General features: G+C 40.7%; 54 protein-coding genes and 2 pseudogenes. 23 read left to right on the top strand and 33 right to left on the bottom strand.

Translation table 11 applies throughout. From position 1 onward, the window contains the following. Nucleotides 1-9: 9 nt before the first annotated feature. From I8752_RS25020 to I8752_RS25055, 8 genes are all read right to left on the bottom strand, one after another. On the bottom strand, nt 10-1215 hold the full coding sequence (locus I8752_RS25020; protein ID WP_214434940.1) for a peptidoglycan-binding protein: 1206 nt from the start codon (nt 1213-1215) through the stop codon (nt 10-12). A 132-nt stretch (nt 1216-1347) separates the two neighbouring features. Beyond that, complete coding sequence (locus I8752_RS25025) at nt 1348-2409, bottom strand: DMT family transporter (protein ID WP_214434941.1); 1062 nt, start codon at nt 2407-2409, stop codon at nt 1348-1350. 227 nt (nt 2410-2636) lie between these two features. Next, complete coding sequence (locus I8752_RS25030) at nt 2637-4829, bottom strand: GUN4 domain-containing protein (RefSeq protein ID WP_225895896.1); 2193 nt, start codon at nt 4827-4829, stop codon at nt 2637-2639. 208 nt (nt 4830-5037) lie between these two features. Then, complete coding sequence (locus I8752_RS25035; protein WP_214434942.1) at nt 5038-6261, bottom strand: DUF1501 domain-containing protein; 1224 nt, start codon at nt 6259-6261, stop codon at nt 5038-5040. A gap of 53 nt (nt 6262-6314) precedes the next feature. Beyond that, complete coding sequence (locus I8752_RS25040; RefSeq protein WP_214434943.1) at nt 6315-7823, bottom strand: DUF1800 domain-containing protein; 1509 nt, start codon at nt 7821-7823, stop codon at nt 6315-6317. A 4-nt stretch (nt 7824-7827) separates the two neighbouring features. Beyond that, complete coding sequence (locus I8752_RS25045) at nt 7828-8301, bottom strand: Spy/CpxP family protein refolding chaperone (protein WP_214434944.1); 474 nt, start codon at nt 8299-8301, stop codon at nt 7828-7830. 30 nt (nt 8302-8331) lie between these two features. Then, the gene (locus I8752_RS25050; RefSeq protein ID WP_214434945.1) at nt 8332-8673 is read right to left on the bottom strand and encodes a hypothetical protein; all 342 of its coding nucleotides are present in this window, start codon (nt 8671-8673) and stop codon (nt 8332-8334) included. Beyond that, nucleotides 8670-9257, bottom strand: a complete 588-nt coding sequence (locus I8752_RS25055; protein ID WP_318780892.1) for a sigma-70 family RNA polymerase sigma factor — start codon at nt 9255-9257, stop codon at nt 8670-8672. The genes I8752_RS25050 and I8752_RS25055 overlap by 4 nt, the downstream gene beginning before the upstream one ends. A 382-nt stretch (nt 9258-9639) precedes the next feature. Here I8752_RS25055 and I8752_RS25060 point away from each other — a divergent pair, with 382 nt between their 5' ends. After that, the gene (locus I8752_RS25060) at nt 9640-10602 is read left to right on the top strand and encodes an alpha/beta hydrolase (RefSeq protein ID WP_214434947.1); all 963 of its coding nucleotides are present in this window, start codon (nt 9640-9642) and stop codon (nt 10600-10602) included. Between the two features lie 190 nt (nt 10603-10792). Here the strand turns inward: I8752_RS25060 and I8752_RS25065 are convergent, their stop codons facing one another. The 3 genes from I8752_RS25065 to I8752_RS25075 form a co-directional block, all read right to left on the bottom strand. Beyond that, nucleotides 10793-11701, bottom strand: a complete 909-nt coding sequence (locus I8752_RS25065) for a hypothetical protein (RefSeq protein WP_214434948.1) — start codon at nt 11699-11701, stop codon at nt 10793-10795. A 381-nt stretch (nt 11702-12082) separates the two neighbouring features. Continuing rightward, a complete protein-coding gene (locus tag I8752_RS25070; RefSeq protein WP_214434949.1) occupies nt 12083-13363 on the bottom strand; it encodes a S41 family peptidase in 1281 nt (426 codons plus the stop codon). A gap of 209 nt (nt 13364-13572) precedes the next feature. Then, nucleotides 13573-13962, bottom strand: a complete 390-nt coding sequence (locus I8752_RS25075; RefSeq protein ID WP_214434950.1) for a hypothetical protein — start codon at nt 13960-13962, stop codon at nt 13573-13575. A 413-nt stretch (nt 13963-14375) separates the two neighbouring features. On the opposite strand from I8752_RS25075, the gene I8752_RS25080 reads away from it, so the two are divergent. From I8752_RS25080 to I8752_RS25100, 5 genes are all read left to right on the top strand, one after another. Next, the gene (locus I8752_RS25080) at nt 14376-15578 is read left to right on the top strand and encodes a sensor histidine kinase (protein ID WP_225895897.1); all 1203 of its coding nucleotides are present in this window, start codon (nt 14376-14378) and stop codon (nt 15576-15578) included. Next, the gene (locus I8752_RS25085) at nt 15575-16222 is read left to right on the top strand and encodes a response regulator transcription factor (RefSeq protein ID WP_214434951.1); all 648 of its coding nucleotides are present in this window, start codon (nt 15575-15577) and stop codon (nt 16220-16222) included. Before I8752_RS25080 ends, I8752_RS25085 begins: the two co-directional genes overlap by 4 nt. A 545-nt stretch (nt 16223-16767) precedes the next feature. Continuing rightward, complete coding sequence (locus I8752_RS25090) at nt 16768-17850, top strand: class I fructose-bisphosphate aldolase (RefSeq protein WP_214434952.1); 1083 nt, start codon at nt 16768-16770, stop codon at nt 17848-17850. A gap of 172 nt (nt 17851-18022) precedes the next feature. Further along, entirely contained in the window at nt 18023-18358 is a 336-nt protein-coding gene (locus I8752_RS25095) for a hypothetical protein (RefSeq protein WP_214434953.1), read from the top strand. Between the two features lie 396 nt (nt 18359-18754). After that, nucleotides 18755-18904 carry a hypothetical protein gene (locus tag I8752_RS25100; protein WP_214434954.1) on the top strand — a complete coding sequence of 50 codons (150 nt, stop codon included), beginning with the start codon at nt 18755-18757 and terminating at the stop codon, nt 18902-18904. Nucleotides 18905-19041: 137 nt separating this feature from the next. On the opposite strand, the gene I8752_RS25105 is transcribed toward I8752_RS25100, so the two are convergent. Beyond that, a complete protein-coding gene (locus I8752_RS25105) occupies nt 19042-20532 on the bottom strand; it encodes an inorganic phosphate transporter (protein ID WP_214434955.1) in 1491 nt (496 codons plus the stop codon). A 510-nt stretch (nt 20533-21042) separates the two neighbouring features. Between I8752_RS25105 and I8752_RS25110 the strand changes: the two genes are divergently transcribed. Continuing rightward, entirely contained in the window at nt 21043-22209 is a 1167-nt protein-coding gene (locus I8752_RS25110; protein WP_214434956.1) for a pyridoxal phosphate-dependent aminotransferase, read from the top strand. A gap of 241 nt (nt 22210-22450) precedes the next feature. On the opposite strand, the gene I8752_RS25115 is transcribed toward I8752_RS25110, so the two are convergent. After that, nucleotides 22451-24676, bottom strand: a complete 2226-nt coding sequence (locus tag I8752_RS25115) for an ATP-binding protein (RefSeq protein WP_214434957.1) — start codon at nt 24674-24676, stop codon at nt 22451-22453. 707 nt (nt 24677-25383) lie between these two features. Between I8752_RS25115 and I8752_RS25120 the strand changes: the two genes are divergently transcribed. Beyond that, nucleotides 25384-25587 carry a hypothetical protein gene (locus I8752_RS25120; RefSeq protein WP_214434958.1) on the top strand — a complete coding sequence of 68 codons (204 nt, stop codon included), beginning with the start codon at nt 25384-25386 and terminating at the stop codon, nt 25585-25587. Between the two features lie 235 nt (nt 25588-25822). Here I8752_RS25120 and I8752_RS25125 read toward each other — a convergent pair whose 3' ends face one another. The 8 genes from I8752_RS25125 to I8752_RS25160 all read right to left on the bottom strand — a co-directional run bounded on the left by I8752_RS25125 (nt 25823) and on the right by I8752_RS25160 (nt 32494). Then, entirely contained in the window at nt 25823-26275 is a 453-nt protein-coding gene (locus tag I8752_RS25125) for a DUF2141 domain-containing protein (protein WP_214434959.1), read from the bottom strand. A 130-nt stretch (nt 26276-26405) separates the two neighbouring features. Next, nucleotides 26406-26864 carry a cupin domain-containing protein gene (locus I8752_RS25130; RefSeq protein WP_214434960.1) on the bottom strand — a complete coding sequence of 153 codons (459 nt, stop codon included), beginning with the start codon at nt 26862-26864 and terminating at the stop codon, nt 26406-26408. 188 nt (nt 26865-27052) lie between these two features. Continuing rightward, nucleotides 27053-29035: an amylo-alpha-1,6-glucosidase gene (locus I8752_RS25135; protein ID WP_214434961.1), complete on the bottom strand. Its 1983-nt coding sequence runs from the start codon at nt 29033-29035 to the stop codon at nt 27053-27055. A gap of 172 nt (nt 29036-29207) precedes the next feature. Further along, entirely contained in the window at nt 29208-29705 is a 498-nt protein-coding gene (locus tag I8752_RS25140) for a cupin domain-containing protein (protein ID WP_214434962.1), read from the bottom strand. A 215-nt stretch (nt 29706-29920) separates the two neighbouring features. Beyond that, nucleotides 29921-30499, bottom strand: coding sequence for an NADPH-dependent FMN reductase (locus tag I8752_RS25145; RefSeq protein WP_214434963.1), 579 nt, complete (start codon nt 30497-30499; stop codon nt 29921-29923). A 94-nt stretch (nt 30500-30593) separates the two neighbouring features. Beyond that, nucleotides 30594-31592, bottom strand: coding sequence for an aromatic ring-hydroxylating oxygenase subunit alpha (locus tag I8752_RS25150; protein ID WP_214434964.1), 999 nt, complete (start codon nt 31590-31592; stop codon nt 30594-30596). Beyond that, nucleotides 31576-31995 carry an Mpo1-like protein gene (locus tag I8752_RS25155; RefSeq protein WP_214434965.1) on the bottom strand — a complete coding sequence of 140 codons (420 nt, stop codon included), beginning with the start codon at nt 31993-31995 and terminating at the stop codon, nt 31576-31578. Before I8752_RS25155 ends, I8752_RS25150 begins: the two co-directional genes overlap by 17 nt. Before the next feature lie 136 nt (nt 31996-32131). Then, nucleotides 32132-32494, bottom strand: a complete 363-nt coding sequence (locus I8752_RS25160) for an ATP-dependent Clp protease adaptor ClpS (RefSeq protein WP_214434966.1) — start codon at nt 32492-32494, stop codon at nt 32132-32134. A gap of 280 nt (nt 32495-32774) precedes the next feature. Here I8752_RS25160 and I8752_RS25165 point away from each other — a divergent pair, with 280 nt between their 5' ends. Beyond that, a complete protein-coding gene (locus tag I8752_RS25165) occupies nt 32775-33002 on the top strand; it encodes an addiction module protein (protein ID WP_214434967.1) in 228 nt (75 codons plus the stop codon). Next, on the top strand, nt 32999-33295 hold the full coding sequence (locus tag I8752_RS25170; RefSeq protein WP_214434968.1) for a type II toxin-antitoxin system RelE/ParE family toxin: 297 nt from the start codon (nt 32999-33001) through the stop codon (nt 33293-33295). The genes I8752_RS25165 and I8752_RS25170 overlap by 4 nt, the downstream gene beginning before the upstream one ends. A 47-nt stretch (nt 33296-33342) precedes the next feature. Here the strand turns inward: I8752_RS25170 and I8752_RS25175 are convergent, their stop codons facing one another. The 6 genes from I8752_RS25175 to I8752_RS25200 all read right to left on the bottom strand — a co-directional run bounded on the left by I8752_RS25175 (nt 33343) and on the right by I8752_RS25200 (nt 38812). Beyond that, the gene (locus I8752_RS25175) at nt 33343-35049 is read right to left on the bottom strand and encodes an N-acyl-D-amino-acid deacylase family protein (protein WP_214434969.1); all 1707 of its coding nucleotides are present in this window, start codon (nt 35047-35049) and stop codon (nt 33343-33345) included. 11 nt (nt 35050-35060) lie between these two features. Then, on the bottom strand, nt 35061-35666 hold the full coding sequence (locus I8752_RS25180; RefSeq protein WP_214434970.1) for an OST-HTH/LOTUS domain-containing protein: 606 nt from the start codon (nt 35664-35666) through the stop codon (nt 35061-35063). Nucleotides 35667-35806: 140 nt separating this feature from the next. Further along, entirely contained in the window at nt 35807-35977 is a 171-nt protein-coding gene (locus I8752_RS25185) for a hypothetical protein (RefSeq protein ID WP_214434971.1), read from the bottom strand. Nucleotides 35978-36136: 159 nt separating this feature from the next. Next, entirely contained in the window at nt 36137-36883 is a 747-nt protein-coding gene (locus I8752_RS25190; RefSeq protein ID WP_225895898.1) for an ABC transporter permease, read from the bottom strand. 121 nt (nt 36884-37004) lie between these two features. Further along, a complete protein-coding gene (locus I8752_RS25195; protein ID WP_214434973.1) occupies nt 37005-37823 on the bottom strand; it encodes an ABC transporter permease in 819 nt (272 codons plus the stop codon). Next, complete coding sequence (locus I8752_RS25200; RefSeq protein WP_214434974.1) at nt 37820-38812, bottom strand: ABC transporter ATP-binding protein; 993 nt, start codon at nt 38810-38812, stop codon at nt 37820-37822. The genes I8752_RS25195 and I8752_RS25200 overlap by 4 nt, the downstream gene beginning before the upstream one ends. A gap of 401 nt (nt 38813-39213) precedes the next feature. Between I8752_RS25200 and I8752_RS25205 the strand changes: the two genes are divergently transcribed. From I8752_RS25205 to I8752_RS25220, 4 genes are all read left to right on the top strand, one after another. Next, nucleotides 39214-39378, top strand: a complete 165-nt coding sequence (locus I8752_RS25205; RefSeq protein WP_214434975.1) for a hypothetical protein — start codon at nt 39214-39216, stop codon at nt 39376-39378. After that, nucleotides 39378-39602: a hypothetical protein gene (locus I8752_RS25210; protein WP_214434976.1), complete on the top strand. Its 225-nt coding sequence runs from the start codon at nt 39378-39380 to the stop codon at nt 39600-39602. The genes I8752_RS25205 and I8752_RS25210 overlap by 1 nt, the downstream gene beginning before the upstream one ends. Before the next feature lie 145 nt (nt 39603-39747). Then, complete coding sequence (locus I8752_RS25215; RefSeq protein ID WP_214434977.1) at nt 39748-41166, top strand: AAA-like domain-containing protein; 1419 nt, start codon at nt 39748-39750, stop codon at nt 41164-41166. A 193-nt stretch (nt 41167-41359) separates the two neighbouring features. Beyond that, complete coding sequence (locus I8752_RS25220; RefSeq protein WP_214434978.1) at nt 41360-42616, top strand: ribulose bisphosphate carboxylase small subunit; 1257 nt, start codon at nt 41360-41362, stop codon at nt 42614-42616. Between the two features lie 173 nt (nt 42617-42789). Here I8752_RS25220 and I8752_RS25225 read toward each other — a convergent pair whose 3' ends face one another. The 3 genes from I8752_RS25225 to I8752_RS25235 all read right to left on the bottom strand — a co-directional run bounded on the left by I8752_RS25225 (nt 42790) and on the right by I8752_RS25235 (nt 47096). Then, on the bottom strand, nt 42790-43230 hold the full coding sequence (locus I8752_RS25225) for a hypothetical protein (RefSeq protein ID WP_214434979.1): 441 nt from the start codon (nt 43228-43230) through the stop codon (nt 42790-42792). Between the two features lie 125 nt (nt 43231-43355). Then, nucleotides 43356-45053, bottom strand: coding sequence for a GUN4 domain-containing protein (locus I8752_RS25230; RefSeq protein ID WP_214434980.1), 1698 nt, complete (start codon nt 45051-45053; stop codon nt 43356-43358). Between the two features lie 27 nt (nt 45054-45080). Continuing rightward, nucleotides 45081-47096: an ABC transporter ATP-binding protein/permease gene (locus I8752_RS25235; protein ID WP_214434981.1), complete on the bottom strand. Its 2016-nt coding sequence runs from the start codon at nt 47094-47096 to the stop codon at nt 45081-45083. Between the two features lie 1385 nt (nt 47097-48481). Here I8752_RS25235 and I8752_RS25240 point away from each other — a divergent pair. From I8752_RS25240 to I8752_RS25260, 5 genes are all read left to right on the top strand, one after another. Next, the gene (locus tag I8752_RS25240) at nt 48482-49162 is read left to right on the top strand and encodes a glutathione S-transferase family protein (protein WP_214434982.1); all 681 of its coding nucleotides are present in this window, start codon (nt 48482-48484) and stop codon (nt 49160-49162) included. 114 nt (nt 49163-49276) lie between these two features. Further along, entirely contained in the window at nt 49277-50143 is an 867-nt protein-coding gene (locus I8752_RS25245) for a CmcJ/NvfI family oxidoreductase (protein WP_214434983.1), read from the top strand. 76 nt (nt 50144-50219) lie between these two features. After that, nucleotides 50220-51134, top strand: coding sequence for a TauD/TfdA dioxygenase family protein (locus I8752_RS25250; RefSeq protein ID WP_214434984.1), 915 nt, complete (start codon nt 50220-50222; stop codon nt 51132-51134). A 212-nt stretch (nt 51135-51346) separates the two neighbouring features. Beyond that, nucleotides 51347-51940 (top strand): glutathione S-transferase family protein, encoded by a 594-nt coding sequence (locus I8752_RS25255; protein WP_214434985.1) that lies wholly within the window; start codon nt 51347-51349, stop codon nt 51938-51940. 5 nt (nt 51941-51945) lie between these two features. After that, a complete protein-coding gene (locus I8752_RS25260; RefSeq protein WP_225895899.1) occupies nt 51946-52218 on the top strand; it encodes a hypothetical protein in 273 nt (90 codons plus the stop codon). On the opposite strand, the pseudogene I8752_RS39150 reads toward I8752_RS25260, so the two are convergent. Then, a pseudogene (locus tag I8752_RS39150) lies at nt 52188-52316 on the bottom strand (ISAs1 family transposase); the annotation flags it as partial. The gene I8752_RS25260 and the pseudogene I8752_RS39150 sit on opposite strands and share 31 nt — an antisense overlap. A gap of 90 nt (nt 52317-52406) precedes the next feature. Here I8752_RS39150 and I8752_RS38170 point away from each other — a divergent pair. Next, nucleotides 52407-52535: a hypothetical protein gene (locus I8752_RS38170; RefSeq protein WP_263986137.1), complete on the top strand. Its 129-nt coding sequence runs from the start codon at nt 52407-52409 to the stop codon at nt 52533-52535. A gap of 367 nt (nt 52536-52902) precedes the next feature. On the opposite strand, the gene I8752_RS25265 is transcribed toward I8752_RS38170, so the two are convergent. Then, nucleotides 52903-53343: a TOBE domain-containing protein gene (locus tag I8752_RS25265; RefSeq protein ID WP_214434986.1), complete on the bottom strand. Its 441-nt coding sequence runs from the start codon at nt 53341-53343 to the stop codon at nt 52903-52905. Nucleotides 53344-53611: 268 nt separating this feature from the next. Here I8752_RS25265 and I8752_RS25270 point away from each other — a divergent pair. The 3 genes and pseudogenes from I8752_RS25270 to I8752_RS25280 form a co-directional block, all read left to right on the top strand. Further along, a pseudogene (locus tag I8752_RS25270) lies at nt 53612-53752 on the top strand (transposase); the annotation flags it as partial. A 498-nt stretch (nt 53753-54250) separates the two neighbouring features. Further along, nucleotides 54251-55009, top strand: coding sequence for a HesA/MoeB/ThiF family protein (locus tag I8752_RS25275; RefSeq protein WP_214434987.1), 759 nt, complete (start codon nt 54251-54253; stop codon nt 55007-55009). A 4-nt stretch (nt 55010-55013) separates the two neighbouring features. Next, the gene (locus I8752_RS25280; RefSeq protein WP_214434988.1) at nt 55014-55223 is read left to right on the top strand and encodes a TOBE domain-containing protein; all 210 of its coding nucleotides are present in this window, start codon (nt 55014-55016) and stop codon (nt 55221-55223) included. Between the two features lie 69 nt (nt 55224-55292). Here I8752_RS25280 and I8752_RS25285 read toward each other — a convergent pair. After that, nucleotides 55293-55561 (bottom strand): ISAzo13-like element transposase-related protein (locus tag I8752_RS25285; RefSeq protein ID WP_422615221.1); only part of this gene is annotated, 269 nt, incomplete at its 5' end.

The following is a 55561-nucleotide window of genomic DNA, read 5'->3' on the forward strand; positions in this document are numbered from 1 at the left end:
CTGCTCCCCCTACTCCCCCTGCTCCTCTGCCCCTCTGCTCCCCTGCTCTCTATGGGTATCTTCTGGTAGACTTTCTGGTAGACTTTGTTGAGCCGATAAGCTACGTAATTTATTCATCTGAGTCAGAGCATACCTTGCTGTTGACTGCACTTCAGTATCAGAGTCTTCGAGGGCGTGGCTTAACATCTGGTTCATTTGGCTCATCATGTCATAAACGCGAGTCAGGTCGCGGATAGCGTTTTGCCGCACCTGCGGACTTTCGTCTTGCATGGAGATTGCTAAAGCACGGTTGAGTGGTTTGAGAGTGCGGGTGCTAATTTCTGCCAAAGCTGCCAAAATTAAGCTGCGTTCTTGAGAATCTGCATCGAGCATCAAATCTACTAATGGCTGAATTGCTCGTGAGTCTCCCTGGTGACCCAAATTCCAAATAGCTTTGCGCCGCTTCTTTGGTTCTGTACTGTGTAAGTCTTTCATCAATTCGTCAACCACATTGAGTTTAGGCAGACGAGAAGTTTTTTCTGGTGGTAGCACTGCTGTGGAGATTGATGCTGTTGCTGTATGGGGACTAGTCACACCAGTGTTTTCCTGCTGTTTTGGTGTAGTGTCCAATGGTAATGGCGGTCTAACTAAGTCTTCTTTAACTGGACTCAAAGCTTTTAGTTCTGAAGTTTGGGAATTTTGCGATCGCTTTAATTGACGAAACCATCTGATTAAAAAAATGATTGCGCCAAGGCTTCCTAAAATTCCTAGGCCAAGTAGCGACCACCAAATAAAACCTCTGTGGGTTTGCTTGGGCTTGGTAGTTGATTTGGGCATTGGCGTAACAGAAGGAACGCTAGCAGAGAGGAGCAATTGAGTTTTTGCTGCCAAAGCTGCTTGCAGATTCCATCTAGTCGTCAAATCGGCTATACCATCTACTCTTTTTAAACGTTGTGCTTTCTGAAATTTAGCTACAGCGATTCGCGTGTTTGGGCTGTAGTATCCATTTACTAAACTCTTGTAGTATCCTAACTTCTTTAATTGGGTTTGCAGTTGCCGCACATCCGACCCTTGACTACCGGGTTTTAGAACAGCTTGCTTAGTAGTTACTTTAGAACTAGCTTGTGCAAGTTCTGTCGGTGCTAGGTTAGGTGTAGTTGTGCTTGCACGAGTTGGATAAAAACCCAGGCAAGTAAAACAGGTAAATATCAGGATTGAGGAATGACATAGCCTCATATTGGAAGTTGCAGCCCGAACGTGCTTTTGAAATCATGGATACCACAATAACTTTAAGATGTCCAAATGTTAAGTTTTGATGTGACAAAAAAATCAGCTGACTCTTGTAGAGACGCGATTAACCTTTGTCTGTTAGATTTCAGGCTCAGATTCTCTGACTGATAGAGTTACGGGGTTCAACTTCTTAGCAGATGCTTCTGAAAGTTGTGGCTGTGTAGTAGTTTTTTCCTCGATAGTCACTATGTTTTTTTGGGCTGCCAAGGTATCGCGCTGGTTGATGAGATAGATACTGATTAAAGTCAAACCGACTCCTGCCCATTGCAATGGACTAAGGACTTCTGAGAGGAAGAGATTGCCAAATAGCAAAGCAAAAACAGGGGTCAGGAAGGTAAGGGAACTGAGACTGGTGAGATTGCCACTAGAGGCAAAATAGAAAAATAACCCATAAGCGATCGCACTACCAAATACTGTGGCATAACTTAAAGCCACCCAATCAGAACTTCCAAGATTCTGCCACTGCTGAGATTCTACAACTGCTGAAATTCCCCACAATGGCAATCCACCCAAAATCATATGCCATCCTGTAGCTGTCACTGGGTCGGTATGGCGAGTTACAAACCGAATCAATACTGTTCCCACTGCCATCGATAGGGCCGCTAACAGCATTAACCACTCACCACTAGCAAACAGACTTTGCCAATTACCGATTGTGGCATTTACGCCTGAGTCAAACAAATGGAAAATCCACTCATCCGGCAAACCAATTAAACTAATGCCCGTGACTCCCAATCCTAGCCCCAGCCATCCCCAAAAACCAATGCGTTCCTGGAATAGCCACAACGACAGTAAAGCAACAGCCAAAGGTTGCGAGTCAATCATCACAGACCCTAACCCAGCACTAGTTCTGACTAATCCCTCTGCCAGAAAACCTTGAAACAGAGTGCCATCTACCAAGGCAAATAAGGCAATCCACAACCATGCAGCCCAACCTTTGGGCTGCGGTCTATCCATAAATGCTGCTGCGATCAGAATTAATACCCCAGCTGGCAGCAAACGCACACCTGCCATAAACAATGGTGTGGTATTGGGAATTACTCCTTTCATTGCCACCATTGCTGTACCCCACAGGAAAAATGGGGCGATTAGCAGTAGGGGTGCGAAGGGAAATTGAATAGAACTGAGTTTCAGCTGCATGGATTTGCTGATGCCTTTGTTCAATAAGAGCAGAGATTGCTTTAACTAATTCTACCGAATTGTGTCTTTTTGTAAAGGAAACAATACTCAGTCTTAAGGAGGAAACAGGGGGAGATGAGGGAGATGAGGGAGATAAGAAATAATAATTGCTCCTACCTCCTGCCTCTTGTACAGACGCGATTAATCGCGTCTCTACGACAACTGACAACTAACTCAGCACTTTCAATCTATTGTCGATCGCCAATTTGACAACTTTCTAGGCGAGAAAACAGGCTTAGGCATAATTGCCACCAAGAAGCTGTGGCGATCGCACTATGCCATTCCCAAACACCTAATACTTTGATTCGCCAAACTTGTTCAAAAAAACCAAAAAAAGGTAAATGTCCTATAGGTGCATTTTCATCCCAAATCAGGTTACTATAATCAACCCAAGAGTCTTTTAAACGCCATCCAACGCGATTGCCAAAATCAATACAAGTTTCAGCGGCAGCAACCTTCGCACTGCCAATCATCAAACCCAGCACAGGATCGGCAGCAGAATTACCTTTAATACTTTCCCAGATGCGCTGCTGTACGCTGAAACCGAAGCGTCCATGACTATATTTGACCCAGAGACTATCGATAGTACGTAAGTCAATGCAGGGAAGGTTTGCCAAACTGTCGGCATCAAGGTAGCGTTTTTGTTCTCGACCTACTATCTTGAGCATGAGAGTTGTCGTTTCTTCATTAGCTTCTAACCATCTCCCAGCTTGGAGTAAATCCCGTAGTTGGGTGTAATCTACCCCTACGGCTGAACTCAAATCATCTGATTCTTCTGAGTTTTGGTCTAAATTATTACTTTTATGGTTAGTATTTTCTGGTAAAACTTCAATAATACCTTGAGAGCCAGATAACCAAAAATATAATTCAATGTCAGCGGATGCTAATACTTGTAATTGTGTAATCCAAGCTGCTGCGGTTAATCCAGATGGGCCAATTGCTTTACTGAGGGTTTCTAGAACAGAAGCAGCAAAGCGTTCGTTTTCGTGACTTGGTGTAATACAAGCAATCAAACACTGTCCGGTGTCTATTCCTAGTTGTAGTTCTTCTACCCAATCACGCAGGCTGGCACAACCAGATACCCCAACACAATCGAGGATAATTATTTGTTGCGATCGGCAACGACGCAGCTGTTTTTTTAACCAGGAGCGATTAAGTACAATATTATCGGAAAGTACGAATACTCCTTCTGCTTGTTCGGTCTCTTGAATGTGTCCTCGCAGGTATAAAAAGACAGTTGCAGTTTCTTCTAAGCTAGTGGAGTCTTTGGGTGACTCAGAAAAAGATTCAGACAGCAAACACTTTTGAATCGCTTTACGAACATCGGAACTAGGAGTTTTTTCTCCCACAGTCCAATAATTTGCCTCAAAACCACCAGCCGTAGTTAGTATCTTACTCAAAGCCGAAGTACTTTTACTCTTGGGCAGTCCCTCTACAATTAATGCTTGTCTTGGATGTCGTGAAGTTCCCTTGTTGTTTGGTTTGAGTCCCAAAATGACTTCTCCTACCCCTTCGACAATGCGCTTGGGTGTTTGTGAGGGATATTCGGAATGAATTGAACTTTCTCCCCTACCTTTTTTGAGCTGATTAATCACCCGCAATTGCTGATTAGCTTTATCTATATAAGCAAGTGTTTGATGATAGACATATCGATATAGTCCGTCGGCTTCAATGATGCCTTGAGAGTCAGCAGCTTCTCCTAGTAATCCCCGGATTAAGTAGTAAGTGAATACTCCATGTCCGAGTTGGGGAAATTCCCAAGATTGCTGTCCGCGATCGCAAGATAATAAAGCATAAAATCCTTTTCTCTTGGCTGCACGTTGCCGCAGAACTTCCACTAATTCTTGTGTGGGGTTGAGTAACGGATCTGATTCTCCTCTTGCACCCAACAAAGTCAGATCGCCACTATGACAAGCATCCAGCCACACTAATTGCTGACCGGCAGAACAATTTTCTAACAATTGCAATAATTCTTGCAACGGAAGACCAGTATCTATTAAATTGTCTTTTTGAGTATCTTGGAGACACAATACTACCTCCTGACGCGATCGCTCTAGCATCCCATGTCCAGAAAAATAAAATAGAACGGTGTCAATCGGTTTAGTAGCAGCTGCAATTTCTTGAAGGCTGGCGCGAACATTTGCTAACAGCGGCGGGTACTGGGCAAAATCGTGATAAATTTTCACTTCCTTTTGCGGAAATCCCTGAATAGCAGCGTTTAATGCTTCTGCCAAACTCTGACAATCTAATGCAGAGTAACGCAAACAAGGTATTTGCTCATCTTGGTATTGATTAACACCTACTAAAATGAGCCAAAGCTTTGCCAAACCTGTTTCTAGGGCATGAGTTGAGCGACTATTACGGACACCAATAGGACACATTTTTTTGAGAATACTGAGTTATAAAAATTTCTTCATCCTTTGTGCTTTTTTGCTTCTATTTTCTACTTTATGCCCAATTTTAAAAGAGTTGGGGTTTGAGGCTGCGATATTTATTAGGACTGACGCAAGAACTCTCTGAAACTCTTATAACTTCGTGTCCTTTGCGCCCTTTGCGGTTCGTTTTTTCATAATTTTGCGTAAGTCCTATTTATATCAAAGTCACTTTTCGACTCGGAGTATAACTTGGCAAAACCCGATCGAGTTTTGCATCATTCATATACAGATGACGTTCCAATACATTAGAAATAATATCTCGAAAATCAGTAGTGATTGCCAAGTCTCGCTGTTGATAGAGTTGGGTTGTTCCTAGCCCAGGCCATTCACCATAAACTTTACCACCACGAACTTTACCACCCAAAACCCACATCACATTTCCATGTCCGTGGTCAGTGCCACCATTACCATTTTCTTGCACTGTCCGACCGAATTCGGACATTACCAGAATGACTGTGTTTGGGTAAACAGCGCCTAGAGTTTTGGCTAAAACTGCTAAACCATCACCTAGTTTTTGCAAGTTTCGTGCCAACTGTCCCTGACTACTACCCTGATTAACATGGGTATCCCAACCACCCAAAGCCATGAACCCTAGCTCAATTCTGGGGTCTTTCACCATCAATTGTGCCAGGCGTTGGGCATCTCTAGCAAAGCCATTGGGTAAAGGCGCACCATTATTCGCCATTTTCGTTTCTGCGTCTAGGTCATTCATTAAAGCCTGACGTGCTATTTTGCCTTCACGATAAGTTTGACTCAAGGCATCATTACTACTATAAAGTTTGTCAAAGGCGGTTCTGATTTGGGGACGATCCAATGGCAAGCGATCGCCATTTCTACCCAATGCTAAATTAGCTACAGGCATTCGCCCAGACAAAATCGCAGGTGTAGTTGGGCCGACACTCACCGCTTGAATTGGTGTATGTCCGGAAAGAACGCCCAATAGCCGATTCATCCAACCATCTCCAGTTCGTTTCAGACCGGGGATACCACTTTCCATATAGAATTGAGCGTCAAAGTGCGATCGCGTTGGGTCAGAGGAACCAGAGGCATGAACAAATGCGAGACTTTTTTGCTGCCAAAAGGGCATCAAAGCAGCCAACGCTGGATGCAATCCAAAACGACCATCTAAATCTAAAACTCCTCCCTCTTTTCCTGGTTGGGGGATGGCAATTTTGGGTCGTGCTTGGTAGTAAGCTGTCTCTGAATAAGGAACTACCACGTTTAAGCCATCTACAGCCCCGCGCAAAAAGATGACAATTAAGCGTTTTGGGTCGCTATTGGCAGTAGAGGATCTAGCTATCCAAGCATTGCTACCGATAGCTGCTAGGGCTGTAGCTGAAAACATTCCCGATTGAATTAAAAAATTACGTCGTTTCATATTTGAAAAAGCCCAATTATGAAGTGTTAATCTTAGCTGTACTGAAACGAATTTTAACGCCGCATAAATTCGGGACTGCCCAAGATTAAAGCGGACTGAAGTTGCGGGGGACTGGATGCGATCGCACTTTGGGTTTGGGGAGAAAAAGAATTACCCAGGGTATTGGCTAGTTGCAAAGCATCGACAAATTGCCTGGGACGAATTTGGTCATTCTTGTTTTGATTCATCGGGATTAGCGATAGGCGGAAACTTCCAGAAGCGATCGCAGTAGCAAAGCTGATACGGCGATTCATTGCCTCTGGATTCAACCAGGCTTGTTGAGTATTTTTATAACCCTCTGGAGTTTGGTAGCCGTAGAGAGGCATCCCTAATTGTTGTAAGATATTGAAAATGGGTTTAGTATTTTTCACTTCGCTACCCGTTGCCCGTACCGCAGAGATAGCGTATTCATAAGGCGTTTTGAATTTGGCATTGAAGTTTTTCGAGTCCCAAAACTCTTTGCTGTAAAACAGGGTATTTAAGACAGCCCGAATATCGCCATTAGTGGATAGAAAGCGCTCTGTCAGATAGTCTACTAAAGCGCTAGGTGGGTTATCACTGACAAAATACTGTGCTAATTTGTAGCTTATATGACGTGCTGTAGCGGGACTGCGAGCCAAAATATCTAAAGCTTGTTCTCCCTCAGCCAGACCACTGCCTTTAATTGTCTGCTTTAAGAAAACTTTATCGCTGAAATCATGGCGCTTCGGGTCAAAGAAAAATCCCGAACTATCATTTTGCTGGTTGGGACGACTAAATCCCCAACCAGTGAAAATCCGCGCTAGGGCAATCACATCTTGCTGAGTATAACCACCATCTACGCCAAGGGTGTGTAACTCCATTAACTCACGGGCATAGTTCTCATTCAAACCCTGAAATCTACCGCGAGCACCGGGACTACCAGGAGCCGTATTTTGCCAATTATCCAAGTACAATAGCATGGCAGGATGACGAGCCGTTGCCCCCAACAGATCGCGAAAGCGACCGAGGGCGTAAGGTCTAATTGCTTGCTGTTCGTAAGCACCCACCAACAGGCGATCGCGTTCTTTATTTGCATAGACGTTGAAGTGGTTATACCAAAAGTCCACCATCACTTCTTGTAACTGTCGCGGACTTGTTGTTGCTTGTAATAAACGTGCCTGCACTGCCTCGTCAAATACTTGTCTAGCTCTTTTTTGGGCAGCTTGCCTTTGTTCTGGGGTGGGTTTTTGTCCTGGAGGCAGATTTTTGCCGTATTCGTTAAGGAGTTCTACAGGAGTCAACTGCAAAGTCTTTAACTGTGAAAGCTGATTGCTAAGGCTTGGCGATTCCGGGATCGAATTAGGTGAGAGTTGTTCTTGGATATAACGCTCTACACCCATCGACTCCACTCTTTGGAGATCGCCAGGACGAGGCCCAAAACTGAGGCGATTAATTGCATGTAATACTTTCGGGTCAATAGGTGCGTTAGCTGCATGACTCGGAGCAATTCCTCCAAGTGAGATAAATAGCAGCAACACTAAATATTTCGGCTTTACAGTCATAGAGTTAATTTTGCTTTGGCGGTTGATTTTGTGGGGGTTTCTTGTACATGCGATCGGCAAATTTCTGCCGTTGTTCGGGATTTAAGATTTCGCGGATGGCAAGAGTATTTTCAAACTGAGCATCAGCGAGTTGCTGTTTTATGACCTTGATTTGGTTGTATTTCTCCCTTACCTGTTGAGTAGAAGCTCTTCCTGCTATCAGGTCGTGTAATTCCTGTTGTCCTTGGCGTACTGCCTGTCTTTTTTGTGTCATTTGTTCTTTAGATTGAGTGCGAATCTGCTTCATTTGTTGTATTTGCTGTGGTGTCAGGTTCAATTCCTTGAGCCATCCCCCTGATTGAGCGCGATGCTGACGAAGGGAATTTGTAGGGGTTTGAGCAATGACTTGGTGTGATAGAGTTGGTTTAGTCAAAGCGATCGCACTACCACCAAGAGCAACGATTGTAGTGACTGCGATCGCAAAACGATTGAACAACATCGAATTTATCTCCCGTAAATACTAGACAAATTAATCACTAGTTAAATCCGTAAAATACCAGAGATCGCTCTTTGGATATTCGCTAACAGTACCTTGCCAATTACTTTCAATAAAAGTTTGCAGAGTGGCAAGTTCAGCCTCACTCGGTTTGGCAGGCACTAAGACCCAGCTGAATAAAGCAGCTATTAATCCAGCCGCTATAACGGGTGTAACTAGCCAAAGCCGCGAACGGTGAGGTAAAGGTTGAATTGGTAAATTTTCTACTTGTTGTAAAATTTGCTGTGACAAATCAGGGGAAGCCGGGGGAATTTTTGGGCGATGTTGACATAGAAAATCAACTAAGTCTCGGTCATCATCAGAAAACTTAGTCATAGCTGTACTCCTTGTTGCTGAAGAAATTGGCGCATAGCAGCACGGGCATGGAATAGGCGAGACTTTACCGTTCCTATGGGAATGTCGAGAATTTCCGCAACCTCTTTTTGGGGCACTTCTTCTAGGTCGTGTAAAACTAGTATCGTGCGATGGTCAAAGCTAAGATTTGCCAATCCCCGTTGCACTAAATCTTGATAGTGCAAATTTAGGATATTTGGGGCTTCTTGTTGAGTCGGAGTTTTTTCGCTTAGAGACTGCAATTGAGTTTGCCGCTGCATAGCTGCGTGTCGTTCGTCAGCTGCCAAATTCCAAGTAATCCGGTAAAGCCAAGTGGAAAATTTTGCAGTTTGGCGAAACTTGGGCAATCCTTTCCAAGCTCGCAAAAACACCTCCTGCACCACATCATCAAGGCAGGATGGATGGCATAGTTGATAGAGGATTGACCTTACCCTTTGCTCGTGGCGATAGTAAAGCTGCTTGTAGCTTTGGGTATCACCCCGCAGACACCGCTGTACCAAGTAATTATCAATTTCGTTTTCTGATTTGCCGTTGAATTGGCTATCCTGGGAAACCTTGGTTGGCACAATTAACACCTGAGGCGTTCTCCTGCATCCGTTTCATGGCTTGTAATTATTAGACCGGATGAGTCAGAGAAAGGTTCAAAAGAATTAAAAGCGATCGTAGATACTGCATTGAATGTCACCAAGAAAACTTGAAACCTGGTCAGGGCAGGGTATTGGGGGTAGGATGTAGGATGTAGTGTTTAAGACAATTAAATTTTAGTTGCTTAAAGAGTTCAATATCTTCTTAATTACCCACACCCAACACCCGCTCATCCAGTTATATCAAGGGTTTACGCTTAACGAGCGTACCATTCGATACTGTATCAATTAATTAGTCTTAAGGATAGATTGTTTGAGGCCATGCCATTCTTTGCGACAATTCACTAAGTATCAGGAGATAATTATGAGTTCATCTTCGGGCATTGAGCAAAATACCCAGAACTTTCTGCAAGCCCTTGCGGTTCAGGGAGACCCGCCAATTTATACATTGTCCCCTGAAGATGCTCGAAATGTGCTGCGTGGCGCACAAGCGGGTGTAGAGGTGGATAAGCTGCCTGTAGATATTGAAGACCACGTAATTCCCGGTAATTCAAATGATGAGATTTCAATCCGCATTGTTCGCCCTCAAGGAAACACAAATACGCTTCCTGTTGTGGTGTATTTCCACGGTGGCGGCTGGGTGCTGGGCGACAAGGATACGCACGATCGCCTGATTCGGGAAATTGCCAACGGTGCAGAGGCAGCAGTTGTTTTTGTCAACTATACACCTTCGCCAGAAGCGCATTATCCAGTAGCGATTGAGCAAGGGTATACAGCTACCAAGTGGGTGGCTGAAAACAGCACTGCCATCAATGTCGATAGTTCGCGGCTTGCGGTTGTGGGAGATAGTGTAGGTGGGAACCTAGCGGCAGCAGTAACCCTGCTAGCCAAGGAACGACAAACCCCGGCGATCGCCTTTCAAGTACTGTTTTATCCAGTCACAGATGCAAATTTTGATACTGAGTCTTATAGGCAATTTGCAGGAGGTATCTGGCTGACACGAGAAGCGATGAAATGGTTCTGGAACCAATACGCGCCAGATGAATCCGTAAGAACGCAACCAACAGCTGCACCACTGCAAGCATCAATCGAGCAGCTGCAAGGTTTGCCACCTGCACTAATTATCACAGATGAGTTTGACGTATTGCGCGACGAAGGCGAGGCATACGCTCACAAGCTGATGGCGGCAGGCGTTACAGTTACAGCAACGCGTTACCTTGGCACAATTCATGATTTCGTCATGTTAAATGCGATCGCTGATACACCTGCAACACGAGCTGCGATCGTCCAGGCAACAACGATGCTTCGAGATATTTTTGCTAAGTAATGTTTAAGTGAGAGAAATTTAATTAATGACATCAAATGGTCAACAATTAGGGGTGTAGATTTCCGGTGCGTTAGGACGTTCCGTCCATAACGCACCCTACTGGCATGTCTAGACATGCCACTACCAAATTAAAGTACACCGTAGCCACACCCCACCCCAACGGGGCTTGGTCATAAAGATTTTAACTACTCTATTTTGTAGCGTGTTTGGGATTAGAGAAAAAGCGCAGGTAGTGACTAGAATAACCATAGATGTTTTTGTAAAGAAACCAAGTATCAAGTACTAGTTCCATCAACGCAATCAGTACCCAGATTGCTAGGGAAAAAATTACAGGTAGGCTAAGATCGGGAAACTTCCTTTGCAAATCGACAATGCCAAATAACAGCAAGCACAAAAGCGAAACTCCCAACAGAAAAGATAACTTAGCGATCGCCAAAATGAAACGGCTCACCTCCAAAATCCGATTGTCAAGTCTGGAAAACCTTTCCAGGATTTCTTCCATGTTATTAATGACAAGTAAAATCTGTTGTAGGTGCAAATGTGTACTCAAGGAATATTGTTGCTGGATTTGAGAAGATTTATTCTTGAAATTTTCTAGCATCCTATCTAAGGAAAGCGCTTCAAAATTAGATTCGCAAATTGGAAAATCTTTCAACTGCAAAGGAACTAAATAGTTAATCGCTAATATCAGAGTTTCCTCGAAATTATTTAATTCCGAAGGAAGAGATTGAGTCAGACGAATTAGTTGGTCAATCTGAATTTGAAGCGCATAATAGTCTTCATATCGTCTTTGAGCTATCAACTGGCTAGTAAAAGTTAAAAAAACGATTAACACGCCTAATAAAGCAGCCAGAGATTGAGAGACAGCAGAAAAGAATTCTATCGCCACATCTTTATGTACCGTTACCCAGGGAGCATTTCCCCGTATGGCAAAAGCCAAAGTTACAACAAATACACATCCTACAATCCCTAGCTGATGCCGGGTAAGCGCCATTATTACTTTCCGTACTAAAGGAATAGTACTAAGTCGAACCAAGACTTGGAGACCTTGAACGGGTTCGCAAATTTGATGTGTTTGGGCTTTGCTGCGGATTGACATGATTGAAACATACGGTTCCTGACTTGTTGACGATAGTAAATACAGCAGTTTGCAACTAAATGAGGTACACAACTAGAGAATTAAAGATAAAAATTTTTCTTCTCCCTCCTGCCTCCTGCCTCAAAACCAGTCAACTTGTACCTCATCTACTAGAAATATGCTGTATTAGCAAAACTACTGCTATGCAATAGACATAGGAGTGATAATTAATTCTGCGTTGCCCGAAATCCTTAGTAGGGGCGTACCGCTAAAGCGGAACCCGCAGGGTACGGTTGTTCGCCCTGACATCATTTCACCAGATATCTAATTGTTATAGTTTTCCCTACACCCAGTTCTAGTCAGGGTTTCATCTCAACTGGGTGCTATTCAGTATTGGTATGCTTATTTTCCAGACTGGGAATTTACATGATTTATCCCTACCTGAATCAATTTACTCAGGTCAGCAACGGCACTAGCATATTGAGGATCGGCTAACGTTCCCAAAGTTCGGTTTTGCACCAATGCCTTTTGCTGCGCCTCGGTTAATTGCACCGTAATATCTGGTGCAATGCCAATATGATTGATATCTCGACCTTTTGGGGTGTAGTATTTCGCAATAGTAAGTTTCAATGCCGAACCATCTTCTAATGGTTCTACAGATTGAACTAAACCTTTACCAAAGGTCTTGGTTCCTACTAACGTGGCGCGATTATCATCTTGCAACGCTCCCGCCAAAATTTCGCTAGCGCTGGCAGATCCTCCATCAACTAGTATTACTAAGGGTTTATCGGTTAGAGGATGTCCCGTTGCATTGTAGCTTTCTTTAACTTTATCCCGATTTACCAAAGACACGATCGCCCCTTGCTTCAACCACATACTCGCAATTTGCAAACTCGCATTCAGCAGTCCGCCTGGGTCAGAGCGGAGATCCAAAACATAGCCCTGTACCTGCTGTTTTTCTAATGCTTGAATTGCCCGACGCATCTGGGTAGGAGAAGTATCAGTAAATTCTGGCAAACGAATATAACCAATTTTGCCAGTTACTGTCGTTTGTGTGTGATAAGCCACAGGATATAAAGCGATGTTAGCGCGGGTTAGATTGTAATTTTGCGATTGATTACCTCGTTGAATTGTGAGTGTAACTTTAGTTCCAACCGAACCCTGAATTCGCTTGACAGCATCGTTGATGTTCATTCCTTGAGTCAGCTGACCATCAATTTTAACAATCACATCTTCTGGCAAAATACCCGCTTTAAAAGCAGGCGTTCCTTCAATGGGGGCAACAACGGTTAACGCTTTGGTTTTCTCATTCTCCGCTAGTTCCAGACCGACACCACTGAGTTTGCCAGCAAGATCGTTATCTAATTCCTTAAATTCCTGGGGATCGAAGAATTCAGTGTAGCGATCGCCTAATTTCGCAACCATTTCTTTAATCGCCGTATAAGCTTGTTGTTGCGAGCTGTAGGAGCGACTAAGATACTGCTGTCGAACTGCTTTCCAATCCTGATTGTTAAAGCTGCCATCTACATAATTTCGATCTAGGATTTGCCACACCTCATCTACAAGTTTTTCGGGGTTATTTTGGGATTGACCTAAGCTTTTTGAAGCATAAAGACTAGTTCCTGTGAGAATTGCTGCTGTAACGACAATTTCTATTGTGGTAAGTAACTTTTGCTTTAACATACTTCAACAGAATAAGGATAGATTTACAAAAACTAGAACACCGATTCACTAATTCCGAAAACCCAATTTCTATAGCGATAAAGACCGGATTTTCAGGAGTTTAACTAAAACAAACCGATTTTTTTGTCATTATTCAGTATTTAGAATTGGTGTTCTAGGCTAAAAACTACTACAAACCTTTTCAAGCTTATATTTAAATAACCAGATAATTACTGAGAGTTATTTTTGGATTGTCTTTGACGATGAGGATAAGCAGTCTTCAAAATATCCTGAATTTTAGTCTTTTGATCGGCAGTGAGATTTAGGCTAGACAAGGCTTGACGCATTTTTTCACCTTGTTGTAATTTCGCTTCTAATTGTTTTGTCTGATCTGGGGTCAAAACCGTCTCAATTTGCTTAAGAACTGCTTGGCGGTTTTGAGCGCGTTCTTGTCTATCTGGTTTAGAATTGTTTGTCGTAGGTGCGTTTTCGGAAACATTTGTCCCAGAGTTGTCCCCTTGAGACACATTCGGAGAATTAGAACCAGTACAACCTGTGATTCCGGCGATGAGGATAGTTGCAAGTAGAAAAGTTGGTGCAATTATTTGTTTCTTTAACATTTGCTGCTCCATTTGGTGTTGTATTTAATTAGAGAGTGTTTGAAAAGTTGCAATCTTGCTCACATCAGCTAATTTTAAAAGTTGGAATATATTTGTACATGGATTAAAGCTCCTAACTTGACTAGGAAAAAAGTACTAAGCTGATTGTGACTTTTGTCCTAGTTGAGAAATAGTGAATCAGTCAAAACGGCTCTAACTATATCTCAGACAAATTCGTTATATAGAAAGAAGAGTTCGATCGTCCAACCATATTAAGGATTTGCGCTTATCGAGCGTGCCATTCGGATCTTAAGCCCTGATTCACGCTTTGCAACTTCTAAAGGACTGATGTGTTGTTTGACTACTTGTTCCCTTCTAAAATTGGGAAACTACCTCTGGTTTCGTCACTCCAGCCATTGAGTTGGAACAGTTCTATGTTTCGCTTGAGCTACCGATCGTTTCGGCTGTTACTTTACCTAGAGTGGCTGCTGTTAGTTACAGCAGTATTCATGGAAGTTTTATTGCCATTCCATCTCTCTTGGTCTTTATTGCTGCGAGTTTTTGCGATCGCTGCCTTTAGTTTGATGGGCTTTTTACTACCCACGCTCAAACTAGGAGGAAAATTACTTTATACTACTCTAGAATTCAGTTTGATTTGGCTGCCTGCAACTCAATCTGGCTTATCTACTCGCTCCGTTTTTCTACTATGTTTGGTACTAGTAATGCGGAGTTGTTTGATATTTAAGCGATCGGGACAATTAACTGTCTTAGGTTTATCTCTACTCTCCTATGGAACAATCCTCTTATCAAAACCGATTGTGCCTGGGAAGTATGCAGTCATAGTCTGGGATTGGCGATTGAGTAATCTGTTGTTGTTTAGCTTGACGTTGGTATTCGCTTTATTGTTGATTAATGCGCTGCTTGTAGAACGGCAGAGTCGAGAACAGCTGGAGATTGCCCACCAAGAATTAGAAATTGCTCATCAGCAATTGCGAGAGTATGCACTACGCATTGAAGACCAGGCGACTTTACAAGAACGCAACCGCATTGCCCGCGAAATTCACGATGGACTCGGACACACTCTCGCCGCCCAAACCATTCAGATTAATAATACTCTGTTGTTCTGGCAATCAAATCAAGACAAAGCCTTGGCTTTCCTCAAACAAGCAAAGCAACTAGGAGCTGATGCACTGCTAGAAATCCGGCGTTCAGTTTCTGTTTTGCGCTCGAACCCGTTGCAGGGAAAATCTCTGGAATTAGCTATTGAAAAGCTTTTGACGGACTTCCAGCAAACTACAGGGATACAACCTACTTACAAAATTGATTTACCACTCTCTTTACCTACAGAAGTTAACACAACTCTTTACCGGATTGTGCAAGAATCGCTGACAAACATTTATAAACATGCTGAGGCGATCGCTGTAACTATTCAACTACAACAGCAGGCTGGAATGGTTCATCTGTCGATTGAGGATAATGGAAAAGGGTTTAACCCCACTCAAAATACAACTGGTTTTGGACTCCAAGGAATGCGAGAACGGGCGCTAGCGCTGGGCGGTCAGTTTCATATCCACAGTCAACCTGAAACAGGTTGCCGTATCGATGTTTCATTACCACTATCAAAATTGTTGCGATGATTAGGATTTTATTAGTTGAAGATCAATTCCTGATTCGCCAGGGAATTAAGAGCCTGCTGGAGTCCAATTTAGATATGCAAGTTATTGGCGAGGCAGAGAACGGACAACGGGCGCTCGAACAGATTCCCGCACTCAAACCCGATATTGTGTTAATGGATATCCGGATGCCTGTGATGGACGGCGTTGCTGCAACAAAGGCGATCGCTCAAAATTATCCAGACGCTAAAGTTCTTGTCCTGACTACGTTTGATGATGATGAGTACGTTTCGCAAGCGATGCGATTAGGTGCTAAGGGCTATTTGCTTAAGGACACTGAACCAGATGAACTGGCTTTAGCAATTCGAGCCGTCTACAAGGGACATACTCAACTTGGCCCCGGACTGTTTGAAAAAGCGCTCGTACCTAGCCCAGCATCCGCCCCGTCTATTCAACCTCCTCCAGAATTAGCGCAACTCACAGCTAGAGAGTTAGAGGTCTTGCATTTAATTGCCTCTGGAGCTAATAACCGCGAGATTGCTGCATCGCTGTTTCTTTCAGAAAACACTGTTAAAAACTACGTTACAAATATTCTTAGTCACCTCAACTTGCGCGATCGCACTCAGGCAGCCCTGCTTGCCCATTCTTTATTTGGTGGTGTTAAGTAATCCCGACCGATTGCTGATATCAGAACGAATCTAAATCATTTAATCTTTCAAATTGCCCAGCCATAATGTGATACATCATTGCCTTTTAACGAGCAGATTATCGCATTACTATCAACTAAGGCGATAAGTTCATTTAGGATAACTAATAAATGTACATTTTTATTGCGATCAAAACTGTTATATTACCTTTCAATTAGCTCATAGCCTCTAACGCAACCTAAATGTCTTTTTATTTTTGCGGTTTAATTTATTGTTCGGTATTGCGTAATTGTAGGTACTTGTTATCACTAAAATCACATATATCAATCTCTCTCCATAATGATTGATATTTTATATATTCATTTATTTACAAGAAAAGTCCAGATAAACGTTAGAATCTCTCTGTATCTTTGTGGATTCGAGCATAATTTAATCGCATTTTTTTCACAAAAGATAATATTAATTCAAAATTAAACATAGTGATGAATGTATTTACAAGTGGGGTAAAAATAGTAAGAGTGCTATCGTAAAAACAAGGTCATATTCTCGAATTTGGGGAAAACGCTATGACTACAACACTCAAAGAAGCTAGTTCCATCGAGTCAGTACTCGGTAAAGAGGCAGAAGACCTGCTGAACTACAAAGCAAAAGTTTCTAAAGATTTACTGCATTTGCCAGGGCCAGATTTTGTCGATCGCATTTGGACAAGTAGCGATCGCAACCCCCAAGTACTGCGTAATCTCCAGCAACTCTATTCTACAGGTCGTCTGGCAAATACTGGTTATTTGTCTATTCTTCCAGTAGACCAAGGCATCGAACATTCAGCAGGTGCGTCTTTTGCACCTAATCCGATTTATTTCGACCCAGAAAATATTGTCAAATTGGCAATAGCAGCAGGTTGTAATGCTGTAGCTACCACTTTAGGGGTATTAGGCATCGTTTCGCGTAAATACGCTCACAAAATACCCTTTATTGTCAAACTCAACCACAATGAATTGCTGACTTTCCCCAATCAATTCGACCAAGTATTATTTGCCGATCCAGAACAAGCTTGGAATTTGGGCGCAGCGGCGGTAGGTGCAACAATATACTTTGGTTCAGAACAATCTACTAGGCAAATTCAAGAAATCAGCAAAGCTTTTAAACGCGCCCACGAACTGGGTTTGGCCACTATTCTCTGGTGTTATCTGCGGAATAATGCTTTTAAACAAGATAAAGATTATCACCTTGCTGCCGACCTGACTGGTCAGGCAAATCATTTAGGTGTGACGATTGAAGCTGACATCATCAAACAAAAGTTACCTGAAACTAATAACGGTTATAGTGCTGTTGCTAAAGCTACTGGTGAGAGTTACGGCAAAACCAATGAGCGAGTTTACACCGACTTGACAACCGACCATCCAATTGATTTGACCCGTTATCAAGTGCTGAATTGTTACAACGGACGGGCAGGACTGATTAATTCGGGTGGCGCATCTGGTAAGAATGACTTTGCAGAAGCAGTTCGTACCGCTGTAATTAACAAACGAGCTGGTGGTACGGGATTGATTTCTGGACGGAAAACATTCCAGCGTCCGTTTGAGGAAGGAGTGAAGTTATTTCATGCCATCCAGGATGTTTATTTATCGCCCGATGTAACCATAGCTTAGACCAAGATAGGAAGATGGGGGGACAGGAGAAATAATTAATAACTCCTAACTCCTACCCCCTTATCACCTTACTTTTTATATATAGGCAACCCAACCTAGAGGAAGACGTTAGCCCCATAAAAGTTTTTTAGCATTCGGACAGTTGCTAGAGAATTCAGAGGATGTTTTCCTTATGTTAGAAATTCAAAGAATATTCGATCGATTTCGTCGCCAAATTGGGATTGTATTACTGTTTGCTTTAGTCTGGATAATCAGCTTACCTACTCCTTCAGTTCAAGCAAATGGTTATTTTTCAGAAAAGCCACGTCAAGTAGAGGCAACTAAGCCTTATTTTTCTGTCAGAAACCGTATAATAGCACAAAACGAGCATTTTAAGCCTTATTACGCTAGTAAAGAACATCTGAAGAGAAAAGTCATTAGAAATCAACCAGAAACTAGCGATCGCATCGAAAATGCTAGGAGAGTAAAAGAAGCAATTCCTAGAGATTTGGACAGTAATAGACACTAGAAAAATATCATAAATCTGCTAAAAATATCTGGTGAAGCATTATAAAATAAGCAGATCAAGGTAATTTTGAGTAATCAATTCAAAATTCCACATTAGTGCAGAATTAGAGCAGATTTATTTGAGCGTTTATTTGATTTTATTGGTCAGCTGAGTTAACTGTTTATGTGACTCTGCTGGCTATTTTTTTAGTCAAGCGATCGCCCAAAGACTCCACAAAAATGAAAAAAGGAGTTTTTTCCACTCGCTGTCACAAAAATCAGACTTTTTCTGACTAAATAATACAGAGACATTTGAATTATCTGAGGCAAGAGAATGCTATTGATGTCTTTTTCAGGCTGCATTTATTTTATAAAAGGTTTAATTTAGATTTCAGATAAAATATTTGAGGATAATTTTATGAAACTTGTAAGATTAATAGATTCTGCACTGATTGTTGTTTCCATTGCTCTTTTGCCTGGAATCACTAGCGGTAAAACAGTTACTAGTAACAGTAATGATATGAGCCGCCTACATGTTGTGGGTTGGCAACTCACATCATTTAAGTAGTTTTAACCTAGAGAAACAACCAGATTTTGAGACTCCAGCGCACATCAAAGCAGCAACCTTGAGACAAAGGCAAAACCAACTAAAATACAATAGCTGAAGAACCAAAGTTAAGATAAGCGATCGCTAGTATTAATCTCCTACTTGAAACCAAAAACTTGCAATACCATATATAGTGCCGCAGCATAAGTTGCAGAACCAAGCAGCACGCAAACTGGCAGCGTTAGCACCCACGCTAATAAAAGATTTCTGAGCGTATCCATCTGCAAACCAGAATGATTTGCCGCCATTGTACCCGCTACACCAGATGATAGTACGTGAGTAGTGCTGACAGGTAAACCAAAGTAATCTGCTGCACCAATAGTTGTCATAGCCACTAATTCAGCTGAAGCACCTTGAGCGTAGGTCAGGTGATCTTTGCCAATCTTTTCACCGACTGTAACTACAATGCGTTTCCAACCAATCATTGTGCCAAAACCTAATGCGTTGGCAACGGCAAATTTTACCCAATTGGGAATAAATTTGGTTACTTTTTCCAACTGAGTTTTATAGCTAGAAAGTAACTCTTCTTGTTTAGCATCGGTGAATTTGTTCTGCTTATCAAGCTTGCCAATTGTGCCGGCAACTAAATACATGTCGGTTCGTAATAAGCCACGTTCATCTTTGGCAAGTTCGGTGATACTTTTCTTACCAGTCAACCTGTCTGCAATTTCTTTAGTCTCGAAAGCCAGAGCAGCAAAGGTTTTATCGTTAGCTTTACCAGTTGGTTTGAGGAAATTGGAAAGCTCGTCAGCAGAATTTTGTCCGCTTAAGGAGGTTATAGGTGCTTGTCGCTCCAATACTGGAATCACCGAACGCGAAGTAGCCACTAACTGAGCAATGGTTTGTGCATTAGTATTTATATTCAGTGCGAATATACCTGGAAGAATACCAACCAATATGAGCATAATTAGACCCATACCTTTTTGCCCGTCATTAGAACCGTGGGCAAAGCTGACACCAGTACATGTCAAAATTAACAATGCACGTATCCACAAAGGCGGTGCTTTACCCGACTCCGGCGCACGGTATAACTCTGGTCGTCTGATTAACACCTTTGCTAACAATAGCAGCAGTGCAGCGCAAGTAAAACCAACAATTGGTGAAATCAATAGAGAAGTAAACACTTCTTGGGCTTTTGCCCAGTTCACGCCTTCACCAAAGACATGACCCGCAGATAACAATGAATTGGCTAAACCTACACCCATGATTGAGCCAATCAAAGTATGCGAGCTCGACGCAGGTAAACCTAAATACCAAGTTCCTAAGTTCCAAATGATGGCGGAAATCAGAAGTGCGAACACCATTGCAAAACCTGCACCCGATCCCACATTAATTACCAACTCAACTGGCAGTAACGCGATGATACCAAAAGCAACGGCTCCAGTTGATGTCAGCACACCTATGAGGTTCCAAGTACCCGACCAGATGACTGCGACAGTTGGCTTTAATGTGTTAGTGTAAATGACAGTGGCAACTGCATTTGCGGTATCATGAAAGCCGTTAACAAATTCAAAACTAAGTGCTAGACCCAACGCCAAAATCAGAAAAAAGCCGGTGCTTGCGGTTAATGACTCTCCGAAAATTTCCATTCTGTACTCCTGACAAAATGACAAAATGCGGTTTAGAATAAGCAAAGTTTTTTGTAAAAACTGTTACAGCTATAAATTGCCTTTGAAATGATGACAATTTAGAGAGCTACACCCAAAAGTTAGGTTACGCATTTAACCTTTTACTAAACAGCAAATACTTGCAAATAAAAAAATCTCACTACGCAAACTTTAATAGCCAACAACTTTGACGTAGGTAATTTATTTATTGAAGCTTCCACATTTAAGGCTAGGATTAATAGGTTAATAAATAAATAAATTTTGGTTATATTAAGATTAAGCACAGCTTGTCTTCTTTGTTCGCGTCCAAGCTGAAAAAAAGATTAAGAAGGCTAAATATATATAGAAATGTTACAGATGCAGCAAGTATTATTTTGGATAACTGAAGGCTTGAATTCAACTTAATTGTCTTGGTTAGCAAAATAAAGCAAATCTCGGTCAGGATTCTGGGATATCCTAAAATGAGTGAGAGATTTGCCGAAGAAAGTAAGAATGAAACTGGCAGCAAGAGTAAGTCAGGTAACACCTTCGTTGACTTTAGCGATCGCAGCTAAAGCTAAGGCACTGAAGGCAGAAGGAATAGATGTTTGTAGTTTTAGCGCTGGAGAACCAGATTTCGACACTCCAGCGCATATCAAAGCCGCAGCAGCGAAAGCTTTGGACGAAGGCAAAACCAAGTATGGCCCAGCCGCTGGAGAACCAAAGTTAAGGGAAGCGATCGCCCGCAAGCTTAAAACTGATAACGGTCTTGATTACAAAGCAGAGAATGTTATCGTCACCAATGGCGGTAAGCATTCGCTATACAACTTGGTAGTGGCGTTAATCGATCCGGGTGATGAAGTTATTATCCCTGCTCCCTATTGGCTGAGTTATCCGGAAATGGTGACTTTGGTCGGTGGCGTATCGAAGATCGTACCCACAGATGCTTCCACGGGTTATAAAATTACTCCCGAACAACTGCGTCAAGCAATCACGCCGAAAACAAAGTTATTTATCCTCAACTCCCCATCAAACCCTACAGGGATGGTTTACACGCCAGCTGAAATCAAAGCACTGGCTGAGGTAATAGTTGATGCAGATATCTTTGTTGTTTCCGACGAGATTTACGAAAAGATTCTCTACGATGGTGCAGAACATCTTAGCATTGGTTCTTTAGGAAAGGAAATTTTTGACCGCACCTTAATTAGTAACGGTTTCGCTAAAGCTTACTCAATGACGGGGTGGCGAATTGGTTATTTAGCGGGGCCAGTGGAGATTATTAAAGCAGCAAGTTCCATTCAAGGGCATAGTACATCTAACGTTTGTACCTTTGCCCAATATGGTGCGATCGCTGCTTTGGAAGGTTCTCAAGACTGTGTAGAAGAAATGCGTCAAGCCTTCGCCAAACGGCGACAGGTAATGTTAGACAAACTCAACGCCATTCCTGGATTAAGTTGTCCTAAACCAGATGGTGCATTTTACCTGTTTCCTGACATCAGCAAAACAGGTCTGAAATCCTTAGAATTTTGCGATGCGCTGTTAGAAGAACATCAGGTTGCAGTCATTCCTGGAATTGCTTTTGGTGCTGATGACAACATTCGCCTTTCCTACGCCACAGATTTGGGAACAATTGAAAAAGGCTTAGATAGGTTGGATAAATTTGTGCGTAGCCGTATTTAGTTAATGTAAGTTTGATGGGTGGATTTTGCCCTTTCCTCATATTTTTTTGGATTGAAAAGTTCTGAGCGGAACAAACCTCCACTCAGACTTTTTATTATTTAAAGAGAGGGGTTTTAAATATCTATATATTTCGTTTACTTAGGGACTTCTAAATACAAAATATCCCAAATATTCTTGTGGGATAGTTGTCATCACCTGTCCCATATTGAGGGCGGGCAGGATGCTTCTTTACATTGGAAAGTTAAAAAGATGATAAAGCTAAACCATTAGGCTGCTTTACTATTTGTTGTCGGATAGGCAGTTTAATTATAAACTCAGTTCCTTCACCGAGGGTAGAAAAACAATCCAGTTTGCCGCCATGTTTTTCGACAATAATTTGATAGCTGATGGCCATACCCATACCTGTACCTTTGCCCACCGGTTTGGTAGTAAAGAAAGGATCGAATATTCGGTTTTTAACCTGTTCTGGCATTCCCATGGCGTTATCTGCGATCGCAATTTCTACCCACTGCGAATCAATAACTAAGGTACGAATAGTAATTTGACTGAAATTTGCTTTTATCTGTTCGCTGGTATGGTGGGAATTCATCTCATCTAAGGCATCTATGGCATTTACTAGAATATTCATAAACACTTGATTGAGTTGTCCGGCATAGCATTCTATTTGAGGCAAATTGCTATAATCTCGCATTATTTCAATTGCTGGACGAGTCGGTTTTTCTTTGAAACGATGTTGCAAAATCAAGAGCGTACTTTCAATTCCTTCATGAATATCAACTACTTTAAATTCAGCTTCATCCATGCGCGAAAAGTTCCGTAGTGATAACACAATGTTGCGAATCCGCTCAGTCCCCATTTTCATTGAAGACAGCATTTTCTGTAAATCCTCAATGAGAAATTCTAAATCGATTTCTTCAGCAAGTGCTTGAATTTCTGGATCGTAACTAGAATGGCGTTGTTGATAAAGATAAATTATCCTCAGCAAATCGTGAGTGTATTCGTTCAGATGATTAATGTTGCCGTGAATAAAGTTCACTGGGTTGTTGATTTCATGTGCCACCCCAGCTACCAGTTGACCGAGACTAGACATTTTTTCACTCTGGACTACTTGTGCTTGAGTACGCTGCAACTCACTTAATGTGGTTTTGAGTTCGGCTGTGCGTTCTTCCACTCGGTCTTCTAGTTTCGCCTTACTATTTTCTAGGGCGCTAAACAATTCGCGCAATTGCCCTGCCATATTATTAAAAGAGTGAGCGAGTGTGTTGAGTTCTTGAATCTTACTCACATCAACTACTTGGTTTAAGTTACCGGCTGCCATTGCTTGACTTGCTCGGTTTAACCGCACAATTGGCTGTGTAATCAAATGAGAGGTCAGATAACCCATTAAAGTTGCTACAGTCAATGCTCCTAGACAGAGTAAAATGGTAGTTTTAGTGTTGGCATTAATTTGTGCCATAAAAATGCGTTCTGGCACACTTACTACTACTAGCCAATCCAGTCCATATTGGTCGCGCCAAGGAGTGACGTACACAAAATTTTGCTCTTTTTGCGATTTCAATTGCAGCTTTATGGATTCAGTAATAGATTGGAACCCATTGAATTTTTGCTCTAGCTGTTGGGCAATACTTTTAATGACTGGATCTGGACTATTTGTAGCTTTCAATCGCTGAACTTCGTCTTTAACTATTGTAAAAGGTTGCTGAGTGCTAGAGTTAGCAATCAGCTTACCATTGCGCTCCAAAATAAAAACCTGTCCTGTGCGGCTGACATCCAAATGCCGTAAAAATTCGCTAAGTTTCAATAGATGGATATCTACGCCGACCATTCCCAGCAATCGCTTTTGCGAGTCATAAATAGGGCGACCGGCGGAAGCAGCGATGTATGGATGATTGGGGTAATTGATAGTAAAAATCCTTGACCAAATGGGTCTACCTGCTTTCACTGGTTCGGTGTACCAAGATTCGTTGAAGTTGTTCCAATCAAGAATATTAAGAATGCTGGTGCGATCGCCTTGGTTATTTGTAACATAGCTGTACCAATTTTTTGGCGGCTTAGGCCCCCAATCATCAATCGTGATATTTTTCTCATCGTAACGGGCGGCTCCTACCCCTTCACCTGTGGTCAGTCCAAAACCGACATAAGACAAATCATAAGTATGCATCTGTTTCCAGAAATATTTGCTGGCGGTTTTGCGATCGCGCACATTCAATAAACCCATTTCAATGGCATCAGCATTCATCTGATTTACCTTGTGAGGAATAGATAAATAAGAATGCAGATATTGATCCACCATAGCGCTTGTTCGATCCATCAACCGATCTGCTAGTTGGTTAACAGCTTTTTGTCCATTTTTAAATGAAAGATAACCAACCAAACCCACGGCTCCAAATGTTTGGATAACAAACGGAATCACGAGAACAAGCTGTAATGGGAAAGCTTTATTTTTAATGCCATGAAACTTATTCATTATTAACTTTTATGATTAATTTCATAAATATGCTGTTATTTTCATTAATTCAAACTAGTAAAAATCAAACATGACTGTATTTCAAAATATATAAATATATTTAAATTTAATATATTTTCTCTGAAAACCAGTTTGGCTTAATGCTTTTCAAAAAATGCTCTAAAAAATTACTGAGGGATGGAGACTTTAATTTTTACAAAAAACAGCTATCGATGACTTCTGAAAAATTACTGAGGTTTATTTCAGGTAGTGCCTTTTGGATCGGATATTAAGGTGTCAAGTTTTGAGCGAATATAATTCATTACTACATAGGCAAAATCAGCCTACGTGGACTAATGAAAAATCAAGGTTTTTAACCCACGTACCGCCCTTGACGTTCTTGAAGGGTAGGTGGTTTTTGTTTGTATGCAAGATGAACCGTGACTTATAGTCGCCAAAGCAAATAATAAATTAGGCTTTTAAAACAACCTCTAAGCTGACCCAGTTTAACTTAATAAAACTTATATTTTGGAAAATTTCTTATATATTAAACAAACTTCTGTATCAGTAGGATGATGTTTTCAATTACAGAGCATTGAGAGAATATCAAATAAAACAACCTGCCTACCGATGACTAATTTATTTTTGCATAAAGATATACGAGATATTTTAGAAGCACACAGCGAGCCAATCGCTGTTTTCTCTACATCAGAAATCCTCAAACTAAATTGGGGCAAGTTGGCTATTGTTGGCGGCGAAATGAAGATATTCCAGATGTGCGAGGAGCTAACTGGAAATTAGAACCAGAATGGTTAGCGCAAGAAGATCCCTCATTTGCTGCTGCACTCCGAACAGCACCTTCAATTTATGTTGAAGATGTGGAATTCTGCTCTGACCCACAGCAAATTTTGAGGTGCTTCCCAGTAAGCTAATCTGCCTTGAAGTTGCACAATCCTTTGCTTTAGAAAGACGCAAAGAGAAGTTGCGTGCAAAGAGAAGTGCGGTCTTGGGGAGACACTGCTAGCCCTTGGTTCCCGTCGATTGCGTTAGCAAGAGCGATCTTCGACGTTCGCGTAAGCGTCTCCCCTTGGGAGAAGGAGCGTCACTCTCGAACCCGGAGGGCTTCTCGTAAGAGTATAATCGCGTCTCTACTCCTAACTCAGCGCTTTATAAATATTTCAACTTGATTTGGATATTAGTGTTTGGGCCTGCTATTAAAAAAGCTGCATCACCAAACTTGGGGGCGCTGGTGCGAACTTCTGGGTTTCTGGAAAATCCAAAGCCTTCGATGGGCATACCTAGATCGTTACGATTGAGGGTGAGATCGTTATTTCGATCGTGGAAGACGGCGACGGCGTAATTACCTGCTTTCAAGTTATTAAAGTTAATTTTCATCGGAGTTTCGGTAATCTTAGTACACTGTCTTTGAATGACGCGATCGCGGTTACTAGGAAATCCTTGGCTGCTAGCAAATACACTGACGCAGACTTGTCCTTGTTTGTTTTTTAATCCATCAATTTCCACGCTGAGGTTGCCGTTTAAACTTGCTCTGGCGCTAAATGACCATGTTAATCCCATGACGGCAAGCAGTAGCCCGCTAACTCTTAATGCTTTGACCATAAAATTTTCACTTTGATTGCGATCGCTTAGAGGTGATTTATAAAGTCAACCTTAAATTGTAGTGGACTGACACAGCTAAAATGATGCATTTTTCAGACTGCATTCTGCAAAACAAAGACCCCCAGCTATATTATTTAAAGCGACAAGGTTGCTCCATCGTCGGAGTTTCTTCAAATTGCACCATTATCAGAACAGCTGGCACATCGCCGACTGTTCCAGATAAGTGACCTTTATGACCTTGCGCGTCTGCTTTCGTGCCCTGGTCTTCTCCGAATGAAATTTCACCAGGCCCCATTTCTACTCGCTGCCCGTCCATAGTCTCTACAAACCAGCGTCCAGACAGAGGAATCACCCACTGTGGTTTTGGGTTCTCATGCCAGTTTCCAATCCATCCGACGGGTAGTACAGTAAAAGTGATGGTAGCACCAGACTGTTTCAATTGAGAAAGCCACTGAGGCGAAGTATCAGGGGCTATGCCTTTCTGGATAAAGTCTTCAATTTGGCAACGGGACTGATGACTTATACCATCACGATCTGTCCAGACATGCCAGTAGTCAATTGTAGGCTTTTGTGATGCGTTATTCTGCATAAAGATAACTCGCTTTAATTGTGCGGTTATCTTACAAGGAATAGTTAGAAGTTTGAAAGCTCCTTCAGTAGCACCTAAAAATTATTCGGAATTTCTAATAACTACGTCCTTTAGCAGAGGGTTATGTCCGAATGGCACGCTTGTAAATCTTGACTGCATCAGTGGTGGAAACATCGAACTCGAATATCTCAACTTTGTGTCATTTGCCAAGCACGCAAAACCTCTGCCACTGTCCACGCTTGGGCAATACATCCCCGTGGAGTCATCGGGGCATCACCATCAAAAATTTCGCTCAGGCTGCCAAGACCATGTGCTGTCAGATGATTAGCCATCGGTTGGAGAAAATGACGCGCCTGCTTAGGATTTTTGTAGACGCGCAAGTGCGCTAGAATAAACGGCCCCAATAACCAACCCCAAACCGTACCCTGATGATAAGCTCCATCGCGTTGATAGCGATCGCCACCGTATTTTTCATGATACTGGGGATGTTCGGGAGTCAGCGATCGCAATCCATAGGAAGTTAGTAACATCTGCCCGCAAACATCTACCACTGCTTTTTGTTGGGCTGAGGTGAGTGGACTTTCGGGTAATGACACAGCAAAGATTTGATTGGGACGCAACGATGGCTCGTCCCCATCAGGAGTGTCGATCGCGTCGTAGCAGTAGCCTGTTTGTTGATTCCAAAAACGAGAAAATTTTACTTGGGCGCGGTCAGCGATCGCCTCATACTCTTGATGTGGTTTACTAAGCTGACGAGCAAACTTTGCCATTGTCCGCAGAGCATTATACCACAGAGCATTAACTTCCACGGGCTTGCCAATGCGAGGTGTTACTACCCAATCTCCTACCTTGGCATCCATCCAAGTGAGTTGCACGCCCGTTTCCCCAGCATAAAGTAAACCATCAGTGGCATCGAGATGAATATTGTAGCGCGTACCGCGACAGTGCCAGTTGATGATATCTGCCAGCACGGGGAATAGTTCCACCAGCAAATCATTATCCTCGGTGGCGTTGTAGTAAGCACGAATCGCTTCAAAATACCAGAGAGTTGCATCGACTGTATTGTATTCTGGTGTCTCACCTGCATCAGGGAAACGATTGGGCAACATTCCCCGGTCTACATGCCTGGCAAAAGTACGAAGAATCGAGCGTGCTACTTCTGGACGACCAGTGGTAAGGGTTAAACCGGGTAGGCTAATCATTGTATCGCGTCCCCAGTCACTAAACCAGTGATAACCAGCGATAATAGTTTTACCATTAGGGTCTTCTGGTACGGAGCGGTTAACGATAAACTGGTCAGCCGCCAAAACTAGACGATTGACCCAACTAGGAGAATCGGAAGCGGTGAAGGATTGGTGAGATTTCCAGAGTTCGATTAACTTCTGCTCGAAAACGCGACGCTGTTTGAGTGCTGCTTCACCATTCAAGTGTGGTTGCTTATCGGTACTGGCAACAAACGTCAACGCTTCCCCAGGATCGAGCATAACTTCAAAGGTAGCAGCATGGAGGTGGTCTTCTTTGTCACTCAATCCGCGATAGCGTTCAACTGCGAGGTCAAAGTTATAGTACCAACTGTGGACAATAGATTTACTGCCGCAATCTGTGACTAAATATAGTGGTACAGCGTCGGGATAAGCAGTGACGCAAATCCCTTGGGTAGCTGGCTCAACGGTCATTTGCCAACCATTATTATGGGTGTCTCCGTGATAATCGCGGTAGTTGACCATTGCTTTCAGCTTCAACTTCAGCGGTTGAGTCGCACGACGCAGCGTATATTGGACATAGGTTGTATTAGCTCCTTGCTGCATCCATACTCGTTTTTCTAACAAGGCATCAGCGATCGCAAAATCCCATAGAGGAACTGTACCTTCCAAAGAAAAACGTTCGATATGTTTATAACCATGAGGACTAACAATACCATCTGCCCAGCGATTGGTGTGTAGCGAATAAGAGCGATCGCCATAAGAGACTGTTTCATCGAGTTTTGCCAGCAGTAAGGTACGACCTAGAGGCGGTCGCAATGCCGCTACTAGTAAGCCGTGATAGCGGCGGGTCAACAAACCTGCCACGGTTCCAGAAGCGTAACCGCCGATACCGTTAGTAACTAACCATTCTCGTGACTCTGCTGTGTCGAGATTACCACAAATTTCCCGCCCAAATTCAATACACATAAGTCAACACTCTTTCTGGCGATCGATATTTGGATTATCAGTTATGAATCCTATTGTGTGCTGAGAGTGGCATTGATAGTTAATAAAAGAACAATATAACGAACAACTCCGAACTGCAAACCCAAGCTTGGAGAATTTTGGATGCGATCGCTTCCAATCTTGTCAGACGAGATTATACCTGTAAATTTTCAGCAGGTGGAGGAATAATCTCTAAACCGTACCTTGGAGCAGCAACCATAATCTTTTCGATGTCTGCGGGACTGACAGCAGGTGATGACATTCTCTCTGAGACTGGCACACCTACTTCGATAAAAAACTTTTCTAAGCCTGCGGGAGTGACCCAGCAGAGCAATTTTGCTGGCTCTAAACCGATGTTTGTAAATCTATGGAGTTGTCCTTTAGGAGAATGGAGAAAGGTTCCAGGATTAGCTAAAATTATTTGCTCGTCCAGCTGAAATTCAAATTCTCCCTCTTGAATATAAAAAGCTTCGTCTTCGTGACTATGAATGTGGGGAGGTGTACCGCTTTGTGGTTGAACGGTAATCTCCACTAGGGCATAAGCTTGACTAGTATCTTCGCCTACAGCTTTAAAAGTATACAAATCCCCAAGTACCCAATAGGAAGAACCTTGTCCCGGTTGGTGAAATAGTCCTTGTTGATTGACTGTCATAGTAATTTTCTCACTTACTTGAATAGTGGAAATTAATTACGCAAAGCCACTTCCGATAATTTTTAGCTGTATTTTGGATAAAGTAATTACTGTAGTTTCTACTCCACCAGTCTGAGCATTCTTACTAACTTTCATAACGCAGTCCATTACATTTGCAACTATCAGAGCAGCTATTTCTGGGCTGGATTTTATTAGTATGGATGTTAACTCGGACACTATACTTTATTTTCTAGGCTGACTTCTCGCCGTCCATATTTTAGGACAGTTGACATCCAAACTAACTCATCCATAAACCTTTCCATGCGGCGAATGTAGGTTGGTTTGTCAATTAAATTGCCCGATTCATCAAATAATTGCTTAACGTTGCTAAAGTTAAGGTCATAGAAAATGGTTACTAACCCTAACTCCCGCATTACAGGTAAGAGGTTTTGGATAACCCTTGTGCCACCAAAAGAACCAGCTGAAACGCCGCACAGTCCCACAGCTTTATGAATATATTCTTTGAGGCAGGTGTCAAGTATATGTTTGAGCATACCTGGATAACCGTGGTTATACTCTGGTACAACAATAATTAATCCATCTGCTCGTTCCATAGTTGCAGAGAACTGAGGATCTTTGAGCGATTCGCCTGCATCATCTGTAGCGATCGCAATATTTCTAATATCGATTAGTTCGGTTTCTAGGCGATCGCGTGCTGCAACTTGCTCGACGATAAATTTAGCAACGTTTTCGCTCTGGCGACCTTGACGCGGAGTGCCAAGGATAACTGGAATAAATAAGGATGAATCTGGCATAGTTTTTTCTCTCTGCTGTTTTTGATACCTCTTGTCTCGAATCTGGGACTAGGGAGATGAGAAAAACAAGAAAGACTCGCTAGACTCCGCACCCTTACACTTCTTTTTTTGACCATCGAGACGGTTCTAGCTGGTTCACGTACTCTATATATTGAGCCAATGGCCGATCGATACTCAAGAGCAACTTCGGATTAAAGCGAATATTGTCATAAATCTTGCCATCTTCATCTCTGAGCATATAGTAAGCCAATCGAGTACAGAATAGTAAAAACCTATTGAGCAGATATCCTCCGATTCCTTTACGTTTTTCAGTCACGTAAATCGGTTGAATGCGCGTTTTTCCAGGTGCGATCGCAGTATAAGCATATATCATGTGCAATGGCGGAAAAAGCCGCACATTTTTCATCATTGTTAACAAGCCAATACAACCATGAGCATACCGCATGGAATACTCATAAGTCGAACCAAGAAATCTTTGACCTAACCGTTCTCGAAAGGTTGTTTGGGGAAACTTACCCTGCATTGTAAAGTCAATTTGTGTTCCTAATTCGCTGCAATGTAGGGACAAATCCATTTTGATATCTAAATGATGAATTGTTTTTAAATGTTGGGCATCAATGCCATTCATCATACATATATGATGATGGCAGTTTCTTTCAAATGCTCTATCGGGTTGTACAACAATTTCTTTACCTTGCAATTCATCAAAACCAGCTACACTTTCTGGTGCTACAGCATCAGGATAAATCCAGATAAATCCATATTTTTCTTGGGTTGCATAAGCTTGTACTTTCGCTTTCATAGGAATCTCTGATTGACAGGGAATATTTTGACAATTTCCTGTTTCATCAAAAGCCCAATGATGAAAAGCACAACGAATCCAATTACCATCAACCTGCCCAATTCCTAAATCTGTTCCTAAATGAGGGCAGTAAGCATCTAAAGCCCGTACTTGCCCATCTTCTCCGCGAAAGATCGCAATTTTTTGACCGCATATTTCTACAGATTTTGCTTTTATTTTAGGTAATTCATTACTTGGACAGGCAATATACCAACCCTTAGCTATTACATTCCAGTTATTGAATATTTGCATAATTTGTTGAATAATTATTTAATATATCTTGTCGTTGGCAAACATCATTGTGATATTTACCTCTTAAAACTCTAAATAGCATTTTACCCAAACAATAAGAAGCCCGCCAAGAGAATACAGCATCTTGGAAATCAATATGGCTGCGCTCAAATAATAAATGTCCGATTAATCCCAATACCTGAGTAAGTGGTAAACCTAAGAGTAAATAGAAGTTTTGCAATTTCCAGACAGAAAAGAGCAAACCGTAAAAAAAGAATATCCCGATAATATGGAGAGCAATATTAGTTGGATGCTGGTGTTTAAGAACAAAAACATCCCAATAATCTGTAAAAGGATGCTCCAGGATTTGATTATTAATGCGATTTCTCAGTTGTTGTTGAGGATGAGAATTGATGTTACTCATAATCTGGGGATGAATTTATATTTAGTTAGTTGAGTTATAAACTCTCTAAATATAATCCTCTAAATTATCAACTGTCATTAGAGCTTGAGTTTTGTTCAGCATCAATTGGGAACAGACAATGGGATAGAACATTGTGTCAAAAATTCTTCGATACAATCTCTGCTAAAAAACATAGCAGCCCTGCTTCCCTCATATGTTGTAAATATTGTTCTGCTTCATTCCTAGCACCTGTCCAAACGATCGCAATTCCTTCTTTATGGATTCTAAACATAAGATTGACTGATTGTTTTTCTGAAATACCAATAACCCTTACTAGGGTGTTTACAACAGTTTCCATTGAATTGATCTCATCATCCATCACAATAATTGCATGTGTCTCAAATCCACTAAAAATTTTTTTGGAAGAGGTTGGCTCTATCGTTCCGCCCCCTTGCTGAACAAGGCGTATCAGCAGATAAATGATGATGATAAGAATAACCGCAGATATTAGTATCCACATAATATTTTATTGTATATAATTTAACTATTTTTACATTTAATTTTTCATAGAATCATTTTCTCGATCGAGATATATCAAGTTTTTCAACTAGTTTATGTCAGAATATACGTAATTTTTTACGCCCTTGTCTGGACATTATACAAACTTTTTCTGTCCTCATTAACACGGAGACAAAATGCTTCCCAGTCGTTCGCGCCCCAAGCGATCGCCAACCACCTTCCCACTACCTCAAGCCGCAATGTTGTAAAATAGGTAAAAGCTAAACCCTAACTCTGTAATCATGAGTTCCCATCCTCTTTTGAAAGTTGACATCTCTGAACTCAGCGTTGCAGAACGTATCCAACTTGCTGAAGATTTATGGGACAGCATCTTAGAACGGCAAGAAGAGCTTCTCTTGAGTGAAGTGCAACAACAAGAATTAGATCGACGGTTAGAAAATTACCAGAAAAACCCTGCAAATGGTTCTAGTTGGGAAGAGGTTAAAAAACGGTTGGGCTTTTCTCGATGAACTATAACCTGATTATCCAGCCAGAAGCAGAATACGATATTCAGGATGCTTTTGAGTGGTACGAATCCCAAAATCCAGGTTTGGGTTCCGAGTTTATCCGTGCAGTCGATGCTTGTCTGTCGGGAATTGGAAGAAAACCCCTTGCTTACGAAGTTATCCATAAACAGGCAAGAAGAGCATTAATCCGTCGATTCCCATACATAATTCTCTACGTTTTCGATCGAGATACGGTTTTTGTACTTGCTTGCTTCCATGCAAAACGCGATCCAAAACAGTGGTTAGATAGAATTTAATAAAACTTCTCTGTGCTCCTCTGTGTCTGAAGCGTGAGATACTTTCATTAACACGGAGACAAAACGCTTCCCAATCTTTCGCGCCCCAAGCGATCGCTCACTTTACCTTTACTAACAACCCGAACTCCATTAATATAAACTGCTTGCACAATTTCATCCGAACCGCGCTTCACCATCCGAGGTTCGCCATCCAGAACTGGATCTAATATTTCTACTTGCGGGCTGATTGGCTGATTTAAAGCATTGGGATCGAGTAAAACTATATCCGCTTTAGCACCAACTTTCATAACTCCTGTATCGAGACGAAACCAACGGGCGGGTTCTCCTGTAACGCGAGAAATCGCAGCTTCCGGTAAAAGAAACTTCGTTGCAACTGCTTGTTTGAGCAAAGATAAAGCTCCATCATAGTAGCCAAGGTTACGTACATGAGCGCCAGCATCAGTAAAACCAGGGAAAATATAAGGATGCTGCATCATAGCCAAACGGGGTTTTAAGCGATCGTTCGCTCCTGTAGCTACCCAGCGCAAGTCAGTATCGTAGTGCTGCAACGCTTGAATAAACAAATCCACTGGTTCCTGATGCTTTTGATGGGCAATTTCCGCAAAACTCAAGCCTTGCCAACTCGTTTCAGGACAGCGAACAACTTCGATCAAATCTAACTGACGATGGAATGATTTGCGCCTTTTATTAAGCCATTCCTGACGAAATTGGTGGCGAAAAACTTCAGACTTCCACAATCTTTCTCGTTCCTGTCGTGACTCACAGCCGTTAAGTTGTGCCCCTGTTGAGAATTCTTCAAATAAGGGAGTCACAGGGCCATCAGAGTAAATTGTGAAGGGTTCGGTAAGGGTTTGAAAGCGTACATTACCACCGAGAATTCGGTTCCAAAAGTTGAGGATGGGGGAAAAGATTCGCCACAATTTGCGATCGTGTACGGCATCTAAAGCTGAGAGAACAGTTAGCCGTAAGGGTTTTTGTCCAATGCCTAACCCCATACGCAGAATGTCTACAAACGAAGCCAGCTTTTGTAAATTGGGAGTGACTTGAAAGGCGCGATCGCTTCGTCGGCAGAGTTTGGCTAACATCGCATATTCTTTAAATTTTGCATGTTGCGAAGGTATTGTACAGCCCCGCCATGCTCCACTCATGCGATGCCAGGGAAACATATCAATGGAAACGCCAACAAATCCAGCATCTAAAGCATCTGCCGTAATTTGCTGCATGATTTTTAACTCGAATTTGCTTGGTTGAACTGTTAAACTGCGTTCCAACCCCATAACAGAAGCGCGTAAAGCACTATGCCCAAACAAAGGCGCAACATTAGGGCCAAGCGGTAACTGTTGCAAATGCTGTAAATATTCTGCTGGTGTCTGCCAAGAAAATGACTGTTGCAGCCATTTCTCAATTAAGCGATGAGAAAGCGTTTCTACCCGCTGAAAAATATCTGCCAGCATTTGCGGTTCGCCGATCGCAATCGACAAACTACAATTACCAATGACAACGCTGGTAACACCATGACGCACTGATTCGCTCAATCCCGGTGCAATTTCTAACTCTAAATCGTAATGAGTGTGAATATCGATGAATCCTGGCATAACCCAAAGCCCAGAAGCATCAACCACTTCACGGGCTGAGATAGATAACGAGGGAGCGATCGCCACAATCCGTCCATCTTGAATCCCAATATCACCGCGAACAGGCGCAGATCCCAAACCATCAAAAATTAACCCGTTTTGAATCAGCAAATCCAACATGATTCTTTATTTTAATTTTTTTTATTTAATCGAAAATAAATTTTATATTTGTTGTGTTTTTTTAGCTTAACTTTTTTAATTTTAAATAAATTAGATGTTTTAATTATTTCTAGAATATTGCTAAAGCCATAATTATCAGGTTTGATTTCAGGATATTCTGTTTTTAACCGTTGTTCGCAAACAGAAAAAGAAATCCATCCGTCTTTATTTGCTATATTTGCCCCAATATCAATTAATGCACGAATTATTTCAGTGTTTTGCCATAACTGCCTCTTGTCTTTTTGAGAGTTCATTGCAGACAAATCATTACCAGCAGAATGACTTTTGACTATGTACTCAAAATATTCATCAAGATTATTAGAGAACTCTATGCTCAGAGAACCACCTGCTCTTGTTAATGATTCATTATAAAGAGAGTACAGATTATCTAAATTTTTTTGATATTTTTCTACATCATCTATAATTTGAACATTTTCAGACCATATTATATATGCAGCAATTAGTATTGGCTCAAAAATCCTATTTATATCTTTTATTGTTTCTCTATATTGTTCTAAAAATTTTATTCCTATATCAATTCCTTCTTCTGTATTCAACTTAAAGCCAGGTACTTTCAAAAGATGATGAATTACAGTGTTTCTTTCTTCAACAAACTTATTGATTAAAAACTCTGCGTCATCATTTAATAAAAATCCTCTTGTCTTAAAATTATTAAAAATATAACCAAGAGTCTTTTTATCTAAAATTTCTTCTCTGGCTAAAAAATCTTCTTTAGTAATGTCACTAAATATCCGATCGCGCTGATAAGGGATAAATTTACTAAGTTTTTCAGTTTATATTCAATTGTTTGACCTTCATAAACAGTTACTCCAAGTAACATAAAGTACTCTTTCTGTTTTTTCAAAAGGCTATCTGATTCTTTGTTCATATTTTTTTACCCTGATGCTCGATTTTGATTCAACGCGCTCACTACTTTTATACATTTGATGAGCAGTGTTGAACTTTACTATCTTAGTTTTCACAGAAAATGAATAAAATTATCAATAATTTTAAGATAAAGCAGACTGTACCAGTAACTTAATAAAACTTAGCTGCCAGTAGAACAGTAGTATCGCTCTCCTATTTTCCAAAGCTGAAGTGTAACTATCAAAAAAAGAATACCTGCCATTGGCGAGACGTAACAAAACCACAAAGGCACTGAAAAATTATCTTCTTTTTCTAGTACTGCAAGCAAAGGAAAATAGCTGACGCAGCCAAGCGGAATCAAGAAAGTAAAAAATCGCTGGAACCATTTACTATAAATTGAAAGCGGATACTGAGCCGTTTCGACTCCTCCATAGGTGAGGATGTTCATAATCTCTAAAGATTCAATAGTCCAAAATGTCAGGGTTGCTTGCACAATGACGATGCCAACAAAGAGTGCAATTCCGCCAATAAATGAAGTAGCCAAAAGCCACAATGTTTTAAAACTAAAAGGAATGTGCAGAGTTGAAAGCGACCATCCCATAACAACAATTCCCTGAGAAAATCGTCCTATTCGTTTTAATGTAAATTCTGTACCTAGAAGCTGAAGTACTGTAGTGCGCGGACGGAGAAGTAAACGGTCGAAGTTACCACTCTTAATGAGAGTTGCAAATGAATCAAATCCTCTACAAAGAGCATCAGCACAAGCAAAGGAAATATTAATCGTTCCATAAAACAGAGCAACTTCAGCCAAAGTCCACGTACCAATATTATTAAAACGACTAAAAAGCGCCCAGATTCCAAAAAATTCAACAACAGTTCCTAGAAGATGCCCTACAAGTTGAAGTAAGAAGGACACTTGATATTGCATTTGCGATCTGAAAGATACAGAAATATATCGGAAGTAAAGCAAAAAAGCATTCACAGCCAACCCTTGAGTAATTAAAAATTAAAAATTAAAAATTACGAATTACGAATTACGAATTATTCCTTTATCCTCCTTGAATTACCAGCTTTCTGATGCCACGTTTCACAAGAACACGCCCAAGGATAATAATGACAACTATCCAGAAAGTTTGATGCAGCAATACATTAAATAGCGCATTTGGCAACAAATTACCACTAAAAAGACGAAAAGGTCGATCGAGAAGTCCTGAGAAAGGAAGTGCATTGAGAACAGGCTTAATCCATTCCGGAAAAAGTGGCAGAGGAACAATCATTCCAGAGAAGATGATGATAAAAGTCGGGAGGATAGTATTAATTCCTTCTCCAGAGATTGTCCACATCATTGATACAGTCAAAAGCATAGTCAATGCAGACGAAAGTAGAATTGCACCGATAAAGGAAACAATAAAGGCAATAAGAGAAGCAAACGAAGGTGGAAAAGCAAGCGATCGCTCAGAAAATCCTAACAGGGGTAAAATAAAAATTGCTACACTAAGAAGCGGAACGGCACGTAGGAGCAGAGGTGCTGTGCGAAGCGCCAAAGCACGAGTAAACCAAAAATTATAAAGGTCAGTGGGTCGCAGCAGATCGTATCCTACCGCACCGGAGCGTATTAGTTCTTGAATTTCTCGATCGCCCGACCAAGGAACAATTACCATCAAAAATGCTTGTCCAAGCCATACATATCCTACAGCCTCTTGAAGAGTCATCGGTTGAGCGGAGGTTGCATGAGTAAAGAATGCTTCAAGAACCATTACTTTCACAAATCCCCAAAAAAGTTGAGTTGCTACCCCTGCTAAAGCAGCAGTCCGATATTGCAAAAGCAGTGCAAATCTAGCAACAAACAGCGACCAATATGCTGTCATCTGAAAGTCCCTCCAGAATTGGCGTAAAGTTCGGCAACTATCTCCTCAATCGGTGGATTTTCCACAAATAGATCCTCTACTTCGTGTTTTGCAGTAACTTGGCTAATCAGAGATGCAGCAGAAAGCTTTGTGGGATCGAAAGCCAGAGTTACGGTGCGACCTTCTTTAGAGATGATATTGACTCCTTCTTCCTCAAACAAAAAATCATCTTTCGCCAAATCGATTCTTAAATACCGCCGCGAGGAAACTTGAGAACGCAGCTTTGCCAGAGTTCCATCACAAAGAATTTCACCACCACCAATAATAATGATGCGATCGCACAATGCCTCGATATCATCCATATCATGGGTTGTCAAAATGGTAGTTACTTGATGCGTTTTATTCAGCGCTTTGATAAATTTTCTGACCGCAAGCTTTGAAACTGCATCAAGCCCAATCGTAGGTTCGTCGAGAAATAGAATCTCAGGTCTGTGCAGCATTGCGGCTGCAAAGTCACATCGCATCCTTTGACCAAGGCTTAACTGTCTCACAGGAGTAGAGAGAAAGCTGGAAAGGTCGAGCAAATCAATCATTTCTTGGCGCGTCTTTTGATATTCTGAATGGGGAACGCGATAAATATCTCGTAGCAAATCGAAAGACTCAATTACTGGCAGATCCCACCATAGTTGCGTTCTTTGACCAAACACTACTCCAATTCGACCAACATGCCGGATTCTATCTTTCCAAGGAGTTTGTCCGCCGATTATACATTTTCCACTCGAAGGTACTAAGATACCGCTTAAAATCTTAATGGTAGTCGATTTACCCGCTCCATTTGGGCCGATGTATCCTACCAATTCTCCCCGCTCCAGCGAGAACGAAACTCCTTTCAACGCCTGAACTTCTATAGTTTTTCGCTGCACAAGCCCTCGGATTGAACCGAAAAGCCCAGAGGAGCGTTCAGATATAAAAAAAGTCTTCTTGAGGTCTTCGACAAGTATGTGAGACATATTATGATACTAATTCGTAAAGGGAATTAGGACTACGCAGTGATGCGAAAAACCAAGGGTTTCGACAAAGGTGTAGCGGTATAAGGCTGTGAGAATTGAGCAAGACCCGTACGCCCTTACACCCAGTCCTAGTAAGAATTTCATCTAAACTTAGTGCCATTTACCTCTGATGTTGTCTGCCCAAGCGCAAGGAATTGGGGGATTCTCTATGCTCACTTCTTGCACCAAGAAAAATTGATGGAATTTTGTTACTCAGTAAAATAGCAAAAACCTTGATTTAGCTATAAAAAACGATAAAAATGAGGTAGTTTTATTGCGTGTATTTTTACTTTACCTGGGGTTGTACGTAGAGGTGCAAGATATGAGTATGAGGATTTAGAGGGGAATAGCACTAAGTTTAGATGAAATTTCGCTTTTGGCAGGGTGTAGGGGGTGGCGCAACGGGTGTAGTGTTTAAGAAAATTGAATTTGGATTGCGCCCAAGAATTCAACATCTTCTTAATTCCCTACACCCTACACCCCACACCCTCCAAGCCAACCATATCAAGGGTTTGCGCTTAACTTAGTGGCATTCACATCAGAAGTAAATAGTGGGTATCCGAAAAGTATTGCTACCAGCCTGACTACCACGAAAGTAGGAAAAGTAAGAAAAGTAGGAAAAGTAAGAAAAGTAGGAAAAGTAACTGTAATTATAAAAAAAATACGTAACTTTACTGATAAAGCCTTGCTCGATCAATCAAATACATGTATCTTAAAATGTAGGTTTCAAAAATACGCTATTGAAAAATAATTTCAGCACTATGAAAAAGTATTAGCTGGCTGAATTGACATCAGACAACAATAATGTTCCATATTTTAGTCATCCTTAGCTACAAGGATAGCTGCAAAAATGGAAAGAAAAAGCTTTTCTCAGCGTACATTATATAGTTAGCGATATGAAATCACCTAAAATCAGACGAAAACGGGGAGTTTTGTTGACATCTGCTGGTGTAAAGCGTTTACAAGCAGCAATCCGAGCGGTGGAGGTAATTCAGAACAATGGCGATCGCTTCACATTGGAAGAATTAAGCACTCGTGTGAAGGTATGTACAAAAACCTTGAGTCGGCTATGGTCTTTGAATGCAAGTGTGGATCAGCGAACGCTCAAACTATGCTTTAACACCTTTGACCTGGAATTATCCACAGAAGATTACACCATTGATAGAGAATCGGATTTTGATGAAACCACTGAAGCTTTGTTGCCAACTTTGGACAGAAAAAATATATATTCTTGGCCATCAATAATCAAAGGCTCTTTGGCTGAGGAACAGTATGAGAATTTTGAGTATTGTTGGTCATATCCAGATGGTCCTGTTCCTCTTGATTCTCCGCTGTATATCGAACGTCCTGCTGTTGAGAAACTTGCCTATCGAGAAATAACTCAACCTGGTTGCGTGATTCGGATTAACGCTCCCAGAGAAATGGGGAAAAGTTCTCTAGTGCTGCGGTTATTAGCTTTTGCTCGGCAACAGGAGTATTACACGGTAAAACTAGATTGCGACCAAATGGATGCACTCTGCTTTAGCAATTTAGACCACTTCTTCCGTTGTTTTTGCTGGCGAGTAGCAACAGAATTAGGTATCGACCCCCAACTAGATACTTACTGGGATGAGGAAATTGGCAGTAAGTTAAGTTGTAGTTTCTATTTAAAAAATTACTTGTTGCGGCAAATCAAACGTCCAATAGTTATTGTATTAGAACGAGTTGGCCGCTTTTTTGAATATCCGCAAATAGCTCAAGAGTTTTTTCCTTTGTTGCGCTCGTGGTATGAGGAAGCACGTCAAGATGTTAACTGGCAGAAACTGAGACTAGTAGTGGTTTACTCTACAGAAGTCTGTGTCTCCTTAGATATCAACCAATCCCCGTTCAACATTGGATTACCATTGCGTCTGAGCGAGTTTACTCAAGAACAGGTAGAAGAATTAGCCAATCGGCACGGGCTAAAATGGAATTCTGGTAAACAGGCCCAGCAGCTCATATCTCTTGTAGGTGGACATCCAGCACTGATTCGGATTGGTTTATATTATCTAGCCTGTCAAGGTATGACTCTAGAAGCATTAGTACAAGAGGCTATGGCTAATGGTGGCATTTACCGCAATCATTTATGGCGACACTGGGAAAAACTGCAAAAAAACCCCAGTATGGCAAGGGCATATACTGAACTTTTGATAACAAAGCAAAGTAGTTGTCTGAATCCGATTGAGACTTCTAAACTTGACAGCTTGGGATTAATTCGCTTTGAGGGCGATCGCATCTTACCGCGTTGCCAACTCTACCACGCTTATTTTGTGAAACAACTATCGGCAATTGTTTAACAAGATAGGAGAGCGTGTTTTAAAACTATAACCAAAGAAAGATATCAGCTAGAGCCTATATTGTTTAGTAGTACGATACTACTTTCGCCAAAAAATGCAATGCCAGAATCACAAGCAAGGAATAAGCGATCGCTGTCCCCAGAAAAAATTAACATTAACTTTAGAAGTGCTAACTATTAATTAAGACAGGCTCATGGGTTATTACATCGCTCCCCGCTTTTTGGACAAACTTGCCGTCCACATCACTAAAAACTTTCTAAATCTACCTGGTGTGCGAGTTCCCTTGATTTTAGGCATTCACGGACGAAAAGGTGAGGGTAAATCTTTCCAATGTGAGTTAGTCTTCGAGAAAATGGGTATCGAAGTGACCTTAATATCTGGTGGGGAATTAGAAAGTCCAGATGCAGGAGATCCAGCACGTTTGATTCGTCTGCGCTATCGGGAAACCGCAGAATTAATCAAAGTGCGCGGTAAAATGTGCGTGCTGATGATTAATGATTTAGACGCGGGTGCTGGACGCTTTGACGAAGGCACTCAATATACAGTCAATACCCAGTTGGTGAATGCCACACTGATGAATATTGCGGATAATCCTACAGATGTGCAGTTGCCTGGAAGCTATGATTCTACGCCTTTACATCGCGTCCCGATTATTGTCACAGGCAATGATTTTTCCACCCTCTATGCACCATTAATTCGCGATGGACGCATGGAAAAATTCTACTGGGAACCAAACCGAGATGACAAAGTAGGAATTGTCAACGGGATTTTTGTAGAAGACGGACTTTCGCAGCAGGAAATAGAACAGTTAGTTGATACTTTTGCCAATCAGTCTGTAGACTTTTTTAGCGCTTTGCGCTCCCGAATTTATGACGAACAAATTCGTAAGTTTATCCATCAAATAGGTTTTGAGCGAGTTTCCTTGCGTGTAGTGAACAGCACAGAAGGGCCACCAGAATTTAAAAAACCGAATTTTAGTTTATCTCACTTAATTGAGTCTGGTAAATTAATGGTAGCCGAACAAAAACGAGTGGAAACTTCCCAGTTAGTCGATCAATATAATCGACTCAATCGAGGCAGAAATTATCAATCTGCACCTCCCCCTGTTCCCCCTGCTGAAAAACTTAGTAGTCAGCCTTCAACCAATGGATCTCACAAACAAGAAGCATCAAATTTGCATGTCACCTTAGAGACACAAGAACAGATCCGGCAGATTTTGTCTCAAGGTTATAAAATTAGTATTGAACATGTAGATGAACGACGTTTCCGTACAGGTTCTTGGCAAAGCTGTGTTAACAGCCACATTGATGCAGAGTCAGATGCAATATCAAATTTGGAATCATCTCTAGCAGAATATAGCAATGAATATGTGCGGTTAGTAGCGATAGATCCGAAGGCAAAGCGGCGGGTTGTAGAAACGATTATTCAACGTCCGAATAGGACAAATTAAGAGTTGAGAGACACAGCAGAATTAAGGAGGTAGTGCAGTCAACCTTTCAGGGTAATTCAAAATTTAAAATTTAAAATTGAATACCCCCACGGATGAATCCGTGGGGCTTGCATTCTTTTGTTTTTATTCAGGAATTACGGATATTAATAATCAGCGATATAAGGCATTGTAATTTATAACGGATATTTATTAGGTACTGAATAAGTTTTGATTTTTCTGCCATCCATTAAATGTTCTTCATCTTTTATGAGAAAGTTACAACTATCAATTTCAATGACTTTATACTTTTCTGAGGCAAACACAGAACCTAAAGTAGCGATCGCATCTGCAATAGAAATTTTAGGTAATAATGGTATATCTAAATTCAAAAGTGATTTTGGCATTGTTTTAAGTTTTAAATACAATGTTTTGTCACTTACGTACCATACGCCAGTAAATTTATTACCTGTCAGAACTTCCCTAGGTTTCGAGAACAGGAATGTTTGGATTTTTGTTTGTTCGTAGGTCATATCATCTTTAAAGAAAATAGTAATTTTTTCCCAAGACCTATCAAAACGCCATTTGCCAAAAAGTAAAATTTCTATATCTATATCAGATAAATTACTACTACTCATATAAGACTCCTATGTAATTTTTGCGAAGCTAGGTAGATTTTTATTCGCTGTTCCCCGTTTTCTGACTTTACGAGCGATCGAAAATTAAATCGATTGCTATATCTATTCTCAAATTAGCTTTGGCTCTAATTTTCCCTATTATTAACAGATGTGCGATCGCCGCAGAGGAAAGTTTCGTTACAAGTTTTTACACGAGAAAAGAATAAGTGCATTTGCCAAACTAACCAAGACCCTACCCGCCAAGCTCCCATTGAAAGGTGTTCCGCAGATGATGAAGATAAATCAAACATATCTTGGTCGTAGTGTAACCATTGGACTGGTAGGTGTCCTATGGGTGTTGTAGCGGACAATTCAAAAGTTAGTCGATCGTAGTCTAACCAGTTTCCATCTTTTCGCCAACCAAGGCGATCGCCGAATCTCTTTTCTGCTTCATAATCTACTCTATCGCCCATTTCGCTCCAGATATTTTGCTGAATGCTAAAGCCAAAATAATCATGACTGGATTCTCGCCAAAGGCGATCGATGGCGTACAAAGCTTCACAAGAAAAGTTATTAATATCTTTTTGATAAACTTCATTCCAATAACTCTTCCCTATAACTTGTAGCATTAATTTAGTGGTTTCAATATCAGCTTCTTTCCACTTGTGCTGTGCGAGCAAATCCTGTAGTTGGGTATAGTCGATTTTATTATGTTGAAATTTTTGTGGAGATGTGGTTTTGTCCAATCTCATCAAACTCGTTTCTGCAACAGCAAATAGAGGCGTTATAGAGATAAAATTGGCTTTAGCTATCCCTAGCCTTCGGTCAGCAAATTGCTCTGATATATAATTAGATATTGAGTCAATCGATCGATCTAAAAATACTCGCTCGTCAGCCTCAAAATTATGGATTTGCCAATCTAATAATGTAGATTGAATAAAAGCATCCTTTAATCTTTCTTTTTTTTCATAGCTTGTCACCATAAAATCAAGAAAAGTTTCAGAAATAGCTTCTACGTTTTTGGGAACTAATAAATTAGACTGAGAGTTTAAAATATTTTCTGCCAAATTTTTAATATCTCCCACAGTTGCGTAAAAATCCTCATCTACTTCTCCTACTTTATCTATTAAAGATTGAAATGGACTAAAGTAATCTTGTAGATAATTTTCAAAATTAATGGCTGTTTTAGCTATTTCTACTATTTCTTGACGAAGCTTTTGAGCTTTTTTTTGATATTCATAAATTTCTTGATATATTTCTAATTCTTTAACTACTTGCTGGATAATTTGTTTTTGAGTTTTGGTATCTTCTGACAGTGTTTTCAGACCTTCACTAAGTAATTTGATTTTTTCTAACATCAAAAAAGAGGCATTGCTCAATAGTAAAATTGATTTATAGTTTTCTTGTTTTTCCCATTTTAATTTATCTAGTATTTTCTGGTTATTATAATTTTTTATTTCTAATTTTTTTCTTTCCTTATCCAAATTTTTTATTTCCACATATTTTTGCACAAACATTTGTTTTAAGTCATCTGTCAGCCTCAACAAAAAATGTTGGTAACTAGTATTATAATTTTCTAAAAAATCAACTAACAGAGTGTATTCTCTAACTAATAATTGAAACTCTACAAAAATTTCTCTTTGACTAATCTCTTCTTTCCATTTAATTATTTTTCCAAAAATATGATGATATTGAACGCCTTCTTTAATTAATCTTCGACGTTCTTTAATTTTTCTTTGAATCTTTTTTAATCTGATATTTTTGACAATAGGTAATTTATAAATTTGTTCATAAATTGAAATTTTTTTGTAAGTAATAAGTCGTCTTTGCTGTTTAGTAAGCATGACACTGATGATAAAAAATATGAGATGCTAAACTTTCACCCATTTCAATACCTTTGGATCTTTATTATAGCGGTAGGTAACACCATCCTTAGTAGTGATGGATTTACCAAGGCTAGCTTTACTTCTAACAGTATTAATGGGAGAGTTTGTTAATGCCTGCATTTCCTTATGAGAAAGACCTGAAATTGAGGCTATTTCTGATTGACTTGGGGATTCTTTATTAGGTGAAATATCGATTTTAGTTTCAGTATTTTCAGGAGAATTTATCGCAAATTCTTTCGCTTTTTGGAGTCGATAATCCTCAATGGTCACAAGTTGCCAACTTGAATCTTGTGAAAGTTCTAGAACCCATTGATGATAATTAAACAGACTTTCTCGATGTCCTACACTGATAAACGTTGTTTTGTTTTCTTGTAGTTGTTGATATAAATTGCCTTCATTTTTTAAATCTAAAGCACTAGTTGCTTCATCTAAAATAGTAAAACTTGGACGAGTAACTAACAGTCGTGCAAAAGCAAGGCGCTGTTGTTCTCCCAGCGATAAAATATTCTCCCAAGGAACCTCTGTATCAAAATTATCGACACGACTAAGCAAGTTTTGTAGGTTAACTTGTTGCAAAACTTCTTTGATTTCTACGTCGTTCATTTGACGATTTGTTTGGGGATAGAGTAACTGTTCGCGCAAAGTCCCTAAAATTATATATGGGCGTTGGGGTAAAAATAAGATATCTTCTAGAGGAGGTCGCACCAAGCGACCAGTTCCCGCATTCCACAAACCAGCGATCGCTCTTAACAGTGAACTTTTACCTCGACCACTAGGGCCTACAATCAATAAACCTTCTCCTGGTTGAACCGACACTGACAAGTCTTCGACGATTGTCTGTTCGTAATTCGGCGTTTGTAAGGTAACATTCACAAAAGCCAAATGGTTTTCTTCTACTGCTTTAATAGTACTAACATTTTCTGGTTGTTTGGTAACAGTTTCTAAGGCATTTGATAACTCAGCTAACCGATCGACGTAACTAGAAAATCGTCCCGAAGTCGCAAATTCTCTAATTAATTCTGCCATAGCATTGGCAAACAGATTACAAGCTAAACTGGCTTGACCAACTTCTCCAAAATCAATTTCACCTCTAATATGTAAAGGCCCAAGTGCTATAAATGGAAATATTTGGATAGCAGCTTGATAGGCTCGATTAAAAATATCCTGACTTCTCTCCCAATTAATCTTACGTTTAGTACTTTTAATAATATTATTAAATCTCCGACGAATGATATTTGCTTCTTGATTTTCTCCTTGAAAGAAAGCTATCGATTCAGCATGATTGCGAACATGAGTTAGGCTATAGGTGTAGTCTGCTTCATGTTCGAGTTCTTCTTGATTAATCTTATTTAATTCTTGAGCCAAGTAAATAGCAATCAAATTGCCTACAATAGTATAAATAACCAAAACAACTGCAATAAATTGTGAAATAGACCAAAGAATTATTAAAAAAGTTATCATTTCCAGCACTTTTTCTAAGTAAGTAGCTGAAAAACTCAAAGCATTCCTGGCAATGGGTTCGATTTCTTGGGATAGACGTTGATCTGGGTTATCAACATTGGATTGAAAATTGATTTTATAATAAGCACGATTGCTCAAATATTTTTCTAAAATGTGATTATTTAGCCATTGATACCAATCAAGAGCAATTTGTTTTCTAACAAATTTAGAAAATCCTACTAAAAGTGTCACTACAACAAGGGCAGCACCGTAAACTAATAATGTATTAACAAACTTAGAAAAATCTTTTTCTCCGATGATAACATCAACTAAATAGCGACTAACAAAGCTATTAAAGGCAGTTACGCCCACAAGTAAAATTATTAATAAGACCAGGAGAAAAAGCATTGCCCATGCACGAATTATATCTGAAAATGCTCTATCCTTTGAGTCTGTGGGATACCAGTAAGGGCCGGCGATCGCTCCTACATTATCCCAAAATTTCTTCAAAGCTGAAGAAGCATTCCATATGGGTTGAAGAAAAGAAACTTGGGTTGACATATTCTCTAAGTAAGCTGAACATCTTTTTGGAATTAGGACTAGGAAAAATTGTCTTTTTCCTCCCTCGTTCTACAGCGATTGGATATATTTTTATCGCCGTAGTTACATAGGTTAGGACATAATGATAAGCCTCCAGTAGCACATTATATCGGTATAAGTACTCTGCCGCTAGATCCCAGCGGGCTTGGTCATTGGGTTGAGCAGCTAAATCATCATATTTCCATTCTCCTATCAATTCTTGAGGAGTTTCGTGACAAATCAAACAGAGTCGTTGTGTTTTCCCACTTGAACTGAGTCAGGGTTAATCTTTAGGCGATCGCTATTAAAAAAATCGCAAAAAATGCCATTTTCTGATGTTTAAATTCTCCATTTTCCAAAGTTTTGATAATTTAGTTAACTTCTTATCAATCAAGATTACATGTCTCTATTGCTGGCTATTTAACTAATAACAATGCATTAAGATTTATTTGAGCCATCGATATAAGTGCAAACTATAAAAGAGAAATTAAGAAGTTAAATACTCTCGTTATAATTGCTTGATAATGAAGACTTTATCCAATATTAAAAACTCATATTACTTGTGATTTATGAAGTATTCATTTCTGTAAATTTTAAATAATTATAGATAACTTTTACTAAAATATCATAGGTCTGTTTAAAAAAATGTTAGTTACTCGATCAAAGCGAGCGATTCTTTTAGAATTAACACTCTTAATCTCAGCTTTCAAATAATCTCAGTTTTATCAATAAAATGCAATAGTAGGTAAAACAATATAAATAGATAGTTTAGTAGACAATTAAGATATTTAAGACAGTTAAGTAAATAACTATACAGACAATTAAGATATTTAAGACAGTTAAGTAGATAATTAAAATATTTAAAACAGTTAATAAATCATAAGTACCAACTGTAATTTATTTACAGCTAAACTAGTACTACAGTTTTAGATAGCCCAACAGCTTATTAACTTAACTCAATCGGAACATTCTGTTGGCTCCAATCCCGACAGATATATTGCACCACACTATCTGCTTGATTGGAAACGGCTTCTTCATTGATTCATTACTCTTATAAGCAGCGTATGACACGTTTACAAACGTGCCATATCCCTTGCACCCAATCTCAACAGACAATCTTTGTGCCTAAGTCCTGTCTAAATATTTATTTAGATAATCTAATAATTAGGTATACATGTTTCAGAAAAACTGTATAATAATTAAACTACACTAAATCGACCGATAAACTGTAATATGGCATTTAGCCAACATAGATACCTGCTAGTCAAATTATTTAATCGCACTGAGCGACACATTTGGCTTCTATCGTTTGAGTTGTGCAATCTCATATAGTCTTGCCTTCACAATCGTTACTAACAAAGGATTTCATGAGCAATATACAACTTTACTTCGCCAAAGCTTCCACCTTCTCGCAACGTACTCGTGTGGTTTTACTAGAAAAAGGTATTGACTTCACCCCCATTGAAATTGACTTACAAAATAAACCAGATGGGTACACCCAGATTTCGCGCTATGGCAAAGTTCCGGCTATCAAACATGGAGATGTAGAAATCTACGAGTCTGCCATCATCAATGAATATCTAGATGAGGTTTTTCCAGAACCGCCGTTACTACCGCACAATCCTGCAAGCAAAGCGATCGCTCGGATTTGGATTGACTACGCTAATACTCGCTTTGTACCTGCGTTTAACAAATTTCTTCGCGGTAAAGATAGCCAAGAACAAGAACAGGGACGAAGAGAGTTTACAGAAGCACTTTTATATATTGAGCAGGAAGGATTAAACAAACTATCTAACGGTCATTACTGGTTAGGAGATGAGTTTAGCCTTGTTGATATCAGCTTCTATCCTTGGTTTGAACGTTTACCACTCTTAGAACACTTCCGCAAATTCACACTACCAGCGCAAACACCTCATTTGCAGACATGGTGGAATTTATTGCGCCAACGCGAGTCAATTCAAGCAGTAGCAAACCCTGTGGACTTTTATTTGCAAAGATTCGCCAAAATTCTCGGCGAACCTGTTCCCATTGGTGCAACTCAAAAATAGGACAGATGAACGAAAAAGCAAGGGGAGATGAAGAAAATGACTCTTGTACAGACAAGGGTTAATCGCGTCTCGACAACTAACAACAATTAACTAAAATCCAACATAGGATGACCTATGAGCTTAAATAACCAAGTTCTAGATAGACCGATTTCCCAGGATCTGCCATACGTCGAGGCTAATCTCACTTATCTAATTCCAATGGCAGAAAAACCTGTTAACTACACCTACGAACCCCCAGTAGGAATTCCTCGCACCAATGGAACTTATCAGACGCACAAACTGCCAATTTACAATGCTCGTTCGATCTCAGATAACATCTCATTAGATCGAGAAGGATTTGGATTTACTGGACATCATACTAATGTGCGTGATTTTTATGATGAAGACGAAGTTCGCCGCGTCTACTACCCAGAAGCCGAGCAATTATTAAAAGAGGTGACAGGCGGAACTCAGGTAGTGATATTCGATAACACCGTCCGTAATGCTGGTAAGTCCAAACCTAGTGAAAATAACATTAAAGAACCAGCCAAGCGCGTACACAACGACTTCACCGCTAAATCTGGATATACTCGCGCTCGTTTGGAATTAGCAGCGCGAGGCATAGATGACATTGATGCGCTACTAAAACAACGGTTTGCCATAATCAATGTTTGGCGGGCGATCGCCCAACCAATCCAAGAGTCGCCATTGGCACTGTGTGACGCGCGAAGCATTGCAGCAACAGACCTTGTAGCTGGCGATCTCGTGTACCGCGATCGCGTCGGTGAAACCTACGCAGTTACATATAACGCCGAACATAAATGGTTTTATTTTCCACAAATGCACAGAGACGAAGCACTATTTATCAAGTGTTTTGACTCCGCAGAAGACGGACGCGCGCGTTTTGCAGCCCATACAGCTTTTGAAGACCCCACTAGTCCAATAGATGCTCCTCCACGAGAAAGTATCGAACTACGGGCATTCGTTTTTTACAAAAACTAGGGGTGAAATGGCACACTTAATTTCGGCAAATCTGTAAATCTCATTCAACAAAAATCATATAGGAGACGTAGAGATCGTGAGTTCACAACACTTTGACATCAAACCAATTGCCGGTCGTATCGGAGCAAAAATCATTGGTGTTGACCTGAGTAATAACCTCAGTGATGAAATCATCAGCGATATCCGTAAAGCTTTAGTTAAATACAAAGTCATCTTCTTCCGGGAGCAAAACCTTGACGCTCAAGGACAAATAGCCTTCGCCCGTCGTTTTGGAGAATTAACTACAGCTCATCCCACTGTTCCATCACTTCCAGAAAACCTAGAAATTCTTGACCTGAATTACGGGCGAACTGCTAACCGCGCTAATATTTGGCACACCGATGTCACATTTGTAGACCGTCCTCCCCTTGGTTCTGTTTTACGGGCGCTCGTCATTCCGCCATCGGGAGGTGATACGGTTTGGGCAAACTCCGTGACAGCATACGAAGATTTACCAACTCCTCTGCGTAATCTTGCTGACCAACTCTGGGCAGTACACAGCAACGCCTACGATTATGCAGCTGCTGCAATTGACTTATCCCAAGAAATCTTAGAGCATCGGGCTGTTTTCACCTCGACTTTATATGAAACCTTGCATCCAGTTGTCCGCATTCATCCTGAATCCGGCGAACGAGGACTATTTATCGGTGGTTTTGTGCGCCGCCTTCGCGGTTTATCACAGAATGAATCCAATGAAATCCTGAAATTGTTGCAGGCTTATGTTACAAGTCCAGAAAATACAGTTCGCTGGCGTTGGAAAGTCGGCGATGTAGCTTTTTGGGATAATCGCGCTACTCAACATTATGCTATTGCTGACTACGGCAACCAAGCTCGTCACGTTCAGCGTGTGACTATTGTTGGCGATACTCCCGTTGGTATTGATGGCAAACAAAGTGAGGCTATTAAGGGAGATTCTTCCACATATAACCGACGCGAGCCAGCTTTAGTTTAAAAAGAATTGAGGGCTGGGAAGCAATATGAAGGACGGGTTATACAAGAAAATCTTGGTTCAGCCCGTCCAGTTAACCAATTTACACAAATTGTATCTCCTGAATTAGTAAGGGTTTGTACGTAATTTTATAAACATTAAAATCATTGCAACCTAATTCCCTAGCTCTCTATGAGCGAAGGGAGAAAGTATAAAAAAAACTATTGCATTTTTTCATGAAACTCTTTTACACACCTAACTCCCCGTATGCACGTATAGCAAGAATAGCTTCAGTAGAACTGAATCTTAGCAAACAGATCGAAATGCAAAAAGTCACTGTACGAGATCCGAACAGCGAGCTACTGAATTACAACCCTACAGGTAAAGTCCCAACTCTAGCAACTGATGACGGATTTATTTTGAGTGAAACACGCATAATATGCGTTTATTTAAATCAATTCAATCCCAAAATCAAATTAGTTGCTGACATTTCTGATGGCTTTTTACAGCAACTTGAAGGTACAGCTAGTGGGTTCATAGATGGTATTGCTGTCTGGGTACGGGAGTTACGGCGTTCTTCAAGTGAGCAATCATCAGGGGTAATCAAGTTAGAGCGATCGCGTGCTTTAAGAATCTTGGAATACTTTGAGAAGATTTCTGATAAATTCGACCAAACTCCTAAGCTTGCTTATATCATCATCGCATCAGCGCTAGGGTTAGAGAGTCGTCTGCCTGAACTGCAATGGCGACTAAGCTACCCCAAGCTTGCAAAATGGTATGATGAATTTTCTGGGCGACCGTCCCTGCAAGTGACGAAACCAGAATATTAAAGATAATGTTGACGGTTCTTCTATCCTCCTTTGTTTTGGCGTTTCACAACATTACTGTGCGAGTTTTGTTTTCAGAACATCTCGTACTGGGTTTATTTTTACTTGGTGGATACGTTAAACCGGATTTACAGAATTCATTCTTACTGATGTTCATGCGAATGCTGCTTGTGGTTCCACTCATGGCATCTCTAGCATTCAAGCTATATCCATCTGCTTTTAGAGAATTCCGGGAGTTGTTCAGGCGCGATCGCACAACAGAGAGATTGGCTGGGGCATGACCAAGATGTATAGTTGAACGATCTTCATTGAAAACTACATCCTTAACCCAATGAAGTCGATTTTCTATACTCCAATGACCGCGAATACCCTGAGCAAATTCTTTTGGTAATACCTACGAAATTACAAGGGTTTCAAGACTTAATTCACATTGAACGTGAATTAATAAAAAACGCTTGATAGACTGTGAATGATTAATAAACGAATCCTGACTTTTGCAAGTTGGGTATTTATCTCGTTTCTAGTAATTGTCGGCTGTGGTCAAACCACTACATCTAACCCATCCTCAACTGCTAACCTCGCAGGACAATACGCTTAACAAGTCTTAACTTCATTAAAAGCTTACTGGATGCTGGGATATCGTGGCAGAGGTATATCGTTGATTGAAGGTGTTTTTGTTACTCCTCTGACTTTACTGCTCACAGTTGTCAGCTTTTTACTGCTGCTGTTTTTTGGTAAAAATGGCCCGGTAGGGAAACTCATGGAGCCTTTAGACTTCAGGAGGCATTGTTGTTGAATGAGCGACAATAAAAGGAGAAGTATTTGAATCACTCAAATATTGATTAAACTCAGTGAAGGTTTTGGTAGTTATAGCAAAATTATAAGTTGACTGTTTGAAGATTATGGATTAAATGTGAGTTACCGAATGATATATTACTCCCCAACTCTAGACTAAATTATTATCTCTATTCCATAGCAATCACAATATCGTTGGACTTAATAACGGCATATGCTTCTTTTCCTTCGGATAGGTCTAACTCGTCTGCGGACACTCTGGTAATAATTGAGGTTAACTCAACTTTTTGGACAATCTCCAGTGTTACCTCGCTATTAACTGAGTCTTTTACAATCCTTTTGACAACACCCTTAAGGACATTGCGAGAGCTAACTTTTAGCGGTTTTTTTTGAATACCATTTTCTATCTCAGGCTTTTGAGTGTAAGCGTTTTCCATTTCCGCAATCTGAGTTGTTAATGATACTGGTAAAGAGTTCCGAGCGAGACTACGCACTAGTTCCCGTAGAATCTCGGTCTTGGTTCGCTGAAACTGCTCGCAGAACTCCTCCAGAATTTTCCGCTCTTCCTCCGACGTTTGGAATGTAACCCACCCTTGTTCCTTTCTGGGCATAATGTTACCAAATTAGTTAAAAAATATTGGACTATCGTTAGTACGATTTTACCAACTACTAATGTTTTGACACTCGCTGCCCTAAAGGGTCGGGGATTCTACATTCATCCTAGCTACTTGCTCTACCAGGGTTTCCCCAAGCAGAGTAAAGGAGTAAATCAAGAGAAAATATCTACATTTTGTTTGGGCGGTCTATTTGTAACCAGTTATTTGTTTGCATTCGCTCTTTCTCTTCTATCACAAGGGATACCAAATGCGATTGCTAACGTCATTTAGATATCTAAGACAAGAATTTCCAGAATTAATGAAGCTTCCTAGCTTGTGGACACATTCGTATATGTTTGATACGACGGGCAAGGTTAGTAGCCAAAAAGTCCTAGAGTATATGAATGACCCGCATCACGGATGAATAAATTCATCCGGTTCGCTTATATCCCCCACATGAATGACGGGGGCTTTACGCTTCACAACTCGTAAATGCAACCCGTAAGCTATCAGATTACCCTGTTAATTACGTTATATCCCCAGAATTGCTCACTAAATTGGATGGGGATGCCTTGTTTTTAATAGCTTCCCGCTTTAATAGCCCTCTTAAGTCCTAAAGAGCAATTCAGCAACTCCAAACAGAACCTCTGTGGTCAAAACTAAAGGTTGTCCAACAAGGTAAAGTTTATGAGGTTGGGGAATATTGGCTTTCTGGCAGCTATATCACAGCTAATTGAGTGATTAATGATTTATTTAAGTACATAGTAGAAAAGTGATTGATTAATAAATACTATTGATAATACCAACCTGTGCTCTATTTTTACCTACTAAATTGGCAAAAACTCACAAAATGTGTATGCGGTTACAATTGTCGTCATCTAATAGGTGATAGCTTTTACTACTGATGATGAAGTAAAAAACAATGGACTTAACGCCTACCGAGTTAGAACGCTATCACCGCCAAATGATGCTCCCTCATTTTGGCGAACTAGCTCAAAAACGCCTGAAGTCAGCAACAGTTCTGGTTACAGGTGTAGGAGGGTTAGGCGGTACAGCAGCACTTTACCTTGCAATAGCAGGTGTTGGACGGCTACTTCTGGTTAGGGGTGGCAGTCTGCGGTTGGACGATCTCAACCGTCAAGTTCTGATGACAGATGATTGGGTAGGTAAGCCAAGAGTATTCAAAGCTAAAGAAACTTTGCAAGCTATCAATCCTGACACTCACGTAGAAGCAATTGATAATTACATTACAAGAGAAAATGTGGATTCTTTAGTGCAAAGAGTCGATATAGCTCTTGACTGCGCCCACAATTTTGTTGAACGTGACTTATTGAATGAAGCTTGCGTGCGTTGGCAAAAACCAATGGTGGAAGCTGCAATGAATGGAATGGAGGCTTACCTAACAACGATTATTCCTGGTGTAACTCCCTGTTTATCATGCTTGTTTCCAGAAAAGCCGGATTGGGATAAACGCGGCTTTGCTGTTCTGGGTGCTGTTTCTGGAACACTAGCTTGTCTAACAGCATTAGAGGCTATAAAGTTAATTACTGGGTTTAGTCAGCCCCTGTTATCACAACTGCTGACAATCGATTTGAGCCGAATGGAGTTTGCCAAACGCCGTTCTTATCATGATTCCTCTTGTCCAGTATGTGCTAGTATTCCTGCTGGGATAGGAAATTAAGTCTATGGATATTAGTGCTCGGAACTGTCTCAAAGGTATTGTTAAAAATATTTTACCTGGTTCGGTTAATACTGAAGTCATACTAGAAATAATGCCTGATGTAGAAGTGACTGCGATTATTACAAAGTCATCAGCTCAAAAGCTTCAACTTGCAATTGGTAAGGAAGCTTATGTTGTAATTAAGGCATCTGATGTCATAGTTGCGATTGATTAAAAATTTTATTTTCAGAATAATGTAGAGCTTCACGCCTATTTAGGAGTTATGTAAAAATAACTTGAACAATTAAGTGACCAGCTTGGGTTTGATAATATAGTTCCACTCACCATGAAAAGAATTTCGTTCGATTGCGATAGTATCAAGCTCTTGGTCTGTAACCTTGATTCCCGTTTTGTAGAGATTTGGATCTAATCTAGCCTCAACTTCTAATCCTTGTGTGGTGGTAGTATTGCGAATTAGATTAATCACAACTTGCAAGCTGGTTAATGGTCTACCTCTCCAGTTTTGGGTAATGTGACAAAACAAGCGATGCTCAATCTTATTCCATTTACTCG

The sequence above is a fragment of the Dendronalium phyllosphericum CENA369 genome (assembly GCF_016056275.1).
Lineage (GTDB): Bacteria > Cyanobacteriota > Cyanobacteriia > Cyanobacteriales > Nostocaceae > Dendronalium > Dendronalium phyllosphericum.

Coding starts and splice junctions, on each gene's coding strand:
- I8752_RS25020 (WP_214434940.1), bottom strand. CDS start 1,215: ATGAGGCTATGTCATTCCTCAATCCTGATATTTACCTGTTTTACTTGC.
- I8752_RS25025 (WP_214434941.1), bottom strand. CDS start 2,409: ATGCAGCTGAAACTCAGTTCTATTCAATTTCCCTTCGCACCCCTACTG.
- I8752_RS25030 (WP_225895896.1), bottom strand. CDS start 4,829: ATGTGTCCTATTGGTGTCCGTAATAGTCGCTCAACTCATGCCCTAGAA.
- I8752_RS25035 (WP_214434942.1), bottom strand. CDS start 6,261: ATGAAACGACGTAATTTTTTAATTCAATCGGGAATGTTTTCAGCTACA.
- I8752_RS25040 (WP_214434943.1), bottom strand. CDS start 7,823: ATGACTGTAAAGCCGAAATATTTAGTGTTGCTGCTATTTATCTCACTT.
- I8752_RS25045 (WP_214434944.1), bottom strand. CDS start 8,301: ATGTTGTTCAATCGTTTTGCGATCGCAGTCACTACAATCGTTGCTCTT.
- I8752_RS25050 (WP_214434945.1), bottom strand. CDS start 8,673: ATGACTAAGTTTTCTGATGATGACCGAGACTTAGTTGATTTTCTATGT.
- I8752_RS25060 (WP_214434947.1), top strand. CDS start 9,640: ATGAGTTCATCTTCGGGCATTGAGCAAAATACCCAGAACTTTCTGCAA.
- I8752_RS25065 (WP_214434948.1), bottom strand. CDS start 11,701: ATGTCAATCCGCAGCAAAGCCCAAACACATCAAATTTGCGAACCCGTT.
- I8752_RS25070 (WP_214434949.1), bottom strand. CDS start 13,363: ATGTTAAAGCAAAAGTTACTTACCACAATAGAAATTGTCGTTACAGCA.
- I8752_RS25075 (WP_214434950.1), bottom strand. CDS start 13,962: ATGTTAAAGAAACAAATAATTGCACCAACTTTTCTACTTGCAACTATC.
- I8752_RS25080 (WP_225895897.1), top strand. CDS start 14,376: ATGTTTCGCTTGAGCTACCGATCGTTTCGGCTGTTACTTTACCTAGAG.
- I8752_RS25085 (WP_214434951.1), top strand. CDS start 15,575: ATGATTAGGATTTTATTAGTTGAAGATCAATTCCTGATTCGCCAGGGA.
- I8752_RS25090 (WP_214434952.1), top strand. CDS start 16,768: ATGACTACAACACTCAAAGAAGCTAGTTCCATCGAGTCAGTACTCGGT.
- I8752_RS25095 (WP_214434953.1), top strand. CDS start 18,023: ATGTTAGAAATTCAAAGAATATTCGATCGATTTCGTCGCCAAATTGGG.
- I8752_RS25100 (WP_214434954.1), top strand. CDS start 18,755: ATGAAACTTGTAAGATTAATAGATTCTGCACTGATTGTTGTTTCCATT.
- I8752_RS25105 (WP_214434955.1), bottom strand. CDS start 20,532: ATGGAAATTTTCGGAGAGTCATTAACCGCAAGCACCGGCTTTTTTCTG.
- I8752_RS25110 (WP_214434956.1), top strand. CDS start 21,043: ATGAAACTGGCAGCAAGAGTAAGTCAGGTAACACCTTCGTTGACTTTA.
- I8752_RS25115 (WP_214434957.1), bottom strand. CDS start 24,676: ATGAATAAGTTTCATGGCATTAAAAATAAAGCTTTCCCATTACAGCTT.
- I8752_RS25125 (WP_214434959.1), bottom strand. CDS start 26,275: ATGGTCAAAGCATTAAGAGTTAGCGGGCTACTGCTTGCCGTCATGGGA.
- I8752_RS25130 (WP_214434960.1), bottom strand. CDS start 26,864: ATGCAGAATAACGCATCACAAAAGCCTACAATTGACTACTGGCATGTC.
- I8752_RS25135 (WP_214434961.1), bottom strand. CDS start 29,035: ATGTGTATTGAATTTGGGCGGGAAATTTGTGGTAATCTCGACACAGCA.
- I8752_RS25140 (WP_214434962.1), bottom strand. CDS start 29,705: ATGACAGTCAATCAACAAGGACTATTTCACCAACCGGGACAAGGTTCT.
- I8752_RS25145 (WP_214434963.1), bottom strand. CDS start 30,499: ATGCCAGATTCATCCTTATTTATTCCAGTTATCCTTGGCACTCCGCGT.
- I8752_RS25150 (WP_214434964.1), bottom strand. CDS start 31,592: ATGCAAATATTCAATAACTGGAATGTAATAGCTAAGGGTTGGTATATT.
- I8752_RS25155 (WP_214434965.1), bottom strand. CDS start 31,995: ATGAGTAACATCAATTCTCATCCTCAACAACAACTGAGAAATCGCATT.
- I8752_RS25160 (WP_214434966.1), bottom strand. CDS start 32,494: ATGTGGATACTAATATCTGCGGTTATTCTTATCATCATCATTTATCTG.
- I8752_RS25165 (WP_214434967.1), top strand. CDS start 32,775: ATGAGTTCCCATCCTCTTTTGAAAGTTGACATCTCTGAACTCAGCGTT.
- I8752_RS25170 (WP_214434968.1), top strand. CDS start 32,999: ATGAACTATAACCTGATTATCCAGCCAGAAGCAGAATACGATATTCAG.
- I8752_RS25175 (WP_214434969.1), bottom strand. CDS start 35,049: ATGTTGGATTTGCTGATTCAAAACGGGTTAATTTTTGATGGTTTGGGA.
- I8752_RS25185 (WP_214434971.1), bottom strand. CDS start 35,977: ATGAACAAAGAATCAGATAGCCTTTTGAAAAAACAGAAAGAGTACTTT.
- I8752_RS25190 (WP_225895898.1), bottom strand. CDS start 36,883: ATGCAATATCAAGTGTCCTTCTTACTTCAACTTGTAGGGCATCTTCTA.
- I8752_RS25195 (WP_214434973.1), bottom strand. CDS start 37,823: ATGACAGCATATTGGTCGCTGTTTGTTGCTAGATTTGCACTGCTTTTG.
- I8752_RS25200 (WP_214434974.1), bottom strand. CDS start 38,812: ATGTCTCACATACTTGTCGAAGACCTCAAGAAGACTTTTTTTATATCT.
- I8752_RS25205 (WP_214434975.1), top strand. CDS start 39,214: ATGAAATTTCGCTTTTGGCAGGGTGTAGGGGGTGGCGCAACGGGTGTA.
- I8752_RS25215 (WP_214434977.1), top strand. CDS start 39,748: ATGAAATCACCTAAAATCAGACGAAAACGGGGAGTTTTGTTGACATCT.
- I8752_RS25220 (WP_214434978.1), top strand. CDS start 41,360: ATGGGTTATTACATCGCTCCCCGCTTTTTGGACAAACTTGCCGTCCAC.
- I8752_RS25225 (WP_214434979.1), bottom strand. CDS start 43,230: ATGAGTAGTAGTAATTTATCTGATATAGATATAGAAATTTTACTTTTT.
- I8752_RS25230 (WP_214434980.1), bottom strand. CDS start 45,053: ATGCTTACTAAACAGCAAAGACGACTTATTACTTACAAAAAAATTTCA.
- I8752_RS25235 (WP_214434981.1), bottom strand. CDS start 47,096: ATGTCAACCCAAGTTTCTTTTCTTCAACCCATATGGAATGCTTCTTCA.
- I8752_RS25240 (WP_214434982.1), top strand. CDS start 48,482: ATGAGCAATATACAACTTTACTTCGCCAAAGCTTCCACCTTCTCGCAA.
- I8752_RS25245 (WP_214434983.1), top strand. CDS start 49,277: ATGAGCTTAAATAACCAAGTTCTAGATAGACCGATTTCCCAGGATCTG.
- I8752_RS25255 (WP_214434985.1), top strand. CDS start 51,347: ATGAAACTCTTTTACACACCTAACTCCCCGTATGCACGTATAGCAAGA.
- I8752_RS25260 (WP_225895899.1), top strand. CDS start 51,946: ATGTTGACGGTTCTTCTATCCTCCTTTGTTTTGGCGTTTCACAACATT.
- I8752_RS38170 (WP_263986137.1), top strand. CDS start 52,407: ATGATTAATAAACGAATCCTGACTTTTGCAAGTTGGGTATTTATCTCG.
- I8752_RS25265 (WP_214434986.1), bottom strand. CDS start 53,343: ATGCCCAGAAAGGAACAAGGGTGGGTTACATTCCAAACGTCGGAGGAA.
- I8752_RS25275 (WP_214434987.1), top strand. CDS start 54,251: ATGGACTTAACGCCTACCGAGTTAGAACGCTATCACCGCCAAATGATG.
- I8752_RS25280 (WP_214434988.1), top strand. CDS start 55,014: ATGGATATTAGTGCTCGGAACTGTCTCAAAGGTATTGTTAAAAATATT.